General features: G+C 72.9%; 62 protein-coding genes, 1 tRNA gene and 2 rRNA genes (1 of these 65 cut by a window edge). 48 read left to right on the forward strand and 17 right to left on the reverse strand.

Going from position 1 to position 54,874, the window contains the following annotated elements; all coding sequences use genetic code 11:
- From AC4MBH_RS12940 to AC4MBH_RS12950, 3 genes are all read left to right on the forward strand, one after another.
- Positions 1-351, forward strand: a 23S ribosomal RNA gene (locus AC4MBH_RS12940); the annotation flags it as partial.
- 130 nt (positions 352-481) lie between these two features.
- Positions 482-598 (forward strand): 5S ribosomal RNA (gene rrf / locus AC4MBH_RS12945).
- 197 nt (positions 599-795) lie between these two features.
- Positions 796-1,161, forward strand: coding sequence for a single-stranded DNA-binding protein (locus AC4MBH_RS12950; RefSeq protein ID WP_491795299.1), 366 nt, complete (start codon positions 796-798; stop codon positions 1,159-1,161).
- Here the strand turns inward: AC4MBH_RS12950 and AC4MBH_RS12955 are convergent.
- Positions 1,079-2,254 carry a DUF1015 family protein gene (locus AC4MBH_RS12955; protein WP_491795300.1) on the reverse strand — a complete coding sequence of 392 codons (1,176 nt, stop codon included), beginning with the start codon at positions 2,252-2,254 and terminating at the stop codon, positions 1,079-1,081. The genes AC4MBH_RS12950 and AC4MBH_RS12955 overlap by 83 nt on opposite strands.
- 63 nt (positions 2,255-2,317) lie before the next feature.
- On the opposite strand from AC4MBH_RS12955, the gene AC4MBH_RS12960 reads away from it, so the two are divergent.
- The 24 genes from AC4MBH_RS12960 to AC4MBH_RS13075 all read left to right on the forward strand — a co-directional run bounded on the left by AC4MBH_RS12960 (position 2,318) and on the right by AC4MBH_RS13075 (position 28,619).
- Positions 2,318-3,322: an HAD-IIA family hydrolase gene (locus AC4MBH_RS12960; protein ID WP_491795301.1), complete on the forward strand. Its 1,005-nt coding sequence runs from the start codon at positions 2,318-2,320 to the stop codon at positions 3,320-3,322.
- Positions 3,319-3,516, forward strand: coding sequence for a hypothetical protein (locus AC4MBH_RS12965; protein WP_491795302.1), 198 nt, complete (start codon positions 3,319-3,321; stop codon positions 3,514-3,516). The genes AC4MBH_RS12960 and AC4MBH_RS12965 overlap by 4 nt, the downstream gene beginning before the upstream one ends.
- Positions 3,517-3,518: 2 nt before the next feature.
- Positions 3,519-4,358 carry a TlyA family RNA methyltransferase gene (locus AC4MBH_RS12970; protein WP_491795303.1) on the forward strand — a complete coding sequence of 280 codons (840 nt, stop codon included), beginning with the start codon at positions 3,519-3,521 and terminating at the stop codon, positions 4,356-4,358.
- A complete protein-coding gene (locus tag AC4MBH_RS12975; RefSeq protein ID WP_491795304.1) occupies positions 4,355-5,311 on the forward strand; it encodes an NAD kinase in 957 nt (318 codons plus the stop codon). The genes AC4MBH_RS12970 and AC4MBH_RS12975 overlap by 4 nt, the downstream gene beginning before the upstream one ends.
- Positions 5,308-6,999: a DNA repair protein RecN gene (recN, locus tag AC4MBH_RS12980; protein WP_491795305.1), complete on the forward strand. Its 1,692-nt coding sequence runs from the start codon at positions 5,308-5,310 to the stop codon at positions 6,997-6,999. Before AC4MBH_RS12975 ends, recN begins: the two co-directional genes overlap by 4 nt.
- A 37-nt stretch (positions 7,000-7,036) precedes the next feature.
- A complete protein-coding gene (gene pyrG, locus AC4MBH_RS12985) occupies positions 7,037-8,782 on the forward strand; it encodes a CTP synthase (protein ID WP_491795678.1) in 1,746 nt (581 codons plus the stop codon).
- Entirely contained in the window at positions 8,779-9,357 is a 579-nt protein-coding gene (locus AC4MBH_RS12990; RefSeq protein ID WP_491795306.1) for an NUDIX domain-containing protein, read from the forward strand. The genes pyrG and AC4MBH_RS12990 overlap by 4 nt, the downstream gene beginning before the upstream one ends.
- Positions 9,358-9,457: 100 nt before the next feature.
- The gene (gene ald, locus AC4MBH_RS12995) at positions 9,458-10,594 is read left to right on the forward strand and encodes an alanine dehydrogenase (RefSeq protein ID WP_491795307.1); all 1,137 of its coding nucleotides are present in this window, start codon (positions 9,458-9,460) and stop codon (positions 10,592-10,594) included.
- 13 nt (positions 10,595-10,607) lie between these two features.
- Positions 10,608-11,531, forward strand: coding sequence for a site-specific tyrosine recombinase XerD (xerD, locus tag AC4MBH_RS13000; RefSeq protein WP_491795308.1), 924 nt, complete (start codon positions 10,608-10,610; stop codon positions 11,529-11,531).
- Positions 11,532-11,644: 113 nt separating this feature from the next.
- Positions 11,645-12,238, forward strand: a complete 594-nt coding sequence (locus AC4MBH_RS13005) for a hypothetical protein (RefSeq protein ID WP_491795309.1) — start codon at positions 11,645-11,647, stop codon at positions 12,236-12,238.
- Between the two features lie 44 nt (positions 12,239-12,282).
- Positions 12,283-14,922: a DEAD/DEAH box helicase gene (locus tag AC4MBH_RS13010; protein WP_491795310.1), complete on the forward strand. Its 2,640-nt coding sequence runs from the start codon at positions 12,283-12,285 to the stop codon at positions 14,920-14,922.
- A gap of 144 nt (positions 14,923-15,066) precedes the next feature.
- Entirely contained in the window at positions 15,067-16,053 is a 987-nt protein-coding gene (locus AC4MBH_RS13015) for a ParA family protein (protein ID WP_491795311.1), read from the forward strand.
- Positions 16,038-16,433 (forward strand): hypothetical protein, encoded by a 396-nt coding sequence (locus tag AC4MBH_RS13020; protein WP_491795312.1) that lies wholly within the window; start codon positions 16,038-16,040, stop codon positions 16,431-16,433. Before AC4MBH_RS13015 ends, AC4MBH_RS13020 begins: the two co-directional genes overlap by 16 nt.
- 7 nt (positions 16,434-16,440) lie before the next feature.
- Positions 16,441-17,283, forward strand: coding sequence for a segregation and condensation protein A (locus AC4MBH_RS13025; RefSeq protein WP_491795313.1), 843 nt, complete (start codon positions 16,441-16,443; stop codon positions 17,281-17,283).
- Entirely contained in the window at positions 17,280-17,954 is a 675-nt protein-coding gene (scpB, locus tag AC4MBH_RS13030) for an SMC-Scp complex subunit ScpB (RefSeq protein WP_491795314.1), read from the forward strand. Before AC4MBH_RS13025 ends, scpB begins: the two co-directional genes overlap by 4 nt.
- Positions 17,951-18,700 carry a pseudouridine synthase gene (locus AC4MBH_RS13035; protein ID WP_491795315.1) on the forward strand — a complete coding sequence of 250 codons (750 nt, stop codon included), beginning with the start codon at positions 17,951-17,953 and terminating at the stop codon, positions 18,698-18,700. Before scpB ends, AC4MBH_RS13035 begins: the two co-directional genes overlap by 4 nt.
- Entirely contained in the window at positions 18,697-19,386 is a 690-nt protein-coding gene (locus tag AC4MBH_RS13040) for an isochorismatase family protein (protein WP_491795316.1), read from the forward strand. Before AC4MBH_RS13035 ends, AC4MBH_RS13040 begins: the two co-directional genes overlap by 4 nt.
- 185 nt (positions 19,387-19,571) lie before the next feature.
- The gene (gene aroH / locus AC4MBH_RS13045) at positions 19,572-19,955 is read left to right on the forward strand and encodes a chorismate mutase (protein ID WP_491795317.1); all 384 of its coding nucleotides are present in this window, start codon (positions 19,572-19,574) and stop codon (positions 19,953-19,955) included.
- Between the two features lie 22 nt (positions 19,956-19,977).
- Entirely contained in the window at positions 19,978-20,658 is a 681-nt protein-coding gene (cmk, locus tag AC4MBH_RS13050; RefSeq protein WP_491795318.1) for a (d)CMP kinase, read from the forward strand.
- Positions 20,655-21,425 carry a lysophospholipid acyltransferase family protein gene (locus AC4MBH_RS13055; RefSeq protein ID WP_491795319.1) on the forward strand — a complete coding sequence of 257 codons (771 nt, stop codon included), beginning with the start codon at positions 20,655-20,657 and terminating at the stop codon, positions 21,423-21,425. The genes cmk and AC4MBH_RS13055 overlap by 4 nt, the downstream gene beginning before the upstream one ends.
- Positions 21,422-22,783, forward strand: coding sequence for a ribosome biogenesis GTPase Der (gene der / locus AC4MBH_RS13060; protein ID WP_491795320.1), 1,362 nt, complete (start codon positions 21,422-21,424; stop codon positions 22,781-22,783). Before AC4MBH_RS13055 ends, der begins: the two co-directional genes overlap by 4 nt.
- A gap of 42 nt (positions 22,784-22,825) precedes the next feature.
- Positions 22,826-23,488 carry a DnaE2-dependent mutagenesis accessory factor ImuA' gene (imuA', locus tag AC4MBH_RS13065; RefSeq protein ID WP_491795321.1) on the forward strand — a complete coding sequence of 221 codons (663 nt, stop codon included), beginning with the start codon at positions 22,826-22,828 and terminating at the stop codon, positions 23,486-23,488.
- Positions 23,489-23,495: 7 nt separating this feature from the next.
- Positions 23,496-25,064 (forward strand): DNA polymerase Y family protein, encoded by a 1,569-nt coding sequence (locus AC4MBH_RS13070; RefSeq protein WP_491795322.1) that lies wholly within the window; start codon positions 23,496-23,498, stop codon positions 25,062-25,064.
- A gap of 159 nt (positions 25,065-25,223) precedes the next feature.
- Positions 25,224-28,619 carry an error-prone DNA polymerase gene (locus AC4MBH_RS13075; RefSeq protein WP_491795323.1) on the forward strand — a complete coding sequence of 1,132 codons (3,396 nt, stop codon included), beginning with the start codon at positions 25,224-25,226 and terminating at the stop codon, positions 28,617-28,619.
- 68 nt (positions 28,620-28,687) lie between these two features.
- Here the strand turns inward: AC4MBH_RS13075 and AC4MBH_RS13080 are convergent, their stop codons facing one another.
- Together AC4MBH_RS13080 and AC4MBH_RS13085 are read right to left on the reverse strand one after the other, a co-directional pair.
- A complete protein-coding gene (locus tag AC4MBH_RS13080) occupies positions 28,688-29,848 on the reverse strand; it encodes a sensor histidine kinase (RefSeq protein ID WP_491795324.1) in 1,161 nt (386 codons plus the stop codon).
- Between the two features lie 37 nt (positions 29,849-29,885).
- Entirely contained in the window at positions 29,886-30,566 is a 681-nt protein-coding gene (locus AC4MBH_RS13085) for a response regulator transcription factor (protein WP_491795325.1), read from the reverse strand.
- Positions 30,567-30,756: 190 nt separating this feature from the next.
- Between AC4MBH_RS13085 and AC4MBH_RS13090 the strand changes: the two genes are divergently transcribed.
- Positions 30,757-31,281, forward strand: coding sequence for a hypothetical protein (locus AC4MBH_RS13090; RefSeq protein ID WP_491795326.1), 525 nt, complete (start codon positions 30,757-30,759; stop codon positions 31,279-31,281).
- 53 nt (positions 31,282-31,334) lie between these two features.
- Here AC4MBH_RS13090 and AC4MBH_RS13095 read toward each other — a convergent pair whose 3' ends face one another.
- Positions 31,335-31,532, reverse strand: a complete 198-nt coding sequence (locus tag AC4MBH_RS13095) for a hypothetical protein (protein WP_491795327.1) — start codon at positions 31,530-31,532, stop codon at positions 31,335-31,337.
- Positions 31,533-31,589: 57 nt separating this feature from the next.
- Here AC4MBH_RS13095 and AC4MBH_RS13100 point away from each other — a divergent pair, with 57 nt between their 5' ends.
- Genes AC4MBH_RS13100 through AC4MBH_RS13110 form a run of 3 tightly spaced genes read left to right on the forward strand, consistent with a single transcriptional unit; the run spans position 31,590 to position 34,257 of the window.
- Positions 31,590-32,360: a peptidoglycan-binding protein gene (locus tag AC4MBH_RS13100; RefSeq protein ID WP_491795328.1), complete on the forward strand. Its 771-nt coding sequence runs from the start codon at positions 31,590-31,592 to the stop codon at positions 32,358-32,360.
- Positions 32,357-33,076, forward strand: coding sequence for an ABC transporter ATP-binding protein (locus tag AC4MBH_RS13105; protein WP_491795329.1), 720 nt, complete (start codon positions 32,357-32,359; stop codon positions 33,074-33,076). The genes AC4MBH_RS13100 and AC4MBH_RS13105 overlap by 4 nt, the downstream gene beginning before the upstream one ends.
- Complete coding sequence (locus AC4MBH_RS13110; RefSeq protein WP_491795330.1) at positions 33,073-34,257, forward strand: ABC transporter permease; 1,185 nt, start codon at positions 33,073-33,075, stop codon at positions 34,255-34,257. Before AC4MBH_RS13105 ends, AC4MBH_RS13110 begins: the two co-directional genes overlap by 4 nt.
- A gap of 213 nt (positions 34,258-34,470) precedes the next feature.
- Here AC4MBH_RS13110 and AC4MBH_RS13115 read toward each other — a convergent pair.
- Both AC4MBH_RS13115 and AC4MBH_RS13120 read right to left on the reverse strand, forming a co-directional pair.
- Positions 34,471-34,544 (reverse strand) — tRNA-Pro (locus AC4MBH_RS13115).
- Positions 34,545-34,636: 92 nt separating this feature from the next.
- Positions 34,637-35,518, reverse strand: coding sequence for a hypothetical protein (locus AC4MBH_RS13120; RefSeq protein WP_491795331.1), 882 nt, complete (start codon positions 35,516-35,518; stop codon positions 34,637-34,639).
- A gap of 98 nt (positions 35,519-35,616) precedes the next feature.
- On the opposite strand from AC4MBH_RS13120, the gene AC4MBH_RS13125 reads away from it, so the two are divergent.
- Complete coding sequence (locus tag AC4MBH_RS13125) at positions 35,617-36,195, forward strand: GNAT family N-acetyltransferase (RefSeq protein WP_491795332.1); 579 nt, start codon at positions 35,617-35,619, stop codon at positions 36,193-36,195.
- A gap of 9 nt (positions 36,196-36,204) precedes the next feature.
- On the opposite strand, the gene AC4MBH_RS13130 is transcribed toward AC4MBH_RS13125, so the two are convergent.
- Both AC4MBH_RS13130 and AC4MBH_RS13135 read right to left on the reverse strand, forming a co-directional pair.
- Positions 36,205-36,951, reverse strand: a complete 747-nt coding sequence (locus tag AC4MBH_RS13130) for a DUF8692 domain-containing protein (RefSeq protein ID WP_491795333.1) — start codon at positions 36,949-36,951, stop codon at positions 36,205-36,207.
- A gap of 78 nt (positions 36,952-37,029) precedes the next feature.
- Positions 37,030-37,437 carry a GAF domain-containing protein gene (locus AC4MBH_RS13135; RefSeq protein WP_491795334.1) on the reverse strand — a complete coding sequence of 136 codons (408 nt, stop codon included), beginning with the start codon at positions 37,435-37,437 and terminating at the stop codon, positions 37,030-37,032.
- A 108-nt stretch (positions 37,438-37,545) separates the two neighbouring features.
- On the opposite strand from AC4MBH_RS13135, the gene AC4MBH_RS13140 reads away from it, so the two are divergent.
- Both AC4MBH_RS13140 and AC4MBH_RS13145 read left to right on the forward strand, forming a co-directional pair.
- A complete protein-coding gene (locus AC4MBH_RS13140) occupies positions 37,546-37,722 on the forward strand; it encodes a hypothetical protein (protein WP_491795335.1) in 177 nt (58 codons plus the stop codon).
- Complete coding sequence (locus AC4MBH_RS13145; protein WP_491795336.1) at positions 37,719-38,117, forward strand: hypothetical protein; 399 nt, start codon at positions 37,719-37,721, stop codon at positions 38,115-38,117. Before AC4MBH_RS13140 ends, AC4MBH_RS13145 begins: the two co-directional genes overlap by 4 nt.
- On the opposite strand, the gene AC4MBH_RS13150 is transcribed toward AC4MBH_RS13145, so the two are convergent.
- Positions 38,114-38,755 carry a hypothetical protein gene (locus AC4MBH_RS13150; protein ID WP_491795337.1) on the reverse strand — a complete coding sequence of 214 codons (642 nt, stop codon included), beginning with the start codon at positions 38,753-38,755 and terminating at the stop codon, positions 38,114-38,116. The genes AC4MBH_RS13145 and AC4MBH_RS13150 overlap by 4 nt on opposite strands.
- A gap of 74 nt (positions 38,756-38,829) precedes the next feature.
- Here AC4MBH_RS13150 and AC4MBH_RS13155 point away from each other — a divergent pair, with 74 nt between their 5' ends.
- Positions 38,830-39,630, forward strand: a complete 801-nt coding sequence (locus AC4MBH_RS13155; protein ID WP_491795338.1) for a CPBP family intramembrane glutamic endopeptidase — start codon at positions 38,830-38,832, stop codon at positions 39,628-39,630.
- A gap of 100 nt (positions 39,631-39,730) precedes the next feature.
- Here the strand turns inward: AC4MBH_RS13155 and AC4MBH_RS13160 are convergent, their stop codons facing one another.
- The gene (locus AC4MBH_RS13160; RefSeq protein ID WP_491795339.1) at positions 39,731-41,419 is read right to left on the reverse strand and encodes a metallophosphoesterase family protein; all 1,689 of its coding nucleotides are present in this window, start codon (positions 41,417-41,419) and stop codon (positions 39,731-39,733) included.
- A gap of 25 nt (positions 41,420-41,444) precedes the next feature.
- Positions 41,445-42,017 carry a glycoside hydrolase family 25 protein gene (locus AC4MBH_RS13165; RefSeq protein ID WP_491795340.1) on the reverse strand — a complete coding sequence of 191 codons (573 nt, stop codon included), beginning with the start codon at positions 42,015-42,017 and terminating at the stop codon, positions 41,445-41,447.
- 13 nt (positions 42,018-42,030) lie between these two features.
- Here AC4MBH_RS13165 and AC4MBH_RS13170 point away from each other — a divergent pair, with 13 nt between their 5' ends.
- Positions 42,031-42,243 (forward strand): hypothetical protein, encoded by a 213-nt coding sequence (locus tag AC4MBH_RS13170; RefSeq protein WP_491795341.1) that lies wholly within the window; start codon positions 42,031-42,033, stop codon positions 42,241-42,243.
- Here the strand turns inward: AC4MBH_RS13170 and AC4MBH_RS13175 are convergent.
- The 5 genes from AC4MBH_RS13175 to AC4MBH_RS13195 form a co-directional block, all read right to left on the reverse strand.
- Positions 42,230-42,958: an enoyl-CoA hydratase gene (locus AC4MBH_RS13175; RefSeq protein ID WP_491795342.1), complete on the reverse strand. Its 729-nt coding sequence runs from the start codon at positions 42,956-42,958 to the stop codon at positions 42,230-42,232. The genes AC4MBH_RS13170 and AC4MBH_RS13175 overlap by 14 nt on opposite strands.
- A complete protein-coding gene (locus tag AC4MBH_RS13180) occupies positions 42,955-43,269 on the reverse strand; it encodes a DUF1330 domain-containing protein (RefSeq protein ID WP_491795343.1) in 315 nt (104 codons plus the stop codon). The genes AC4MBH_RS13175 and AC4MBH_RS13180 overlap by 4 nt, the downstream gene beginning before the upstream one ends.
- Before the next feature lie 4 nt (positions 43,270-43,273).
- The gene (locus tag AC4MBH_RS13185) at positions 43,274-44,224 is read right to left on the reverse strand and encodes an SGNH hydrolase domain-containing protein (protein ID WP_491795344.1); all 951 of its coding nucleotides are present in this window, start codon (positions 44,222-44,224) and stop codon (positions 43,274-43,276) included.
- Positions 44,225-44,247: 23 nt separating this feature from the next.
- Positions 44,248-44,625 carry a nuclear transport factor 2 family protein gene (locus tag AC4MBH_RS13190; RefSeq protein WP_491795345.1) on the reverse strand — a complete coding sequence of 126 codons (378 nt, stop codon included), beginning with the start codon at positions 44,623-44,625 and terminating at the stop codon, positions 44,248-44,250.
- 269 nt (positions 44,626-44,894) lie between these two features.
- Positions 44,895-45,836, reverse strand: coding sequence for an SGNH hydrolase domain-containing protein (locus AC4MBH_RS13195; protein WP_491795346.1), 942 nt, complete (start codon positions 45,834-45,836; stop codon positions 44,895-44,897).
- A gap of 46 nt (positions 45,837-45,882) precedes the next feature.
- Here AC4MBH_RS13195 and AC4MBH_RS13200 point away from each other — a divergent pair, with 46 nt between their 5' ends.
- On the forward strand, positions 45,883-46,617 hold the full coding sequence (locus tag AC4MBH_RS13200) for a spermidine synthase (RefSeq protein WP_491795347.1): 735 nt from the start codon (positions 45,883-45,885) through the stop codon (positions 46,615-46,617).
- A 6-nt stretch (positions 46,618-46,623) separates the two neighbouring features.
- On the opposite strand, the gene AC4MBH_RS13205 is transcribed toward AC4MBH_RS13200, so the two are convergent.
- Entirely contained in the window at positions 46,624-46,755 is a 132-nt protein-coding gene (locus tag AC4MBH_RS13205; protein ID WP_491795348.1) for a hypothetical protein, read from the reverse strand.
- A gap of 205 nt (positions 46,756-46,960) precedes the next feature.
- Here AC4MBH_RS13205 and AC4MBH_RS13210 point away from each other — a divergent pair, with 205 nt between their 5' ends.
- From AC4MBH_RS13210 to AC4MBH_RS13260, 11 genes are all read left to right on the forward strand, one after another.
- Positions 46,961-48,352, forward strand: a complete 1,392-nt coding sequence (locus AC4MBH_RS13210) for a hemolysin family protein (protein ID WP_491795349.1) — start codon at positions 46,961-46,963, stop codon at positions 48,350-48,352.
- Positions 48,349-49,401, forward strand: a complete 1,053-nt coding sequence (locus AC4MBH_RS13215; protein WP_491795350.1) for a hemolysin family protein — start codon at positions 48,349-48,351, stop codon at positions 49,399-49,401. Before AC4MBH_RS13210 ends, AC4MBH_RS13215 begins: the two co-directional genes overlap by 4 nt.
- An 80-nt stretch (positions 49,402-49,481) precedes the next feature.
- Positions 49,482-50,144, forward strand: coding sequence for a cardiolipin synthase ClsA (gene clsA, locus AC4MBH_RS13220; RefSeq protein WP_491795351.1), 663 nt, complete (start codon positions 49,482-49,484; stop codon positions 50,142-50,144).
- Positions 50,137-51,015: a DUF881 domain-containing protein gene (locus AC4MBH_RS13225; RefSeq protein ID WP_491795352.1), complete on the forward strand. Its 879-nt coding sequence runs from the start codon at positions 50,137-50,139 to the stop codon at positions 51,013-51,015. Before clsA ends, AC4MBH_RS13225 begins: the two co-directional genes overlap by 8 nt.
- On the forward strand, positions 51,012-51,344 hold the full coding sequence (locus AC4MBH_RS13230; protein WP_491795353.1) for a small basic family protein: 333 nt from the start codon (positions 51,012-51,014) through the stop codon (positions 51,342-51,344). The genes AC4MBH_RS13225 and AC4MBH_RS13230 overlap by 4 nt, the downstream gene beginning before the upstream one ends.
- On the forward strand, positions 51,337-52,131 hold the full coding sequence (locus AC4MBH_RS13235) for a DUF881 domain-containing protein (RefSeq protein ID WP_491795354.1): 795 nt from the start codon (positions 51,337-51,339) through the stop codon (positions 52,129-52,131). The genes AC4MBH_RS13230 and AC4MBH_RS13235 overlap by 8 nt, the downstream gene beginning before the upstream one ends.
- A 61-nt stretch (positions 52,132-52,192) precedes the next feature.
- Complete coding sequence (gene gcvH, locus AC4MBH_RS13240; protein ID WP_491795355.1) at positions 52,193-52,579, forward strand: glycine cleavage system protein GcvH; 387 nt, start codon at positions 52,193-52,195, stop codon at positions 52,577-52,579.
- A gap of 127 nt (positions 52,580-52,706) precedes the next feature.
- On the forward strand, positions 52,707-53,237 hold the full coding sequence (locus tag AC4MBH_RS13245) for an FHA domain-containing protein (RefSeq protein WP_491795356.1): 531 nt from the start codon (positions 52,707-52,709) through the stop codon (positions 53,235-53,237).
- A gap of 103 nt (positions 53,238-53,340) precedes the next feature.
- A complete protein-coding gene (gene ftsR, locus AC4MBH_RS13250) occupies positions 53,341-54,039 on the forward strand; it encodes a transcriptional regulator FtsR (protein ID WP_491795679.1) in 699 nt (232 codons plus the stop codon).
- 65 nt (positions 54,040-54,104) lie between these two features.
- Positions 54,105-54,575, forward strand: a complete 471-nt coding sequence (locus AC4MBH_RS13255; RefSeq protein ID WP_491795357.1) for a bifunctional nuclease family protein — start codon at positions 54,105-54,107, stop codon at positions 54,573-54,575.
- A 193-nt stretch (positions 54,576-54,768) separates the two neighbouring features.
- A protein-coding gene (locus AC4MBH_RS13260; RefSeq protein ID WP_491795358.1) for a MerR family transcriptional regulator crosses the window boundary here: on the forward strand, positions 54,769-54,874 show its start. Its footprint extends 497 nt past the window's final position; the window shows 106 of its 603 coding nt (coding positions 1-106); it begins with the start codon at positions 54,769-54,771; the stop codon falls past the right edge of the window.

Consider the following 54,874-nt stretch of genomic DNA (forward strand, 5'->3'; position numbering starts at 1 on the left):
GGGCTGTTCGCCCATTAAAGCGGCACGCGAGCTGGGTTTAGAACGTCGTGAGACAGTTCGGTCCCTATCCGCCGCGCGCGTTGGAAACTTGAGAAAGGCTGTCCCTAGTACGAGAGGACCGGGATGGACGAACCTCTGGTGTGCCAGTTGTCCCGCCAGGGGCACGGCTGGTTGGCTACGTTCGGAAGTGATAACCGCTGAATGCATCTAAGCGGGAAGCACGTTTCAAGATGAGGTTTCCCACCCCCTTTGAGGGGTTAAGGCCCCCTACAGACCATGGGGTTGATAGGCCGGAGGTGTACAGCAGCAATGCCCAGCCGACCGGTACTAATAGGCCGAGGGCTTGCCACACAAACCCTCAACCAACACCACACCGCAGAACACCTGCAGACATCTTGCAGATCTCCTGCACACCACGCGTCCACTATCGAAACACCACGACTTCGCCACCCCATGCACCAACCGGGGAGGCGGCTAGAGTTACGGCGGCCATAGCGACAGGGAAACACCCGGTCCCATACCGAACCCGGAAGTTAAGCCTGCCAGCGCCGATGGTACTGCAACCGAGAGGCTGTGGGAGAGTAGGACGCCGCCGGACAACATTTCCAGAAAGGCGACCCGATTCGTTCGGGTCGCCTTTCTGCTTTTTGTTGTCTCACCGCTCGTCCGCGGCTGTGGAAACGTCCCGGAGTCGTCCACAGGCGGCGCCTCGACCCGCTTGTCCACAACCGGGACGCCGGGGCCGCCGACCCTGTCCGTCGCCGCGGTCAGGCTGCGGGGCAGGAGGTGATGTGCATGTCCGCACAGACGAAGAAGAAGGAAGCGGTTACGGTCGAGCTCAACGAGGTGCGCCTGGTGGGACGGGTCTCCGAGCCGGAGGCCCGGGAGCTGCCCAGCGGTGACACCCTCGTGGCGTTCCGGGTGGTGGTCGCCCGCCCGCCGGGGCGCGAGGACCGCAGCAAGGTCACCGTCGACGCGCTCGAGTGTGTTGCCTGGACGCCGCGGGCCCAGCGCTCGGTGGCCGGCTGGCGGCCCGGTGACGTGGTGGAGGTGACCGGCGCGCTGCGCCGGCGGTTCTTCACGACGGGGGCGGGACGGGTCTCGCGGACGGAGGTGGAGATGACGAGGGGCCGCATTCTTCGTCGTGCCAGGACCGGATGAAGACCCCGAACGCCGGCTTGGGCTGAAACGACGTCGCCTTCTCCGGGAAGAGCCGGCCGGCCTCCACCACCTGCTGCACCTGCGCCAGCGCCGGAGCCGGCAGCAGCACCGCAGCACCGTGGTCGGGTCCGGCCTGGCGCAGGGCGTCCTGGGCGAAGTGGTGGTAGCTGATCCGGGTCGGTCCGTGGCCCAGCGAGGGGACGAGGCTGTCGTGGAGCACCTCGACCTCGACCCGGCCGTCGCCGAGGTCGGGTTCGACGACCAGCCAGGTCTCATTGTCCGTGGCCACCAGGCTCGACGGGCCGAGGGCGGCGACGGCCCGCTCCTGCGTGGTCTCGTGCGTCGCGATGCCGAGGGACGCCGCCGCGTCGGCGATGTCGCGCACCGACGACCCCACCAGGACCCGGTGGATGGCCCCGAGGAACAGCGGGGTGTCGTCGTGGTCGACCAGCATCGCCAGCCCCCGGTCGGTGGCGGCGCCAGGATCGCGCTGCTGCAGCTTGAGGTAGGCGGCGTAGCGGTGGTGGCCGTCGGCGATCAGGGCGTTCGTCGGTGCCAGGTGTGCGTCGATGGCGGCCAACATGGCCGGGTCGCGCAGCGACCAGATGCGGTGCAGCTGGCCGGGACGGTCCACGACCTGCTCGGCCGGCGCGGCCCGGACGGTGCGCAGCAGGTCGCGCAGCGCCTCGGGCGAGCGTTGGACCAGGAGGATCGGCGCGGGGTTGATGCCCATCTCCGCCATCCGGTCGGCGAGGTCGTCGGCCTGGGCGGGGTAGAACCCCTCGTGCGGGAGGATCGCGCGCTGCTCCAGGCGGGTGGCCCGGCGGGAGACCTCGACGGCGCCGACCAGTCCGCGCACGGTGATCCCGCTGACGGTGTACTCGTGCAGGTACAGCGCCGGTTCGGCGTCGTGGATCAGGAACCCACGCTGCTCCCAGGCACGCAGCCGCTTCGGGACGTCCTGGTAGGGCCGCGCCAGGGTGCGGGCCGAGGCGGGATCGCCGATGCGGGACGCCGTCAGCCGGATGCCGCGGAAGGGCGCGAGGCGGAGCGGACCGGCGACGAACGGTGGGATCACCGGTGCCTGGTCCATCGGGGAAGCCTACGAGAGCCGGCCTGAGGCCGAGGCGCCGCCACCGGCTGCGACAGTGGGTCCATGCTCACGCCCTCACGGCCGCTCTGGCGCGACTACGACCTCGCGATGCTCGACCTCGACGGGGTCGTCTACGTGGGGCCCGACGCGGTCCCCGGCGCGGCCGAGCACCTGGCACAGACCCGGCGCTCCGGCATGCGGTTGGCGTTCATCACCAACAACGCCTCGCGCCCGCCTCAGGCGGTCGCCGACCACCTCCAGGAGCTGGGGGTCGAGGCCTCGACGGCCGACGTGGTGACCTCGGCGCAGGCGGCCGCGGGGGTGCTGCTCGACCGTCTCGGGTCCGGCGCCCGCGTCGTGCTGCTCGGCGGCGAGGGTCTCGACGTCGCGCTCCGCGAGCGCGACCTGGTCCCGGTCGGGGTCGACGACGACGCCGACGCGGTCGTGTCCGGCTACGGCCCGCGGGTCCTGTGGGGCGACATCATGCGCGCCACGGTCCGGATCCGCGACGGTCTGTGGTGGGTGGCGAGCAACACCGACGGCTCGATCCCGACGCCGTACGGCGTGGCACCGGGTCACGGGGTGCTCGTCGACACGATCCGCCGGTTCTCCGGCGTCGACCCGGTCGTCGCCGGCAAGCCGGCGCGCCCGCTGCTCGACGAGACGATCCGCCGCGTGGGCGGTGACCGGCCGCTGATGGTGGGCGACCGGCTCGACACCGACATCGAGGGCGCCCGCGCGGTCGGCATCGACTCGCTGCTGGTGCTCACCGGGGTGACCGGCCTGGCCGAGCTGGCCGCGGCCCGTCCGCAGGAGCGGCCGACGTACGTCGGTCTCGACCTGCGGGCGCTCGGCGAGGCGCAGCCCGAGCCGGTCGGCGACGGCGACGGGTGGACGCTCGGCGGGTGGCGCGCCACGGTCGAGGACGGACGGCTGCAGGTCACGGGTGACGGCGCGGCCGCCGACTGGTGGCGGGTCGTGGCGCCGGCGTGCTGGTCGTGGCTCGACACCCGGGGCGAGGTGGCGGACACCGGTGCGGCGAGCCCGCCGGTAGCCTCGACCCCATGACGGAGCTCGCCGACATCGACGACCTCGACGACCTGCCGCCCGACCGACCGGAGCCCACCGGCGTCGCCCGGGTCGACGCCGTCCTCGACGCCGTGGCCTCGGTGGCCGACCGGCCGCTCGACGAGCAGGTCGCGGTCTTCGAGCAGGCCCACGCCGAGCTGCGCGGCGCGCTCGACCACCCCGGCGCGGGCTGACCGTGCCGCCACGGCGGCTGCGCCTCGACGCCGAGCTGGTACGCCGGGGCCTGGCGCGCTCGCGCGAGCACGCTGCGGAGCTCGTCACCGGCGGCCGGGTCAAGGTCTCGGGAGCGGTGGCGACCAAGCCGGCCACCGGCGTGACCACCGACGTCGCGATCGTGGTCGCTGAGGACCCCGACCGCCCCGACTACGTCTCCCGCGGGGGGCACAAGCTGGCCGGCGCGCTCGACGTGTTCGAGCCGGCCGGCCTGCAGGTGGCGCGGCGCCGCTGCCTCGACGCCGGCGCCTCGACCGGCGGGTTCACCGACGTCCTCCTGCGGCGCGGCGCGCGGGAGGTGGTCGCGGTCGACGTGGGCTACGGGCAGCTGGCGTGGTCGCTGCAGAGCGACGACCGGGTCGCGGTCCACGACCGCCAGAACGTCCGCGAGCTGACCCCCGACCTGATCGGCGGCGCCGTCGACCTGGTGGTCGGCGACCTGTCGTTCATCTCCCTCACGCTGGTGCTCGACGCCCTGGTCGGGGTGACCGCGCCCGACGGCGACCTGGCGCTGATGGTCAAGCCGCAGTTCGAGGTCGGCAAGGACCGGGTCGGCAAGGGCGGCGTCGTCCGCGACCCGGCGCTGCGCGTCGAGGCGGTCGAGCACGTCGCCGACCGGGCCGCGGCCCGCGGCTGGGGTGCGCGCATGGTCGCCCGAAGCCCGCTGCCCGGTCCGTCGGGCAACGTCGAGTTCTTCCTCTGGCTGCGGCGGGGTGATCCCGAGCTCTCCGCCGACGAGGTGGCGCGCGCTGTGCACGGCGTCGACGACCTGGGGGTGCCGGGTGAGAGGCTGGAGCCATGACCCCGCGCCGAGTCCTGCTGCTGGCCCACACGGGCCGGCCCGAGGCGCGCGTCGTGGCGTCCGCGTTCGTCGAGGGCCTGACGCAGGCCGGCATCGTCGTCCGGCTCGTGGCCTCGGAGGCCAAGGACCTCGGGCTCGACCCGGTCCAGAGCGACCCGCGGCTCGAGCTCACCGAGTCCGAGAGCGACGCCAGCCGCGACTGTGAGCTGACGGTGGTGATCGGCGGCGACGGCAGCATCCTGCGGGCGGTCGAGATGACCTACGACAGCGGCACGCCGGTGCTCGGGGTCAACCTCGGGCACGTCGGGTTCCTCGCCGAGGCCGAGCGCGAGGAGGTCGAGCCGACCATCCGGGCGATCGTCGACGGCTCCTACGACGTCGAGGACCGGTTGACCCTCGACGTCGAGGTCTACGACGCCGGGCCCGACGGTGCGCTGGTCGCCCACACCTTTGCCGTCAACGAGGCCAGCGTCGAGAAGGCCGCCCGCGAGCGGATGCTCGAGGTCATCGTCGAGGTCGACGGCCGGCCGTTGTCGCGCTGGGGCTGCGACGGCGTGATCTGTGCGACCCCCACCGGCTCGACGGCCTACAACTTCAGCGCCGGCGGTCCGATCGTCTGGCCCCAGGTCGAGGCGCTGTGCCTGGTGCCGCTCAGCGCCCACGCGCTGTTCGCCCGTCCCATGGTGGTGGCGCCGTCCTCACGCATCGCGATCGAGGTGCTGGCCCGCACCGAGGGCGGGGTGCTGTGGTGCGACGGTCGGCGCACGGTCGACCTGCCCCCCGGCGCCCGCATCGAGGTACGCCGCGGCGCCCGGCCGGTCCGGCTCGCCCGGCTGCACCAGGCGCCGTTCACCGACCGGTTGGTGGCCAAGTTCGGCCTCAACGTCGAGGGCTGGCGCGGGGCGGGCGAGCGGCGGCGCCTCGGCGTCCCCGACGCCGGGGACACCCCGTGATCGAGGAGATCCGGATCAGCTCGCTCGGCGTCATCGACTCCTCCGTGCTCGAGCTCGGCCCGGGGCTGACGGTGATCACCGGTGAGACCGGCGCCGGCAAGACCATGGTCGTCACGGCACTCGGCCTGCTCCTCGGCGGCCGCGCCGACACCGGCGCCGTCCGCACCGGGTCCAAGCAGGCGCGGGTCGAGGGCGTCGTGCGCGCCGGCGGCCTCGACGAGTTCACCGCCGCGGTCGAGGAGGCCGGCGGCGAGGTCGAGGACGGCGTCGTCGTCCTGGCCCGCAACGTCTCGGGCGAGGGCCGCTCCCGCGCCTTCGTCGGCGGCGCGTCGGTGCCCGTCGCCCGCCTGGCCGAGGTCGCCGAGTCCCTCGTCGCCGTCCACGGCCAGTCCGACCAGCACCGGCTCCTGCTCCCGCGCGCCCAGCGCGACGCCCTCGACCGGTTCGGCGGCGCCCCGCTCGCCCGGCTGCTGGCGACGTACACCACGACCTACCGCGCGCTGGAGTCCACCCGCCGCGAGCTCGCCGAGGTCACCGCGACGGCCCGCGAGCGGGTCCGCGAGGCCGACCTGCTGCGCTTCGGGCTCGGCGAGGTCGAGGAGGTCGCGCCCGAACCGGGCGAGGACGAGTCCCTCGCGGCCGAGGAGTCCCGGCTCGGCTTCGCCGACACCCTGCGCACCGCCGCCGAGCAGGCGCGCGAGGCGCTGTCGAGCGAGTCCGGCGGTCCCGACGCGCTCGGCACCACGTCCGCGGCCCGCGGCTTCCTCGAGGGCGTGCGCAACCACGACCCGGAGGCCGCCGAGCTGGCCGACCGGCTCGCCGAGGTCACCTACCTCGTCTCCGACGTCGCCGCCGACGTCGCCTCCTACGCCTCCCGGCTCGACACCGACCCGGCCCGGCTGGCGGCCGTCTCCGAGCGCCGGGCATCGCTGACCGCGCTCACCCGCAAGTACGGCGACACGGTCGACGAGGTGCTGGCCTGGGCCGAGCAGGCCGGCACCCGGCTCCTCGACCTCGACTCCACCGACGAGCACATCGCCGCGCTGACCGTCGAGCGCGACCGGCTCGGCGCCGAGCTCACCGCCGCAGCCGCCGCCCTCAGCAAGGCCCGCACCAAGGCTGCGAAGAAGCTGGAGAAGCAGGTCACCGACGAGCTGACGCTGCTCGCGATGCCCCACGCGCGCCTGGCCATCAGCGTGACCCCGATCGAGCCGGCGTCCCACGGCGCCGACGACGTCCAGCTCCTCCTCGCCGCCAACACCGGCGCCGAGCCCCGCCCGCTCACCAAGGGCGCCTCCGGCGGTGAGCTCTCCCGGGTGATGCTCGCGCTCGAGGTCGCGCTCGCCGGCACCAGCCCGGTCCCGACGTTCGTCTTCGACGAGGTCGACGCCGGGGTCGGGGGAGCGGCGGCGGTCGAGGTCGGACGCCGCCTCGCCGAGCTCGCCCGGACCGCCCAGGTCCTCGTCGTCACCCACCTGCCGCAGGTCGCCGCCTACGCCGACCGGCACGTGCTGGTCCAGAAGGCCAGCGACGGCTCGGTGACCACCTCGGGGCTGACCGTCCTCGACGACGCGGCCCGCGAACGCGAGCTGTCGCGGATGCTCGCCGGCCTCGCCGACTCCGACACCGCCCTGGCGCACGCCCGTGAGCTGCTCGAGGTCGCGCAGTCGTCGCGCGCCGCGGACTGAGCACTCCCGACCTGGGATAGGATGGAGTCCCGTGAAGGTGGCCCCGGTTGACCAGTCCAAGCACGTGTTCGTCACCGGAGGCGTCGCCTCCTCCCTCGGCAAGGGGCTGACCGCCTCCAGCCTCGGTCGTCTGCTGCGCTCGCGCGGCCTGCGCGTGACGATGCAGAAGCTCGATCCCTACCTCAACGTCGACCCCGGGACGATGAACCCGTTCCAGCACGGCGAGGTGTTCGTCACCAACGACGGCGCCGAGACCGACCTCGACATCGGGCACTACGAGCGGTTCCTCGACACCGACCTCGGCCAGATCGCCAACGTCACCACCGGGCAGGTCTACTCCAGCGTCATCGCTAAGGAGCGCCGCGGCGACTACCTCGGCGACACCGTCCAGGTGATCCCGCACATCACCAACGAGATCAAGGACCGCATCCTGGCGATGGGCGGCCCCGACATCGACGTGGTGATCACCGAGATCGGCGGCACGGTGGGCGACATCGAGTCGCTGCCCTTCCTCGAGTCCGCCCGGCAGGTGCGCCACGAGATCGGCCGCGACAACTGCTTCTTCCTGCACGTCTCCCTGGTGCCCTACATCGGGCCCTCGGGCGAGCTGAAGACCAAGCCGACCCAGCACTCCGTCGCCGCGCTGCGCCAGGTCGGCATCCAGCCCGACGCGGTGGTCTGCCGCGCCGACCGCGAGCTGCCCGACTCGATCAAGCGCAAGATCTCGCTGATGTGCGACGTCGACGAGGAGGCCGTCGTCACCGCCGCCGACGCGCCGTCGATCTACGACATCCCCAAGGTCCTGCACCGCGAGGGCCTCGACGCCTACGTCGTGCGCCGGCTCGACCTGCCCTGGCGCGACGTCGACTGGACCGTGTGGGACGACCTGCTGCGCCGGGTCCACCACCCCAAGGAGGACGTCACCATCGCGCTGGTCGGCAAGTACGTCGACCTGCCCGACGCCTACCTCTCGGTGGTCGAGGCGCTGCGGGCCGGCGGCTTCGCCCACGAGGCCAAGGTGCACGTGCGCTGGGTGCCCTCCGACGAGTGCCAGACGCCGGCCGGCGCCGCCAAGCACCTGGCCGACGTCGACGCGGTCGTCGTCCCCGGCGGGTTCGGGATCCGGGGGATCGAGGGCAAGCTCGGCGCCCTGACCTTCACCCGGACCCACCGCATCCCGACGCTCGGGCTGTGCCTGGGCCTGCAGTGCATGGTCATCGAGTACGCCCGCAACGTCGCCGGGCTCACCCAGGCCGCGTCCACCGAGTTCGACCCCGACTGCGCCGAGCCGGTGATCGCCACCATGAAGGAGCAGGAGTCCTACGTCGACGGCGCCGGCGACCTCGGCGGCACCATGCGCCTGGGCCTGTACGCCGCCGACCTCGCCGCCGGCAGCCTGGCCCGCGAGGCCTACGGCGAAGCCCGGATCGAGGAGCGCCACCGGCACCGCTACGAGGTCAACAACACCTACCGCGACCAGCTCACCACCGCCGGGCTGGTCTTCTCCGGCGTCAACCCCGACCTCGACCTCGTCGAGTTCGTCGAGCTCCCGCGCGAGGTGCACCCCTACTACGTCGCCACCCAGGCCCACCCCGAGCTGCGCTCGCGGCCCACCCGGCCGCACCCGCTGTTCGCCGGGCTCGTCGGAGCGGCGATCGAGCGCCAGAAGGAGCTGCGCTTCCCGATCGAGGTCGACCCGCTCGACGTCGACGACGACGTCGACACGGATGTGGATGCTGCCGGCGGGGCCGAGTCCCCGGTCGCGGTCGGTCACGACGGGTGAGCGAGGCGCTGGAGGACGTCCCCACCGCGTGGCCCGTGCGGTCGAGCACCGACCTGCACCGTGACGGCTGGGTGGTGGCCCTGCGGGCCGACCAGGTCGAGACGCCCGACGGCGCCGTCGCGCGGCGGCTCGTGCTCGAGCACCCCGGCGCCGCGGTGATCCTCGCGGTCGACGACGACGGCCGCGTGCCGCTGCTGTGGCAGTACCGCCACCCCGCCGGCCGCCGGTTCGTCGAGATCCCGGCCGGGCTGCTCGACGGCGAGCCCGGCGAGGAGCCCGTCGACGTCGCCCGCCGCGAGCTGCGCGAGGAGGCCCAGCTGCAGGCCACCGAGTGGACCCACCTCACCACCTCCTACCCCTCGCCGGGCATCTCCGAGGAGGTCCAGCACCTGTTCCTGGCCCGCGGCCTGAGCGCTGCCGACCGCGGCGACTTCGAGCTGCACCACGAGGAGGCCGACATGACCGCGGCGTGGGTGCCGTTCGACGACCTGCACGCCGCCGTGCTGGCCGGCCGGGTCACCGACGGGCCGGTGATCCAGTGCGTCCTGCTGGCCCGGGCGCGCGGGCTCGTCTGACCCGACCCGTCCGGCCGGGCTCGTCCGACCGGGCCCGTCCCACTAGGGTCGCGAGCAGGCCACCAGCCTGCCCCGTACCCCGACACCCAGGGAGACCCCCGTGCGCATCGGCGTGCCCAAGGAAGTCAAGAACCACGAGTACCGCGTCGCCATCACGCCCATCGGCGTGCACGAGCTGGCCGCCCACGGCCACGAGGTGCTGATCCAGGAGGGCGCCGGCGTCGGCTCCTCCATCCCCGACGAGGAGTACGTCGCCGCGGGCGCGACCATCGTGCCGACCGCCGAGGACGCCTGGGGCACCGAGGGCGGCGAGGGCGCCGTCGAGATGGTGCTCAAGGTCAAGGAGCCGGTCGCCGAGGAGTACCACCGGATGCGGGAGGGGCTGACCCTGTTCACCTACCTCCACCTCGCCGCCGACAAGCCGCTGACCGAGGAGCTGATGCGGCGCCAGGTCACCGCGATCGCGTACGAGACCGTGCAGCTGCCCTCGGGCGCGCTGCCGCTGCTCTACCCGATGTCGGAGGTCGCCGGCTGCCTGGCACCCCAGGTCGGCGCCTACGCGCTGCAGAAGGCGCACGGCGGTCGCGGCGTGCTGATGGGCGGCGTCGGTGGTGTCGCCAACGCCAAGGTCGTCATCATCGGCGCGGGTGTCTCGGGCCAGAACGCCGCCAACATCGCGCTCGGCATGGGCGCCGACGTCACGCTGCTCGACACCGACCTCGACAAGCTGCGGATGTCGTTCTGGCGCTACCACAACCGCGTCCACGGCCTCGCGTCGTCGCGGCTGGCCATCGAGCAGCAGGTCACCGAGGCCGACATGGTCATCGGGGCGGTGCTCATCCCGGGCGCCGCCGCCCCCAAGCTGGTCAGCAACGAGCTGGTCTCGCGGATGAAGCCCGGCTCGGTGCTGGTCGACATCGCCGTCGACCAGGGCGGCTGCTTCGAGGACACCCACGCCACCACCCACGCCGACCCGACCTACCAGGTGCACGGCTCGACGTTCTACTGCGTGGCCAACATGCCGGGCGCGGTACCGACCACGTCGACGTACGCGCTGACCAACGCGACGCTGCCGTACGCCGTCGCGCTCGCCGACCGCGGCTGGCTCGGCGCCTGCACGGCCGACCCGTCGCTGGCGCTCGGCCTCAACACCCACGCCGGTCGGCTCACCAACGGACCGGTCGGCGAGGCGGTCGGCATCGAGTCCGTGCCGCTCGACGACGTCCTGACGGCCTGACGGCGAGGGCGGGTTGGACGACGTCGCACGCGCGGTCCGCACCTACCTCGACCACCTCACGGTCGAGAAGGGGCTGGCCGCCAACACCCTGACGTCCTACCGCCGCGACCTGCGGCGCTACCTGGGCTACCTGGCGGGGCAGGGGATCACCGACCTGGCCGCGGTGACCGAGGCGACGGTGACGTCGTTCCTGGTGAGCCTGCGCGAGGGCGACGCCGACCACCCGCCGCTCAGCTCGACCTCGGCGGCGCGGACCGTCGTGGCCGTGCGCGGCTTCCACCGGTTCGCGGTCAGCGACGGCCTCGCCGAGGTCGACCCGGCCGCCGCGGTCAAGCCGCCCAGCCCGGCCAAGCGGCTTCCCAAGGCCCTGCCGCTGTCGGACGTCGAGGCGATCCTCGACGCCGCCGGCGCGCCCGGCACGACCCTGGCGCTGCGCGACCGCGCGCTGCTGGAGGTGCTCTACGGCACCGGCGCCCGGATCTCCGAGGCCGTCGGCCTCGACGTCGACGACCTCGACCTGACCGACGGGGTCGTGCTGCTGCGCGGCAAGGGCGGCAAGGAGCGCCTGGTGCCGGTCGGGTCCTACGCGCGCGAGGCCGTCGAGGCCTACCTGGTGCGCGGGCGCACCGAGCTGGTGACGTCGCGCGCCGTCGGCGGGGCGCTGTTCCTCAACTCCCGCGGCGGACGCCTCTCGCGCCAGTCCGCCTGGGCGGTGCTGGTCAAGGCGGCCGACCGCGCGGGGGTGACCCGCGACGTCTCGCCGCACACCCTGCGCCACTCCTTCGCCACCCACCTGCTCGACGGCGGGGCCGACGTCCGCGTCGTCCAGGAGCTGCTCGGCCACGCCTCGGTCACCACCACCCAGGTCTACACGCTGGTCACCGTCGACAGCCTGCGGGAGGTGTTCGCCACCGCGCACCCCCGCGCCCGCGAGTGAAACCAGGACGCGGTGGGCAACGTCCCACCCCGTAGCACCGCCCAGCTCTGTCCAGCACCCACGCAGCACCACGCAGCACCCATCCCTCGACTCCCCATGTCTGGAGCCATCCCATGACCGTGCGCCGCACGCTCGCGCCCCTCGTCCCCCTCGCCCTGTGCGCAGCCCTCCTCGTCGGTTGCGGCGGTGACGACGAGCCCGACGACGCCGGGTCGGAGGACCCGACCTCGCAGGCCGCCGAGCCGACCGACGACCCGACCACCGAGAGCGACCCGGCGGAGCCCAGCGAGCCCGCGACCGACGGCGAGTCGGAGTCCGAGGACCCCGAGGAGCCCGGAACCGACGACCCGGCGGGGCCCGTCCCGGCCGACGCGCAGGAGCTGTGCGCGGCCTTCGAGACCGCCTTCAGCGCCATCGACGCCGTCGCGACGCAGGAGGCCCCGACCGGCGACGAGCCGCTCCCCGGCGAGTTCGTCGAGGCGATGCAGCGGTGGGGCCAGGACCTCGAGGACGCCGCGATCCCCGACGGCCTCACCGACGACCAGCGCGCCGGCATCGCGGTGATGTCGCGCCTCCTGCTCGCGCTGCCCGACGACGCCACTGGCAGCGACCTCGACGCGCTCGAGACCGACCTCACCGAGGATGAGGACGGCCAGGTCGACGCCGCGGGCGAGTACGTCCAGGGCACCTGCGGCATCGGCTCCTAGTCCCTCACCGAGGCGGGTCGGGCACCGGGTGCGAGGATGGCCCGGTGCCCGACCCCGTCAGTGCCACCGCCACCGACAGCGGCACCGACAGCGGCACCGACAGCGGCGCCGACACCGACTGGGACGCCGTCTACGACGACATCACCGCCTACGCCGCCGGGCGCGGGCTCGAGCTGTACCCGCACCAGGACGAGGCGGTCCTGGAGATCCTCGCCGGCAGCAACGTCGTGCTGGCGACCCCGACCGGCTCGGGGAAGTCGCTGGTGGCGCTCGCCGCGCACAAGGCGGCGCTCGCCGACGACCGGGTGTCCTTCTACACCGCGCCGATCAAGGCGCTGGTGAGCGAGAAGTTCTTCGACCTCTGCCTCGTCTTCGGCGCCGACAACGTCGGCATGCTCACCGGGGACGCCTCGGTCAACGCCGACGCCCCGATCATCTGCTGCACCGCGGAGGTGCTGGCCAACATCGCCCTGCGCGAGGGCGCCGACGCCGACGTCGGCCTGGTCGTGATGGACGAGTTCCACTTCTACGCCGAGCCCGACCGCGGCTGGGCCTGGCAGGTGCCGCTGCTCCAGCTCACCCGCACCCAGTTCGTGCTGATGTCGGCCACCCTTGGCGACGTCTCCGAGCTGGCGGCCGACCTGACCCGGCGCAACGGCCGCGAGACCGCGGTGGTCGACCAGGCCGAGCGTCCGGTGCCGCTGACCTTCACCTGGGCGCTCACGCCGCTGGCGGAGACGCTGGAGGAGATCGTCACCACCCACCAGGCGCCGGCGTACGTCGTGCACTTCACGCAGAAGGACGCCGTCGAGCACGCCACGTCGCTGCTCAGCGCCTCCTGGCTGCCCAAGGGCACCGTCGTCGACCTGCCCGTGGGGTTCCGCTTCGGTGCCGGCTTCGGCAAGACCCTCGCCAAGCTGCTGCGCCGGGGGATCGGCGTCCACCACGCCGGGATGCTGCCGCGCTACCGACGGCTGGTCGAGCAGCTGGCCCAGCAGGGCGTGCTCACCGTCATCTGCGGCACCGACACGCTCGGGGTCGGCATCAACGTGCCGATCCGCACCGTGCTGTTCACCGCCCTGGCCAAGTACGACGGCAACCGCTCGCGCGTGCTGCGCACCCGGGAGTTCCTGCAGATCGCCGGGCGAGCCGGACGCGCCGGGTTCGACACCGCCGGCTACGTCGTGGCCCAGGCGCCGGAGCACACGATCGAGAACGAGAAGGCCAAGGCGAAGGCCGACGCCAAGAACGCCGCCAACCCGAAGAAGAAGTCCAAGGCGCACCTGAGGAAGCCGCCCGAGGGCACGGTGGTGTGGACCGAGGCGACCTTCGACAAGCTGGTCGCCGGCGTGCCCGAGCCGCTGGTGTCGCGGATGAAGGTCGACAACGCGATGCTGGTCAACGTCCTCTCCCGCGACGAGGACGCCTTCGGGGTGCTGCGGCGGCTGCTCACCGACAACCACGAGCCCCGCAAGCAGCAGCTGCGGCTCGCCCGGCGGGCGCTGCGGCTGGCGCGCAGCCTGATCACCTCGGGCACCGTGGTGCGCCTCGACCGGCTCGACGACCTCGGTCGCCGCTACGTGCTGGCCGACGACGTACCCGACGACTTCGCGCTCAACCAGCCGCTCTCGCACTTCGCGATCGAGGCGCTCGACCTGCTCGACCCCGAGTCCGACGACTACACCGTCGAGATCGTCTCGGTCATCGAGGCCACCCTGGAGGCGCCGCGGCAGATCCTGTTCGCCCAGCAGCACGCGGCGCGCGGAGACGCGATCGGGGAGATGAAGGCCGACGGCCTGGACTACGACGAGCGGATGGCGCTGCTCGACGAGATCACCTGGCCGAAGCCGCTCGAGGAGCTGCTCGAGGCGACCTACGAGATCTACCGCGGACGGCACCCCTGGCTGCGCGAGGACGCCCTCGACCCCAAGTCGGTGGTGCGCGAGATGTACGAGCAGGGCATGTCGTTCACCGACTTCTGCTCGCGCTACCAGCTGGCGCGGTCGGAGGGGCTGGTGCTGCGCTACCTCACCGACGCCTACCGCGCGCTGCGGCAGACCGTGCCCGAGTCGCACCGCACCCCGGAGCTCGACGACCTGCTCGAGTGGCTCGGCGAGACGATCCGCCAGACCGACTCCTCGCTGCTCGACGAGTGGGAGGCGCTCAACGATCCCGACCACGCCGCCCGCAACGTGACCGAGCGCGAGCCGCCCACCTCGCCGCGCCCGATCTCCAAGCAGGACCGGGCGTTCCGGGTGATGGTGCGCAACGCCATGTGGCGCCGGGTCGACCTGATCGCCCGCGACGACCTCGACGGGCTGATGCGCCTCGAGCGCGCGGCCGCCGACCGGGTCGACCCGCCACGGTCGGTCGGGATGGGCCGCTCGGCCTGGGACGAGGCGATCGAGGCCTACTACGCCCAGCACGACTCGGTCCTCACCGACGGTGACGCCCGCGGCCCCGAGCTGCTGCGGATCGTCGGCGAGACCGGCACGCCCGCCGGCGTCGACCCCGACGACGCCGAGGCCCCCGACGACGTACGGCTGTGGCGGGTCACCCAGACCCTCGCCGACCCCGCCGGCGACCGCGACTGGGTGGTCGAGGCCGTCGCCGACCTCGACGCCTCCGACGACGTCGGCGAGCTCGTCCTGGCCGCCGTCGCGTTCCGCTGCCTCACCGACTGACGGGTCCTCCCGGTGACCCGGTGGTGAGGCCGCGACGGGGTCGGACCTAGGCTCCCGGCGAGTCGTCCCCAAGTCGCCGTGTCGACATTGTTGACTGGCAGGACCCCGGCCCCCACCTCGACGACCACCACCAGAGGAGCAGTCATGACTGACGGATCGTTCGTCGGCACCCCCGAGATGCCACCACGGACGGAGGTCCCCCGACCGGTCGAGCGCGAGCAGGTCGCCGAGACGCTGCCCTTCGAGCGGCCGGCGCCGCCCGCCCCGGCTCCGGCGCCCGTCGCCGACGTGGAGATCGGGCCGACCGGACGGCCGATGCCGGTCTTCCCGCAGCCCGGCCCGGTCGTCGAGGGACGCCCCGCGCGGGTGGTCTCGATGTGCAACCAGAAGGGCGGGGTCGGCAAGACCACGACCACCATCAACCTCGGGGCGTCGCTGGCCGAGCAGGGCCGCCGGGTGCTGCTCGTCGACTGCGACCCCCAGGGCTCGCTGTCGGTCGGGCTGGGGCTCAACCCCCACGAGATGGAGCTGACCGTCTACAACCTGCTGATGCAGCGCGACGTGACGCTCGACGACGTCGTCGTGCCCTCGGGTGTGCCCGGCATGGACCTGCTGCCGTCCAACATCGACCTGTCGGCCGCGGAGGTGCAGCTGGTCCACGAGGTCGCCCGCGAGCAGACCCTGCAGCGGGTGCTCGCGCCCGCGCTCGACCAGTACGACGTCATCCTCATCGACTGCCAGCCCTCGCTGGGCCTGCTCACGGTCAACGCGCTGACCGCCTCCGACGGCGTGATCGTGCCGCTGGAGTGCGAGTACTTCGCGCTGCGCGGGGTGGCGCTGCTCAAGACGACGATCGACAAGGTCCGCGAGCGGCTCAACCCCAAGCTCGAGATCGACGGGGTCCTCGGCACCATGTTCGACGGCCGCACGCTGCACAGCCGCGAGGTGATGGACCGGCTCGTCCAGGCGTGGGGCGACACCGTCTTCCACACGGTGATCCGGCGCACGGTGAAGTTCTCCGACTCCACCGTCGCCGGCGAGCCGATCACGACGTACGCCGCGTCGTCGGCCGGCGCCGACTCCTACCGCCAGCTCGCCCGGGAGGTGCTCGCCCGATGGCCCGACGAGTGAGCCTGCCGACCGCCGACGACCTGTTCCGGCCGACGGCGCCCGACACCGACCCCGCGGCGGGGAAGCCGCAGGGATCGGTGCGCGCGGTGCCCGACGCCCCGCAGGACACCGACGAGACGCCCGACGACTCCGCCGACCAGCCCACCGGGGCGGCCAAGAAGCGGGCCAGCGGCCGGATCAAGCACGACGAGAAGATGACCGTCTACGTCACCTCCGCCGAGCTGCTCGACCTGGAGCGCACCCGTCTCGAGCTCCGCGGGGACCACGGCCTGGCGGTCGACCGGGGCCGCCTGGTCCGCGAGGCGATCGACCTGGTGCTGGCCGACTTCCACGATCGAGGTGCCGACAGCATGCTGGTGCGTGGGCTCCTCGACGGATGAGCACCCCGTGACGGAGACGCTGGAGGCGACCTCCGCGGAGCCGTCGGTGGAGTTCTCGCTGCGGCTCGACAACTTCGAGGGTCCGTTCGACCTGCTGCTGAGCCTGATCGCCAAGCACAAGCTCGACATCACCGAGGTCTCGCTGTCCACGGTCACCGACGAGTTCATCGCCCACGTCAAGGCCGGCGGGTCGGTCTGGGACCTCGAGCAGACCACGTCGTTCCTGCTCGTCGCCTCGACCCTGCTCGACCTCAAGGCGGCGCGGCTGCTGCCGCAGGGCGACGTCGAGGACGAGGAGGACCTGGCGCTGCTCGAGGCGCGCGACCTGCTGTTCGCCCGGCTCCTTCAGTACAAGGCGTTCAAGCTGGTCGCGTCGGTGCTGGAGACGCGTCTCGAGGGCGAGTCGCGCCGCCACCCGCGGGCCGTGGGGCTGGAGGAGCGCTTCGCCGGGCTGCTGCCGGAGGTGCTGATCGGCATCGGGCTGGAGCAGTTCGCCGGCCTGGCTGCGAAGGCGCTCGAGCCCAAGGTCGAGCCCGAGGTCGGGCTGCACCACATCCACGGGTCGACCGTCTCGGTGCGCGAGCAGGCCGGCCTCGTGGTCGACCGGCTGCGACGCGGCGGCACCATGACGTTCCGGGCGCTGTGCGGCGACTCACCCGACACCCTGACGACCGTCGCCCGGTTCCTGGCCCTGCTCGAGCTGTTCCGCGAGGGCGCCGTCGCCTTCGAGCAGGCCCGGGCGCTCGGCGAGCTGACCGTGCGCTGGACCGGCGACGACGAGACCGCCGAGACCATCGACATCGACGAGTTCGACGGCACGCCGTTGCCCGTCCCCGAGGAGGACGCATGACCGAGACCGAGACCGACGCCGGGGCCGACCAGCTGCTCGCCGTCCCGGTGGCCGAGCTGCGTCCCGCGCTCGAGGCGGTGCTGATGGTCGCCGACCAGCCGCTCGACGCGACCGTCCTGGCCACCGCGGTCGGCTACCCGGCCGGGGAGGTGACCGCGGCGCTCGACGCCCTCGCCACCGAGTACGCCGAGCAGGGGCGCGGCTTCGAGCTGCGCAACGTCGCCGGCGGCTGGCGGTACTACACGCGCGAGGAGTACGCCGCGGTCATCGAGGGCTTCGTGCTCGAGGGTCAGCAGGCGCGCCTGACCAAGGCGGCGCTGGAGACGCTGGCGGTGGTCGCCTACAAGCAGCCGGTGTCCCGCGCCCGGGTCTCGGCCATCCGCGGCGTCAACGTCGACGGCGTGATGCGCACGCTGCTGACCCGCGGGCTGGTCGAGGAGGCCGGCCGCGACGGCGAGCACGGCGCCACGCTCTACCGCACCACCGGCTACTTCCTCGAGCGCATCGGCGTCGAGTCGATCGACGAGCTGCCCGAGCTGGCGCCGTACCTGCCCGACATGGACGACTTCGACGACGAGCTGTCGGAGATGCTCGGCGGACCCGCGCCCGAGCCGGCGGTCGAGCCGGCGGTCGAGCTGGCGCCCTCCGACGAGGACGGCGGCACCCCGTGAGGGACATCGAGACCGACGACGACGGCCTGGTGCGGCTGCAGAAGCTGCTGGCCCAGTCGGGCGTCGCCTCGCGCCGCAAGTGCGAGGAGCTGATGCTCGACGGTGAGGTGGTCGTCGACGGCGAGGTCGTCACCCGGCTCGGCACCAAGGTCGACCCCCGCACCGCGGTGATCCGGGTCTCGGGTCGGCGGTTGCCGCCGGTCTCCGAGCACGTCTACCTGGTCCTGCACAAGCCCCGCGGCGTGGTCTCGACGATGTCCGACCCCGAGGGTCGCCCGACGATCGAGGACTACGTCGCCGAGCGCCCCGAGCGGCTCTTCCACGTCGGTCGCCTCGACACCGACACCTCCGGCCTGCTGCTGCTCACCAACGACGGCGACTTCGCGAACAAGATGGCGCACCCGTCGTACGAGGTCGACAAGACCTACGTCGCCGAGGTCGACGGCGAGGTCGGCAAGGACACGGTGGCCCGGCTGCTCGCCGGGGTGGAGCTCGACGACGGCCCGGTGCACCCGACCGCGGTCAAGGTCGTGGCCGCGACCCGGCAGAAGTCGATCGTCGAGCTGGTCATCCACGAGGGCCGCAACCGGATCGTCCGCCGGCTCCTGGCCCACCTCGACCACCCGGTGCGCAAGCTCAGCCGCACCCAGCTCGGCCCGGTGCGGCTCGGTCCGCTGGGCTCCGGAGAGCTGCGCGAGCTGACCAACGACGAGCTGGGGGCGCTGCTCGACAGCGTGCGGCGGTGAGCGCCCCCGAGCGACTGCTCCACGAGTGGTACGTGGAGGAACGCGAGTACCGACGGCAGGAGGAGCGCCGCGGCCGGCGGCACGCCTACGAGACGCTCGACCCAGCGCGGACGGCCCTGGTGGTCGTCGACGTCGTGCCGTTCTTCGCCGAGGGGTCGGCGTACTGCCGCGGCATCGTGCCCCACGTCAACCGGTTGGCCAGCAGCACGCGCGCGGCGGGCGGCACCGTGGCCTGGGTCGTGCCGAGCAACGGCCCGCCGACGGCCTGGGCGCGCGGGTTCTACGGTGACAGCGTGGCCGCGCTGTACGCCGGTTCCGGCCGCGAGGGCAGCGTCCGCGACCGCTTGTGGCACGAGCTCGACGTCGCTCCCGACGACCTGCTGGCCGAGAAGAGCTCCTGGGGTGCGTTCTCGCCTGGCGCCTCGACGCTGCCGGCCCTGCTGGAGGAACGCAGCGTCGACACCATCGTCGTCGCCGGGACGGTGACCAACGTGTGCGTCGAGACGACGGTCCGCGAGGCGGCGTCGAGCGGCTACCGGGTCGTGCTGGCGGCCGATGCGTGCGCGGCCGGTCGCGACCAGGACCACAACGCCACCCTCCACGTCGTCTACCGCAGCTTCGGCGACGTCCGCAGCACCGAGGAGATCGTGGGTCTGCTCCGAGCCGGGTCGTCCGTCCGGCCGTGACGCCGGTGGCGGGCGGGTGGTCTCGAGACGGGCCTGGCGGCCCTCCTCGACCATCGTGTGGTCCGGGTTGACCGGGATCCGCGTTGACCGGGATCCGCGTTGACCGGGATCCGGGTTGACCTGGATCCGGGTTGACCGGGGACCTGGCGGCGGGGCGGGGGAGGTCCCGCCCTAGCCTGAGGCCCATGGCAGTGCGTGCGGTCAGGGGAGCGACCCAGCTCGACGTCGACGAGCGCGAGCAGATGCTCGAGCGGGTCTCGGAGATGGTGCTCGACGTGATGGCCTCCAACGGCCTCGACGTCGACGACTTCATCTCGGTGGTGTTCACCGCCACCAGCGACCTGCACAGCGAGTTCCCGGCGTACGCCGCGCGGCAGCTCGGCTTCGGTGACGTGCCGCTGCTGTGCGCCCGCGAGCTCGAGATCGAGGGATCGATGCCGCGGGTGGTGCGGATGATGGCGCACGTCGAGACCGACCTGCCCCGTGCCGACATCACCCACTGCTACCTGCACGGTGCCGCGGCGCTGCGCAGCGACCTGACCCGGGTGCGGTCGGTCCCCGACCAGTGACCCCCGCGTAGGATCAGGCCCCGTGGCAGGCGACCTGGGGCACATCGTGGTGGCAGTGGACGGCACGTCGGGCTCGGGGAAGTCCAGCACGTGCCGTGGCGTGGCCGAGCGACTCGGCCTGCGCTACCTCGACACGGGCGCGATGTTCCGTGCCGTGACGTGGTGGATGCTGCAGCACGACGTCGACGTCCACGACGCCGCAGCGGTCGCCGCCCGGGTCGACGGGCTCGACCTCGTCTCCGGCACCGACCCGGCCGGCCCGACCATCTCCGTCGACGGCACCGACGTCAGCGCCGAGGTGCGCACCGACGCCGTGACCCGGGCGGTCTCGCCGGTGAGCACCGTCGCCGAGGTGCGTGCGCGGCTGCTCGACCTGCAGCGCCGGATCATCGGGGACGGCGGCATCGTCGTCGAGGGCCGCGACATCGGCTCGGTCGTGTGGCCCCAGGCCGAGGTCAAGGTCTACCTGACCGCCGACCCTGCCGCCCGCGCCGCCCGCCGCGCGCTCGAGGAGGGTGGCTCCGACGTGGGCGACACCGAGGCCGTGCTCCGCGAGCGCGACCGCATCGACTCCGGTCGCGCCACCGCCCCGCTCGTGCAGGCCGACGGCGCCGTGCACCTCGACACCACGACGTACACGCTCGACGAGGTGGTGGGACTCCTCGTCGGGCTCGTCGAGGACACCGTGGAGCCGGCGCGGTGACCAGCCAGGAGCTCACCACCCGCTCGGCCTGGCCCCGCAGCGAGGACGTCGACGCACCCTCCCGTTGGCTGCTGCACGGCGGGCGGCCGCTCATGCGCTGGGCGATCCGGCGCCGGTGGGACGTCCGCATCCACGGTGCCGAGCACCTGCCGTCCTCCGGGCCGGTGATCGTGGCGGCCAACCACGTGGGTGTCGCCGATGGCCCGCTGATGGCCATCCTCGCCCCGCGGCCCGTGCACGCGCTGACCAAGCAGGAGATGTTCACCGGCTTCATGAGCCGGTTCCTGCGCTGGGCCGGACAGGTGCCGCTGGACCGGATGCACACCGACCCGCGGGCGGTGAAGACGAGCCTCAAGGTGCTGCGCGAGGGACGGGTGCTCGGCATCTTCCCCGAGGGCGCGCGCGGCGCGGGTGAGCTCGAGCTGTTCCACCGCGGCGCGGCCTACCTGGCCATGGTCACCGGTGCGCCGATCGTGCCGCTGTTCATGTTCGGCACCCGCGAGCCGGGCGGCTCGTCGTCGTCGCTACCGCCCCGCAAGCGCACGATCGACCTCGTCTTCTGCCCGCCGTACGCCGTCGATGCGGTGCCGTGGCCCCGCACGCGGGATGATGTCGCGGAGGCGTCGCGCCTGCTCCGAGCCAGGATGCTGGCCGACCTCGCGGAATCCATCCGCACCACCGGGCGTTCCCTCCCGGGGCCGATCCCGGCCGCCAAGGACGAGCAGGAACCAGACCCCGGCGGGGGTGTCACGGAGAAATCAGCATGAACAGCGAAGCGATCGACGCGGACGAGACCACCGAGCAGGACGGTCCGATCCCGGTGCTCGCTGTCGTCGGACGCCCCAACGTCGGCAAGTCCACCCTGGTCAACCGGATCATCGGACGCCGCGAGGCCGTCGTCGAGGACGTGCCCGGCGTGACCCGCGACCGGGTGCCCTACGACGCGCACTGGAACGGCCGGGCCTTCACCGTCGTCGACACCGGCGGCTGGGACCCCGACGCCCGGGGTCTGGCGCAGCGCATCGCCGCGCAGGCCGAGGTCGCCGTGACCCTCGCCGACGCCGTCCTGTTCGTCGTCGACGCCACCGTGGGCATCACCGACGCCGACGAGGAGGTCGTCAAGATCCTGCGTCGCTCCGGCAAGCCGGTGGTGCTGGCGGCCAACAAGGTCGACGACATGCGCACCGAGGCCGAGGCCTACGGCCTGTGGAACCTCGGGCTGGGGGAGCCGTGGCCGGTCTCGGCCCTGCACGGGCGTGGGTCGGGCGACATGCTCGACGCGATCCTGGAGGCGCTGCCCGAGCCGCCGCCCGACCGCGACAAGGAGGTCGGCGGCCCGCGACGGATCGCGATCGTCGGCAAGCCCAACGTCGGCAAGTCCTCGCTGCTCAACAAGCTCGCCGACGAGGACCGGGTCGTCGTCGACAACGTCGCCGGCACCACGGTCGACCCGGTCGACGAGCTGGTCGAGCTGGGCGGGCGGCTCTGGCGGTTCATCGACACCGCCGGCATCCGCAAGCGGGTCAAGGAGGCCTCGGGCCACGAGTACTACGCCTCGCTGCGCACCACCACGGCCATCGACCGAGCCGAGGTCGCCGTCCTCGTGGTCGACGGCGGGCAGTCGGTCTCGGAGCAGGACCTGCGCATCATCCAGACCATCCGCGAGGCCGGACGCGCGCTGGTGATCGCGTTCAACAAGTGGGACCTCGTCGACGACGAGCGCCGCTACTACCTCGAGCGCGAGATCGAGCGCGACCTCGTGCAGGTGCAGTGGGCGCCACGGATCAACATCACCGCCCGCACCGGCTGGCACGTCGACCGCCTGGTGCCGGCCATCGACAAGGCCCTGGAGGGCTGGGAGACCCGCGTCAGCACCGGCACCCTCAACAGCTTCCTCGGTCGCCTCGTCGCCGAGCACCCCCACCCGGTGCGCAGCGGCAAGCAGCCCAAGGTGCTCTTCGGCACCCAGGCCGGCACCGCGCCGCCGACGTTCGTGCTGTTCACCTCCGGACGTCTCGAGGCGTCGTACGAGCGCTACATCGAGCGACGGCTGCGCGAGGAGTTCGGCTTCGTCGGCACCCCGATCATCCTCAACCAGCGGGTGCGCGAGAAGCGCAAGCGCTGATCCCCCGCTTGACCCGTTCGAACATCTGTTCGATCATGGGGGGTGCCCTCCCGACCCACCCTGACGCCGCTCGACCCCGCCCGTTCGGTGGTCGACCAGCTGCGGGAGCGGGTCGCGGCCATGGAGCACAAGCCGGCCCGCCAGGGTGTCCCGACCCTGCCCGGGCTGGCCGACCTGGTCCCGCTGCACGCGGGGGCGACGTACGGCGTCGACTCCGCCTCGCTGGCCCTCGCCCTGGCCGCCGGGGCCTCCCAGGCGGGGGAGTGGGTGGGGTTCGCGGGGTGTCCCGACTTCGGTGCCGAGGCGGCCGCCGAGCTCGGCGTCGAGCTGTCGCGCACCGTGCTGGTGCCCGACCCGGGGGAGCACTGGCTGGAGGTGACCGCCGCCCTGGTCGACGTGCTGCGGGTCGTGGTGCTGCGCCCTCCGGCCTCGGTCGACGCCCGCGCGGCCGGGGTGCTCGACTCCCGGCTGCGCACCCGCTCGTCGGTGCTGGTGGTCTGGGGCGACTGGCCGCGGGTCGAGGCGCGGGTGAGCGTCGAGGAGTCGCGGTGGACCGGCCCCGACGCCGGGCGCGGGCGGCTCCACGAGCGTCGCGCGCGGGTCGTCGTACGACGGGGGGCCCGGCCGCCCGAGCGCGCTGAGCTGACCTGGCCCGGGGTCCACCGCGAGGTGGCGCTGGTCACCCGTCTGCGGGAGTCGGGATGAGCCCGCCATGAGGGTGCTGGTGGTCTGGTGCCCCGACTGGTCGGTGGTGGCCGGGCTCGTGGAGGAGGGGAAGCCTCCGCGCACCCCGGCGGCCGTGCTCTCGGCCAACGTGGTGGAGGTCTGCAACGGCCCGGCACGCTCCGAGGGGGTACGGCGCGGTCAGCGTCGGCGCGACGCGCAGTCGCGCTGCCCCGAGCTGACCCTGCTGGCGGCCAACCCCGACCGCGACGCCCGGGCGTTCGAGCCGGTGCTCGCCACCGTCGAGGAGCTGCGACCGGGGGTCGCCGCGCTGCGACCAGGGCTGCTCGCCGTCCGCGCCCCCGGCAGCTGGTTCGGCACCGAGGCCAACGCCGCGGCCACGGTGTGCCAGGCGCTGGTGGAGGCCGGGGTGTGGGACGTCCGGCTCGGCGTCGCCGACGACCTGTTCACCGCCGAGCAGGCCGCCCGCACCGCCGAGGTGCAGCAGTGGGAGGTGGTCCCGGCCGGGGGCTCCGCCGCCTTCCTCCGTTCGCTGCCGGTGCACGTGCTCGAGGGCGACGGGCCCCAGGGCCGGGAGGTCGTCAGCCTGCTCCAGCGGCTCGGCCTGACCACCCTGGGCGACCTCGCGGCCCTGCCCGGCGACGCCGTCGAGCACCGGCTCGGCCGCTACGGCGCCTCGGTTTGGCGGCGCGCCCGGGGCGAGGACCCGGCGCTCTTCGCCGCCCGTACCCCGCCGCCCGAGCTGGAGGCCGAGGTGTCCTTCGAGCCGCCGCTCGACTCGGTCGAGGCGGTGACCTTCAGCGTCCGCACCACCGCCGAGCGGTTCGTGGCCCGGCTGGCCCACCACCAGCTCGTCGCCACCGGGGTGCGCGTGGAGGCCGAGAGCGAGGGCGCCGTCTGCTCCGCTCGCACCTGGTTGCACCCGCGCCACTTCGGGGCCCGCGACCTCGTCGACCGCGTCCACTGGCAGCTGCAGTCCTCGACCGTGGGTGGGTCGTTGCGGGCCCGCAAGGACTCCGGCACCGTGCGTGCCCCCCTCGACCTGGTCCGCTTCGTGCCGGAGGTGGTCGAGCCCGCGGCCGCCCACGGCGAGGCGCTCTGGGGTGGCGGGTCCGACGACCTGGTCGAGCGGGGCGTGGCGCGGGTGCAGGGCATGGTCGGCTTCGACGCCGTACGCCGTCCGGTGCTGCAGGGTGGCCGCAGCCCGGCCGCCCGCCAGGCGCTGGTGCCGTGGGGCGAGCGGGCCGTCGACCTGCGCCCGGTCGACCGCCCCTGGCCCGGACGGGTGCCGGGTCCCGCGCCGGTGCGGGTCTTCGCCACGCCGCCCGACGCCGAGGTCGTCGACGACGCCGGTCACGCGGTCGCGGTGACCGACCGCGGGGCGGTGACGTCCGAGCCGCGGCGCTTCCGGGTCGGGGGCGGCGTCCTGCCCTGGCAGCCGGTCACCGCCTGGGCCGGGCCGTGGCCGGTCGACGAGACGTGGTGGGGAGGCGGCGCGGGGCTGAGCGCCCGCTTCCAGGTGGTCGGCGCCGACGGGCGCGCCTGGCTGCTCGTCTGCGCCCCCGGCGGCTGGACGCTCGAGGCCGGCTATGACTGAGCCGGTCCTGTGCCTGGCGCGCCGTCACGATGGTCGAGCCGCGGGGACGAAGTCTCCGCGAGTCGAGACCCCCGCAGGCTGCGCACCTCACCGGGTCTCGACTCGGGCTCGCTGGCGCTCGCCCGGCTCGACCGGCGTGGGCTGGGGAGTCGGTTCCTGATGGCCTGGAACAACCCCACGATGACGTGGAAGGAGCTCGAGCGTCGGCTCAGCGGCCTGCCGGGTGCCGACGACGCCCCGGTCTCCCGCCGCAAGCGGGGGGCCACCGAGGCGCGCGAGATCTCCCGCCCGGCGGGCGTCACGCCGTACGCCGAGCTGCACTGCCACAGCCACTACAGCTTCCTCGACGGCGCGAGCTCGCCGGCCGAGCTGGTCGAGGAGGCCGTGCGGCTGGGCCTCCATGCCCTGGCGATCACCGACCACGACGGCTTCTACGGCGCCCCGATGCTGGCCGAGGCGGCCGCGGCGTACGACCTGCTCACCGTCTACGGCGCCGAGCTGTCGCTGGGCCTGAGCGGTCCGCAGAACGGCGTGCCCGACCCCGAGGGCACCCACCTGCTGGTGCTCGCCCGTGGCGTCGACGGCTACCACCGGCTGGCGGCCGCGATGACCGACGCCCACCTTCGCGGCGACGAGAAGGGGCGTCCCGTCTACGACCTCGACGAGCTGGGGGAGCGCGGCCGCGGCCACTGGGTGGTGCTCACCGGCTGCCGCAAGGGGGCGGTGCGCCAGGCGCTGGCCCGGGGCGGCGAGCCGGCGGCCGCCGCTGCGCTCGACCGGCTCACCGCGTTGTTCGGGCTCGACGACGTGCTGGTCGAGCTGTCGCCGCGGGCGGGCGACGACGAGACCAACGCCGCGCTGGCCCGGCTCGCCGCCACCCACGGCCTCGACGTGGTCGCCGCCGGCAACGTCCACCACGCGACGCCCCGGCAGCACCGGCTGGCCTCCGCGATGGCGGCGGTGCGGGCGCGGCGCAGCCTGGCCGAGCTCGACGGCTGGCTCGACCTGTCAGCCTCGGCCCACCTGCGCAGCGGATCCGAGACGGCGGCGGCGCTGGCGCCCTACCCGCACGCCGTCGAGCGCAGCGTGACCCTGGCCGACGAGCTGGCCTTCGACCTGCGCAAGGCCTCGCCCGGGCTGCCCAAGCGGCAGATCCCCGAGGGCCACACCGCCGACTCGTGGCTGCGGGTGATCAGCGAGCGCGGCTTCGCCGAGCGCTACGCCGGCGTCCCCCACGAGCGGGAGGCGCGGGAGCGGATGGAGCACGAGCTGCGGATCATCGGCGAGAAGGACTTCGCCGGCTACTTCGTCATCGTCCACGACATCGTCGCGTTCGCCCGCGAGAGCGGGATCCTCTGCCAGGGGCGGGGGTCGGCGGCGAGCTCGGCGGTCTGCTTCGCGCTGGGCATCACCGCCGTCGACGCGGTCTTTTACCGGCTGCCGTTCGAGCGGTTCATCTCCGCTCACCGCGACGAGGAGCCAGACATCGACGTCGACTTCGACTCCGACCGGCGCGAGGAGGTGATCCAGTGGGTCTACGACACCTACGGCCGCCACAACGCCGCCCAGGTCGCCAACGTGATCGGCTACCGACCGCGGATGGCGGTGCGCGACGCCGCCAAGGCGCTCGGCCACTCCCAGGGCCAGCAGGACGCCTGGTCCAAGCAGATCGACGGCTGGAAGGCGGTGGTCACCGGTGACGCCGGCGACCCGGCCGCCCACGACGTACCACCGGCGGTGGTGGCGCTGGCCGAGGAGCTGATGGGCGCGCCGCGCCACCTCGGCATCCACTCCGGCGGGATGGTGCTGACCGAGCGACCGATCGGCGAGGTGTGCCCGATCGAGCGGGCCCGGATGGACAAGCGCACCGTGCTGCAGTGGGACAAGGACGCCTGCGAGTCGATGGGGCTGGTGAAGTTCGACCTGCTGGGGCTCGGCATGCTCGGCGCCCTCGACCACATGATGCGCCTGGTCGGTGAGCACCTGGGGGAGCGGTGGACCCTCGCCACGATGCCCAAGGAGGAGCCGGCCGTCTACGACATGCTGTGCCGCGCCGACTCCATCGGGGTCTTCCAGGTCGAGAGCAGGGCCCAGATCGGCACCCTGCCGCGGTTGCGGCCACGCGAGTTCTACGACCTCGCGATCGAGATCGCGCTGATCCGGCCCGGCCCGATCCAGGGCGGCGCCGTGCACCCCTACGTCCGGCGCGCCACCGGCCAGGAGGCCGTCACCTACGACCACCCCGACCTGGTGCCGGTCCTCGAGCGCACCCGCGGGGTGCCGCTGTTCCAGGAGCAGCTGATGGCGATGGCCGTGGCGCTGGGCGACTGCAGCCGCGACGACGCCGACCTGCTCCGCCGGGCGATGGGTTCCAAGCGCGGGGTCGAGCGCATCGAGTCGATCAAGGAGAAGCTGTACGCCGGGATGGCCCGGCGGGGGCTCGTCGGCGACCAGGCCGACTCGATCTACGTCAAGATCCTGTCCTTTGCCAACTTCGGGTTCGCCGAGTCGCACGCGCTGTCGTTCGCGCTGCTGGTCTACGCCTCGTCGTGGTTCAAGCTGCACTACCCCGCGGCCTTCCTGGCCGGGCTGCTGCGCAACCAGCCGATGGGGTTCTACTCCCCGCAGTCGCTGGTCGGCGACGCGCGGCGCCACGGCGTCGACGTACGCCGTCCCGACGTCGTCCGCTCCGGGGCCCAGGCGGGTCTCGAGCCCGTCGCCGATGGTCCCGTCGCGGCGACCGGTCTCGAGGAGTGCTGCCGGCCGCGGTTCGAGCGCACCGAGTGGGACCCCCGCTCCACCGACCCGACCCTGACCCACCGCCGCGACGGCGCGCTGGCCGTGCGGCTCGGGCTCGACTCCGTGCGTGGCATCGGGCTCGACGTGGCCCGCCGGATCGTCGCGGCGCGGGAGGAGGCGGCGTACACGGGCGTGACCGACCTGTCCCGGCGCGCGGGACTGACCTCCGCCCAGCTCGAGGCACTGGCCACCGCGGGGGCGTTCGAGTCGTGGGGCATGGACCGGCGCCAGGCGCTCTGGGCAGCCGGGTTCGCCGAGGACGCCGCCCACCTCCCCGGCACGACGCCGGCGCCCGACGCGCCGATGCTGCCCGGCATGAGCGAGCCCGAGATCACCCTCGCCGACCTGTGGGCCACCGGGGTCTCACCCGAGCGGCACCCGGTCGAGCACCTGCGCGAGGAGCTGCGTCGGGCCGGCGTGCGGTCGGTCGCCGACCTGCAGACCACCGAGTCCGGGCGACGGGTCCACGTCGGGGGCCTGGTCACCCACCGCCAGCGACCCGGCACCGCGATGGGGGTCACCTTCCTCAACCTCGAGGACGAGACCGGGATGCTCAACGTCGTCTGCTCGGTCGGCGTGATGCGCGTCCACCGCCAGGCCGCCCGCAACCGGGTCGCGGTGGTCATCCGCGGCACGCTCGAGCGCAACGAGGGCGTGACCAACCTGATCGCCGACCGGGTCGAGGGCATCGACGTCGTCGTCCCCGGCGCCGGAGCCGTGCTGCAGGCCCGGGCGTCGTCCCGCGACTTCCGCTGAGGCGGCGCGAACGGTCGGCGCGAACCCTCGACTCCGAGCGGCCCGGTACGGAGCGCGGCCCGGGCGACTCACACGCTGGAGGCCGCTTGCGCTTCGCGCTCAGACCTCGAGGGTGCCGACCACACGATCTTGAGTCCGCCGTCGTCGCCTGGCTGCACCTGCAGGTCTGCGTGGTGTGCCGCCGTGATGCTCTTCACGATCGCCAGTCCCAAACCGTGACCGCCCCGCATCAACCGTCCTTGCGGTCGGTAGAACGGCTCGCCGAGGCGGGAGACCTCTTGGTGGTCGAGGGCATGTCCACTGTTCTCGATCCGCAGCTCGCTCCGCGCGGCTGTGACAGCCGTGCCTATCCGGACGGTTCCGCCCTCCACGTTGTGGAGAACGGCGTTCTGGAGCAGGTTGAACACCACCCGGCGCAGGAGTACTGGATCCCCCACGACCCGGGCCTCGTCGAGACGGACGTCAACGGAAAGACGCTTGAGCTCTCCCAGCGCCCGCAGCTCCTCCCATGCGTCGACCACCAGGTCGTCGAGTGCCACCGAGCTCACAGCCAGGTCCGTGTTCTCGATGTCGGAGAGATCGAGCAACGCCTCGACTATCTCGATGCTTCTCGTGTTCGTCTCGGCCAGCCGGTGGAGCAGCGCAGGAGACACCTCCGTGCCGGGGTCGCGAAGCGCCACGTCGATCATGGCCTTCGTGATCGCCAGGGGAGTCCGCAGCTCGTGAGATGCATTGGCGGCGAACCGTTGGTGAGAATGGAACGACAGCTCCAGGCGCTCCAGCATCTCGTCGAAGGTCGTGGCGAGGTCACTGAGCTCGTCGCTGGCGCGCATGTCGACAGTGCTGCCCACGCGGTGATCGAGATGGCCCTGGGACGCACGTTTCGCCGCTCGGGTGATCGTCTGCAGCGGCATGAGCGCCCTTCCGGCCACGACCCACGCGGCAAGTGCGCCGACGCAGCTCACACACGCGAGCACGAGAACCGAGATCAGCAGCAGCGTGCGCGTCAGGTCGTTGCTCGAATCGACCTGAACCCCGCGTACCGCCTCGGTCGAGGCCGGCCTGTCATCAGGGAGGACCGGGAGCTCCTCCGTCGATGCTGCCGTAGCGGCCGTCGACGGAAAGGTGTAGCTCACGCCCCACCGCATCACGACGTAGATCGCAGCGATGATCGCCAGGCCCCCCAGGACGAGCATGGCGGCCAGCGTCAGCGCTAGTCGCAGGCGCACCGGTTGGGTGTACCTACGCGGCACGAGCGCACCCCGTTCAGCCACGGTGCGTTGTCTGGTCCGTCACGATCCGGTACCCGACCCCGTGCACGGTCGCGATGATCGGCGGTTCTCCCAGCTTCTTGCGCAGCGTGCTGACCGTGACCTTGATCGCGTTGGTGAAAGGGTTGGCATTGTCGTCCCAAGCCTTCTCGAGCAGTGTCTCGGCGCTGATCACACCGCCTTTGTGACGCATCAGGACCTCGAGCACGGCGAACTCCTTGCGCGTCAGCCTGACGAAGCGATCTTGCCGGTACACGTCGCGGCGAAAGGGATCGAGCCGGACGTCGGCGACCGTCAGCACCGGGGGGTCGGCACGAGGACCTCGGCGGTTCAGCGAGCGCAACCGGGCCACCAGCTCCGGGAAGTCGAAGGGCTTGGCCAGGTAGTCGTCCGCGCCGAGGTGAAACCCGTGCAACTTCTGGTCGAGGGTTCGTGCGGCAGTGAGCATCAGGACGGCGGGCCCGCCGTCCTTCTCCACGATGCGCTGGCAGACCTCGTCGCCGCCGACGACGGGGAGGTCACGATCGAGCACCACAGCGTCGTACTCCACCTCACGCAGGGCCTCGAGTGCGGTCCCGCCGTCGTGCACCATGTCGACGGACATGGCCTCCAGGCGCAGACCGGCGGCGATGGACTCAGCCAGGTAGACCTCGTCCTCAACGACTAGTACCCGCATCTCGCTCCTCGGCTGGCACCCCGTGTCACGTCGTCGGCTGCACCGAGCGCGCGCGTGGTTGCGCAGAGCCATCTCATCAGCAACAGGGTAAGGAAAACGTCTGAGGATCTCCTGACTCCCCGACAACCCCGGCTCGGCTCTGATGACGTCCTGCGCCGGAGGAGCCGGTGCCGTACCGAAGGAGACGTACATGCACCGGATGCGCCGAATGCCAGCCCTGCTCGTCGCCAGCGCCATCTCCGTCCTCGCCCTGCTGATCAGCGGGTGCAGCGACGGGGACGGCTCAGCCGCGCCGGAGTCCACCAGCCAGGATCAGTCCAGGAACGACGAGCCGGTGTCGTCGCCGGACGAAGGCACCGAGCAGGACAGCATGGACTGGCAGATCGCGTTTGCCTCGTGCATGCGCGAGAACGGCATCGACGTTCCCGACCCCACCGAGGGCGGCGCAGTGGCCGGCATCGACCCCGACAAGATCGACATGGCGGCGTTCGAAGCCGCCAGCGAGACCTGCATGGGCGAAGTCGGCGAGCCGCCGGTCGCCGAGGGCCAGTCCGAGGAAGAGGTGCTGGAGGGTCAGCTGGAGATGGCTGAGTGCCTGCGCGAGCAAGGCCTCGACGTGGAGGACCCCGGGCCCGGCGAGGGCATGGCCCTGCCCGACATGAGTCCCGAGATCGCAGAGGCCTGCGGCCTCGGCGCAGCGACGAGTGCCCCGTGACAGGGCGCCCTCTGAGTCGGTCAACGACGCGAAGTCGAACAGTAGGAGCCGTTTCAGCGCTCAGCGTCGTCGTCATCGTCGGGGTCGTCGCCATCACGCGCGGACCCGCGGACGGCGACGCTCCCCGCTCCGACACCCAGCAGCTGCCCCCCGGGATCAAGGTCGAAGACGTGACTCGTCAGGATCTCGTCGCGTCCCTGTCCAGTCAGGGGGAGTTGGTTCACATCGCCAGTCGGGAGCTTGCGGGGCACGAAGGGACCGTGACCTGGCTCCCAGGGGTAGGAACGGTGATCGGCCGAGGCGGGACCGTGTTCCGGATCGACGACTCTCCCGTGGTCCTGGTCCTCGGTGACTTTCCCATGTGGCGTCCCTTGAGCTCCAACGCGACGGACGGTCCCGACATCGCACAGCTGGAACGGAACCTGACCGCACTGGGCTACTCGGACGTGGAGCCGGACGACGAGTGGGGGTGGTCGACCACTGACGCGGTGCAGGAGTGGCAGGAGGACCTCGGCGTACCCGAGACGGGGACGGTCGACCCCGCCGACCTCGCGGTGTCACCTGGTGCCGTCGTCGTGAGGGAGAAGCTGGCCAGTCTGGGCGACCGGGCGGCAACACCCCTGCTGAGAGTCAGTGCGCCGGACAAGCAGGTGGTCGCGGACCTGACGACGGAGAACCGGGAGTTCGCGGTCCTCGGCGCCGAGGTCACGGTCTCGCTCCCCGACGGCACGCACACCAGGGGGAGGGTCACACGCGTCGGTACGCCCCACGAGGAGGAGACCGACACCGGGACGACGACCGTCATTCCAGTGACCATTCGCTTGGACGACCCCCAGGTGGGCGGCAAGCTCAGCATGGTCGACGTCTCGCTCGACTTCACCAAACCGATCAAGAGGGACGTCCTGTCGGTGCCCGTCGGAGCGCTCGTCGCTCTACCACGCGACGCTTACGGCGTGGAGCGGATGACTCCTGAAGGACTCGAGACGGTCGTCGTCGAGCTCGGCGCCTTCGCCGGGGGCATGGTGGAGATCGCGGGCGGCGAGCTCCTCGAGGGTGACGCCGTCGTGGTGCCCTCGTGAGCGCCGTCGTCGAGCTCGAGGCGATCGAGCGCGCTTACGGCGCGCCGGCCGTCCTGGCCCTTCGCGGTGTGGACCTGCGCATCGACGAGGGTGAGCTCGTCGCGATCGTGGGACCGAGCGGTTCCGGGAAGTCGACGCTGATGAACGTCATGGGGACGTTGGACCTCCCCTCGTCGGGACGAGTGCGGATCGCCGGCGTGGACGTCGCCACCCTCGACGACGATGCCCTGTCCGCACTGAGGGCTCATGAGATCGGCTTCGTCTTCCAGCAGTTCCACCTTGCCGACGGAGTCCCCGCCTTGGACAACGTCGCCGACGGAATGCTGTACGCGGGAGTACCCCGGCGGGAGCGACGCGAACGTGCCCGCCATGCCCTGGAGCGGGTGGGCTTGGCCACGCGGACCGATCACTTGCCGCACCAGCTCTCCGGTGGCGAACGTCAGCGCGTCGCGATCGCGAGAGCCATCGTCTCGGATCCCCGCATCGTCCTGGCCGACGAACCGACCGGCAACCTCGACTCCGCGTCGGGGGCGGGGGTTCTCGAGCTGCTCACCAGCCTCCACGCGCGCGGCTCGACGATCGTGGTCATCACCCACGACGCCGACGTGGCCGACCTGTTGCCCCGCAGGATCAGCATGCGGGACGGCCGGATCCGGGAGGACGTCACGCGGGCGGCTGTCGTGCAGGCGGCTGCCGTGCAGGAGGCAGGCGGATGAGGAGCCGATCCCGTCTCCGGTGGGCCGATGCGGTCCTGCTCGCGACCAGTGGCGTGCGGGCCCGGCCATCTCGTGCCGCGCTCTCAGCACTCGGTGTCGCCATCGGCATCGCTGCCATGGTCGCGGTGGTGGGGATCTCCACGTCCAGCCAGGCACGTGTCGACGCCGAGCTCGACGCTCTCGGGACGAACATGCTGCGAGTTTCCCCCGGGCCGGGACTGACCGGTGAGGAAGCTCCCCTGCCTCAGGATGCGCTGGCCAAGGTGAAGCGCATCGCCGGCGTCACCCACGCCAGCTCCACGGCCTTGATCCCGGAGGTCCCGACGTACCGGACCCCGTTCGCCGACGTGCGGGAGACCCGAGCCATCGGGCTCCGCGCCGCCGACCTGGGCCTGCTCGAGGTCACCTCCGCGACGCTCGCGAAGGGCGTCTGGCTCAACGAGGCGACAGCTGGGTTGCCCGCCGTGGTGCTGGGCGCCAAGTCCGCGGAGAGGCTCGGCGTCCATGGCGTCGGGCACCGCCTGTGGATCGGCGGTCAGTTCGTCACCGTGGTGGGCATCCTGGATCCGGCCCCCCTTGCCCCGGAGCTGAACGAGGACGTGCTCATCGGCGAGCAGGCGGCGGCCACCCTGTACGACTTCGACGGCCACCCGACGACCATCTACGAGCTGTCTGCGGATGACCGCCTGGATGAGGTCCGGGACCTCCTGCCGCGCACGGTCAGTCCAGACGCACCGAGCGCGGTCGAGGTCAGCCGGCCGTCCGACGCGCTGGCGGCACGGGCCGCCATCGACGAGGCGTTCACGGCACTGCTCGTGGGTCTGGGCGCCGTCGCGCTGCTCGTCGGCGGCATCGGAGTAGCGAACACCATGATCGTCTCGGTTCTGGAGCGGCATCGGGAGATCGGGCTCCGCCGTGCGTTGGGCGCGACCCGGCGACACATCCGTGTCCAGTTCCTCAGCGAGGCCGTCGTCCTGTCGTTGCTCGGCGGCGTCGCAGGGGCAGCCCTTGGTCTCGCCACCACGGTGGTGTTCGCGGTCGTGAACAGCTGGCCGGTCGCCCTGTCACCCGTCGTCGTCGTGGTGGCAGTCAGCGGAACAGCGATCGTGGGCGCGGCTGCCGGCGTCTACCCAGCCCTCCGGGCGTCGCGGACACCTCCGACAGCCGCGCTGGCCAGGTGAGCGAGGTGCGCTCGACGTGACTCCGGCCGCGGGGCACGGGGACGTGCGATCCCGGGGCAGGAGCGACGGGGCGGCTCTCGCGAGCGACGGGCTCAGAAGTCGGCTTCATGACGTCAACCGCTACCTTCGCCGCTCAGCGTCACACCGAATCGCCGGTGGATGCAGAACCGGCTTCGAGCCAGCGCTTCCGCTGGTCGGAGCCGGTTCTCTCGGTCGGGCTGACAGGATTTGAACCTGCGACCCCCTGACCCCCAGTCAGGTGCGCTACCAAGCTGCGCTACAGCCCGCCTTGCTGACGTGGCCCCCGGAGGAACCGATCAGCGAAGCCGCACACTACCCCAGCCGAGCGGCCAGCCGTGCACCGGTAGGCGCCGGACGGTCATCGGTCGAGGTCCTTCCTCAGGTGCACGTCGGCCATCGCCACACCCGCGCCGAGGAACGACCTGCGAGCGCGCTCGTCGTGCCCGTACAGGCGCAGGTGGACGCCGCGCACGTCCAGGCTGCGCACGTGGCGGGACATCGCGCCCAGGAACGACGGCGTCAGGCGCTGCCCACGGAACTCGGGATAGAGCTCCATCACGTTGCCGAGGAGCTCGGTGGCCCCGTCGCGCTCGACCAGCGTCCCCCACGCGCGGCCGACGGGGTGTCCCTCGACCGTCCCCGTCAGCAGCACCTCGCCCGCGGGGGCGGGGTCGTCACCCAACCGGCGCAGCCGCTCCTCGAGAGCGTCGCGGGAGACGTCGGGACCCTGCAGCAGCGCGGCGTCCACCATCCCGGTCCGCAGCATGCCGGCGGCATCGGCGGCGAACGCGCGACGCTCGTCGCGGTCCATGGGACGCACCGAGACCCGGCGGTCGTCCTGGAACTGCGCGTCGGCGTCGAGGCGCTTGGCGTGGGTGGTCACGGTGGTCTCGAAGCCGGCTGCCTGGAAGACCGGGGCCAGCCGCGGCGGCACGGCGGTGACCACCGAGTCGGCGCCGCCGTCGCGCGCGTGCTCCCCGATCGCGGTCAGGACCGCCGCCCACACCTCGGCCGCGTCGGCGGGGACGGTGGTCTCGAGTGCCCGGACCGAGCACCGCCGGCGGCCGTCCTCCTCGCTGCAGGCGACGAGCACTCCACCGACCGGGACGTCGTCGACGAGGACGACGAGGGCCTCCAGGGCCTCGTCGGGTCCGGGGAGCTCGCGCGGGCTGCCCCTCCGGGCCGCCCGCCACTCCTCCAGCTCGTCGCCCGGCATCGGCGTCAGTCGGGCGTGCACCACGGGAACGACCGTACGGCAGGCCCACGGGGGATGTTCGCCGAATGCCTGCGCCGGACGACACCCTCCTGCGACGGCCCGGCGAGCGGTTGACTGGGCCCATGGCGTTCACGACGCACCCGGTGACCCCGTCCCGCTTCGACGACTTCGCCGACGTGGTCAACCCGCGCCGCCGGGCCACGCACTGCTGGTGCCTGTCGCACCGGCTGACGGCCGGCGAGATCGAGGAGCTCGGCCGGGGCAGCCGCGAGGACGCCGCCCGGGCGCTGGGTCGGCGGCGCAACCCGCCCGGTGTCGTCGGGTACGACGACGCGGGCACCCCCGTCGGGTGGTGCAGCATCGGCCCGCGCGCCGAGAACACCCGGCTGACCAGGTCGCGGCTGATCACCCCGCTCGACGACGTCCCCGTGTGGAGCATCATCTGCGTCGTGGTCCGCGGCGGGCACCGCCGGCGGGGGATCACCACGCCACTGATCGAGGGAGCCGTGGCGTACGCCGCCGAGCGCGGGGCCCCCGCCGTCGAGGCCTATCCCGTCGACCCCGGTGACCGGCGGATGGACCTGACGATGGCGTTCGTCGGCACCCGGAGGATGTTCGCCCACGCCGGGTTCGAGGTGGTGGGGGAGACCGCCGCACAGGCCAGCGGGATGCCCCGGCTGGTGATGCGTCGCAGCCTGTGAGCGGAGGGCTCAGGAGGAGCGGGTCGTGCTGCTCGACCCGATCTCGACCCGGCGCCCGGCGGCGCCGGACCCGAAGCCGAGGACCAGCCCGGGGACACGCCGGCCCGCGATGTCGAGGAGGGCGGCGACCAGGAGCACCGCGCCGACCAGCTCGCAGGACTCCTCGAGCGTGACGGCGCTGAGGTAGGGCAGGGTGTAGCCGTCCTCGGCGACGTCGACGTCGACCACCAGGCCACCGGCCATCTCCAGGAGCACCGCGCCCGCCACGTAGACGCCCGCCGCCACGAGCAGGCGGGTGCGCTCGGCCGGTGCCAGCGAGCGCACCAGGGGAGCGAGGTGCAGCGCGGCGGCGCCGAGCACCACCAGCGCCGGCAGCACCCACGCGAAGTGGAAGACGCCCAGGTCGGTGTCCAGCGCGCGGCGCAGCGGACCGGTGGCCATGTCGTGCAGCTGGGCGGTCTCGTCGATCGACATCACCAGGAACAGCACCGCCAGCACCACCCAGCGGCGGCCCAGGCCGTCGGCGGCAGACCGGGTGCCCACCGCGACCGCCGCCGCGACGGTCGCGCTGAGGAGCAGCAGGAACGAGCCGAACCACGCGGTGAGGTTGGCCTCGGCGTTGAGGTCGAGCTGCCGCATCGGGCCGACCACCCGCGGCACGCCGAACAGCTGCTCGGCCGCCACCCCCGTCACGTGGAGCACGATGAGGGCCGCGGTGATGCGCCAGAGCAGCGGCAGCGGGTGGAGCGACAGCATGGCCGGACTGTAGTAGCCCTCCACCCCCGGGCCCGCGGCCCCCGGGGCGGCCAGGCCGACCGCGGGTCCAGGGCAGGTTCACGGCAGTGCCCGGACCTGCTGGAAGTTCCGGCCGCCCCGGGCGAACGTCGCCAGCACCGCCTCGGGCACGACGCCCGCCGGGGCGGTCCACGTGCAGTCGCGCACGTGCTGCAGGTCGACCGTGCGGGCCTCCGGGTCGTCGTCCCAACGCCAGGCTCCCCGCAGCGTGCCGACGTGGAACAGCCCGTCGTCGTCGCGGGTCCAGACCTCCGAGCCGTCGGGAGCCAGCGCGAAGCGTCGCAGCCGGAGCGCCTGGCGCTCGCCGTGCTCGGCGTACGTCGCGGCCACCGCGTCGTCGAGCGAACCCGGCGGCCGTGCCAGCCGGCCGCCCACACCGCACAACCCGAGCCGCAGGGCCCGGTCGAGGGTCGCGCCGACGTCGACGGCGTCGTCGCGGGACCTCATCGGGGCACGGTAGACCGGCACGTGAACCACCCTCGCGCGCTGGTCGGCACCCGAGCGACCTCCCTTCGGGTGCGGTGGCCACGGGCACCGTCACAGCACAGTGGGGGCATGAGTGGACGGATCGTCATCGGTGGCCTGGTCGTGGGACTGATCCTGCTGGTCCTGGTGATCATGCTCGTCGTCGGCAGCAACGCTGGTGGCGACAGTGACCGCGGTGACCGCGACACGGCCCCTGCCCGTACGACCGGGATCCAGACGGAGGCGGTCCGCGTCCCAGTGACGTGAGCCCCGACCTCGACCTCCTCGCCGCACTCCTGGCCGGCGTCCTCGCCTTCCTGTCGCCCACCGAGCCCGTGGACGCCGACCTGGTGGCCGGTTTCTCCGAGGCCGACCACCCCCGGCTCGCCGAGGCGGTCGGCCCGAGCGAGGTCGTCGACGACGAGGCCGGGCTGGCCGACCTCCTGGCCCGGCTCCCCGGCCCGGCCGGCGAGGTGGTCGAGGTCGCGGCCGTCGACCTCTCCACGCACGTCGTCGTCGCCGGCGGCTACCACCGGTGCACCGAGTCGAGCCGGGTCGTCGAGGACGACGAGGGGCTGCGCCTCGACGTGGTGACCGGGGACGACGACGTGGCGTGCGACTGGTCGCCGTACACGGTCGACGTGTACGTCGTGCCGCGCTAGACCCGCTCGGCCGGTGCGGCGGGTGCGGCGGGCGCCGGGGTGGGGGAGAACCCGAGGCGGGCCAGCTCGAGCGCGGCCAGGCGCCGTACGACGTCGTGGTCGCCGCGCCGGATCGCGCCGACGGGGTCGTCACTGACCCGGACGACCCGGCTGAGCGGCATCGTGGTCACCGCGCGCCAGGCGAACAGCTCGAGGTCGGCGTCGCCCCGGCGCACGCGGTCGGCCGCGGTGGCGTCGAGGAGGAAGCGCAGCCGCCACAGCAGGTAGCGGCGGGCGGCGAAGGCGATCGGCAGCGCCGCCGTCAGGAGACCGGCCCAGAACGCCAGCCGGCGCGCGGCCTCGGCCTCGGACTCCCCGGCGTCCCCGAGCGCGGTCGAGGCCTCGGACGCCTCGTCGAACGGCGCGGCGACCTCGTCACCGACCACCGGGGTGTCGTCGAGCACGCCGCCGGCGTCGGAGAGCGAGCCCGCCAGGTCGTCGGCGGCCGCCGCGACCCGGTCGCCGGGGTCGGCGAGCACCTCGACGCCGTCGTGGACGACCGTGCCGAGCCAGATCCACAGCACCACCCAGCACGCCACCGCGAAGTCGGCCGCGAGCTGGGCGGCGAAGCGGGGCGTGGACTCGGCGTAGAGCTTCATCCCCGTATGCAAGCGCCGCCGCGGGAGCAGCCGCCCCACCCTGCCGGGTTGGGCGGGGACGCGATGATGGCCCCATGTCGACGTACGCCGGTGGCGAGCCGGAGGCCGATGCCTCACCGCTGCTGCCGGGCCGGCGGCTCCTGGTGGCCGAGCTGATCATCGTGCTGGCCCTCTCGCTCGGGCGCAGCGCGGTCTACTCGGTGGTGCGCATCCTGGAGTCGGCCACCGCGCCGGGCGGGCTGTCCGCGCAGACCGCGACGCTCAACAGCTCCGTGCGGCCCGACCGCCCGGGCTTCGACCTGACCTACCAGCTGCTCGGCATCGGCTTCGCGCTCGTCCCCGTGGCGCTGGCCGGCTACCTGCTGGTGCGGTCGGGCACCGCGCTGCGCGACGTGTGGTTCCGCGGCGCCGGCTGGGGCGACCTGCCCCGCGGAGCGGCGATCGCGGCCGTCGTCGGGACGACGGGCCTGGCCTTCTACCTCCTCATGCACGCCCTCGGGCTGAGCTCCACCGTCGCGGCCTCGGGTCTCGACACGTCGCAGTGGTGGACGGTCCCCGTGCTGGTGCTGGCGGCGCTGGAGAACGCCGTGCTGGAGGAGCTCGTCGTCCTCGGCTACGTGCTGGTGCGGCTGCGGCAGCTGGGGTTCTCGGACCTCAAGGCGATCGTGGTCGCCGCCGTGCTGCGCGGCAGCTACCACCTCTACCAGGGTCTCGGCGGGTTCTTCGGCAACCTGGTCATGGGCCTGCTGTTCGGCTGGCTCTACCGCCGCTGGGGCCGGGTCACGCCGCTCGTCGTCGCCCACACCCTGCTCGACGTCGGCGCCTTCGTCGGCTACGCCCTCCTCGTCGACCGCGTCGGTTGGCTCCCCTCCTGACGCCCCGGTTCTCCACAGCCCCACGCTGACCCGTCGTACATGTACGACGGGTCAGCGTTCTCCACAGGCCGACGGTGACCCGTCGCCACGATGCGACGGGTCAGCGGGGGGCGGCGTCGGTGGGCGGGTCGCCGCCGACGTCGACGCGGGGCTCGACCACGACGGTGCCGTCGGTGTCGAAGCGGTAGCGCTGGTAGCCGGTGACCAGACGGGACTCCTCGTCGAGGAACAGCACCGGGAACGACGCCTCCTGCTGCGGGCTCGCCCACGGCGTGGAGAAGTTGTTGATGGTGGGGCTGTCGACGGCGCCGCCGCTGGTGTCGAGCTCCATCAGCAGCGTCCAGGTGCCGTCGGAGTTCCAGAGCACCCGCGGCTCGACCTGGCGGTGCCAGTGGCCGTAGACGACCGCCCCGGCCGGGACGTCGCCGACACCGTCGTCGTCGGCGTCGTCCGGGGCGAGGGTCAGCGAGGGGGCCGCCGTCTCGAGCAGGCCGGCGACGGAGTCGAGGTCGAGGAAGGCCTGCGCGGCGTAGGCCTCGTGGACCATCAGCAGGTCGGGCCGGTCGTCGGCGTCGTCGGCCACCTCGCGCAGCCGTCGGCCCTGGTCGTCCTGGGTCTCCTCGCCGCGCTGCCGGCTGCCCCCGAACAGCTCGGTGCGGTTGGGGTCGGAGTCGCCGAGGAGGCGGACGCCGCCGACCTCCTCGACCTCGCCGTCGAGCACCGTCATCCCGGCGTCGGCCATCTGCTCCTCGCTCACGCCGGTCTCGTGGTTGCCGCCGATCGCCGCGATCGGGGCCGACCCCGCGATCTCGGCCTCGTCGGTGATGCAGGTGCCCTCCGCGGCGGTGCCGTTGGTGGTCAGGTCACCGGCGATCGCGAGCAGCGAGGGCGCCTTGTCGGCGTCCTCCAGCATCGAGAACACCCTGCCCTGCAGGCGGATCATCGAGGTGCTGCAGTGCATGTCGGACTGCATCATCACCGCGACCTCGCCGTCCTCGGGGCCCTCCAACAGGTCGGCCTGGTCGTCGAGGGAGGCGGTCGCGGTCTCGCGGTAGGCGACCTCGCGGGCCCCCTGCCGCTCGACCAGCACCTGGGCCCGCGAGATCGCGCCGCCGAGGAGGGCACGGACGACGGGACTGTCGGTCGTCGCCCCGGCGGCCAGGGTGCCGTCGAGCGTGGTCAGGTCGTAGGTGCCGCGGGTGGGTCCGCGACCGCCGTCCGACCCCCGCAGCTGCACCCACGCCAGCCCGCTGGTCATCCCCAGCACCAGCACCGCCGCGAGGGCCAGTCGGCCGCGGTCGCGCCAGCGGCGGTGCCGCACCGCGAGCGGGACCAGCTCGGAGAGGGCGTACAGCGCGAGGCCGCCGAGGACCGCGACCACCGCGACCGAGACGAGCAGCTGGCGCTTCAGTTCGGCCTCGACGAGGTCGACGTACTCGGCGACCGCCGCCTCGGGCTCGTGGAACAGTCCGGTGTAGAGCTGAAGCATCTCGGGCCGCACGTAGTTGGCCAGGTCGCCGTCGCCGGCCCCCGGGTCGCCGGGCCCGTCGAGGGTGGCGACCACGCCGAGCGGCCCGCGCGACTCCGGCACGTAGACGGTGCCCGCGATGCCGAGCCGCACCTCGCTGTGACCCTGCGTCGAGAGGGTGAACGTGGTCGGCGAGGTCCCGATCTTCTGGCTGACCTCGGTGTGGGTCACCGCCCAGGAGAACGCCAGCGGCAGGCCGAGCACGCCGGCGACCACCACGCACAGGAGCAGTCGCCGGGCGATCGCGAGCGCCCGGTTCATGTCGTCCACGGTATCGACGGCACGGTCACCGGCTGGTGGGGCGTGGGCCGCGCATCACGTCGAGGTCGACCGGACCGTCGACGCCGTCGACCCGGGCGTCGTCGGCGCGTTGCCAGAGCCACCAGTCACCGGGCGGGGGCACGTCGCCGGGACGGCGTACCCACCGGCGGCGGTCGAGGTCGTCGGTGAAGTCGTAGCGGTCGTCGAGGTCGGGGTGGGTGTAGACGACGACCCGGCGGCCGGTGGCCCGCTCGACGCGGTCGAGGAACGTCTCGACCGACGCGCGCACGACGTCCTCGGCCGGTGGCGGGTCGCAGTTGCCGATCAGCTCGAGGTCGACCACGGGTGGCAGCGGACGCCGTGCAGGCGGTACGGCGCCGATCGTGGCGAGGAAGTGCTCGGCCTGGGGCAGCGGGTCGGCGCACAGCGTGAAGTAGTGGTAGGCCCCCACCCGGAGGCCGGCGCGGTCGGCGTCCCGGTGGTGGTCGGCGAACCGCGGGTCGGTGAAGGTGCTGCCCTCGGTGGCCTTGAGGTAGGCGAAGGCGATGCCGTCGCCGGCGACCCGCCCCCAGTCGATCGGGCCCTGGTGGTGCGACACGTCGACGCCGCGCGTGCGACGGGGACGCCGCGGCTCGGGATCCGGCTGCGGCACCGCCTGGGGGCTCGTGGGAGGCGTCGTCGGCGGGGGAGTCGTGGTCGTGCCCGACGACGAGGGTGACGGTGAGGGTGACGACGACGGCTCGGCCGACGGCGTACCGGTGCACGCGGCCACGCCCGCGGCGAGGAGCAGCACGGCCGCGGCGCGCACGGTCAGCGCCCAGTGAAGACGGGCGACCGCTTCTCGGCGCGCGCCGCCGCGGCCTCGCGGACGTCGCTGCTGGCCCAGCAGGCCGCGAACGTCACGGCCGCGGTCTCGTCGTCGGCCCCGTTGAGCACCGCCTTGTTGTGGGCGAGCGACAGCGGCGCGAGCGCGGCGATCTCGTGGGCCCAGGCGAGGGCGTCGTCGAGGGTGCCCGACCGGTCGGCCAGCCCGCAGGCCAGCGCCTCGGTGCGGTCGACGGTCTCGGCGGCGATCATCAGCCGGCGCGCGACGCCGCCACCGGCCACGTCGGCCAGGCGCCGGATCGTCCACGCGTCGACGGCCATCCCGTTGCGCGGCGTGGGGATGGCGAACCTCGCGGTCTCGTCGGCGACGCGCAGGTCGCAGGCCAGCGCCAGCTGGGTGCCGGCCCCGATGGCGGGCCCGTTGACCGCCGCGACCACGGGCACCGGCAGCGACGTGAGCCCGTCGGGACCGTGCAGCATGCCGTAGAGCGCCGCGAGGAACTCCTCGCCGTAGACACCCGTGAGGTCGGCGCCCGAGCAGAACGACGTACCGCTCCCGGTCACCACCAGCACCCGCGCACCCGCGGCCACCTCGGCGCCGGCCGCGGCGGTGATCGCCCGGCACAGCTCGAGGTCGAGGGCGTTGCGACGTCCGGGACGACGCAGCTCCAGCACCGAGACCGACCCGTCGCGGCGGGTCTCGAGCACCGTCACGGGCGGTCGACGGGTGTGGCCGGCTCGATGCCCTCGACGATGCGCAGGTCGCGGACGGCGCCGTCGCCGAGCGCGGCGAGGGCCTCCTGGTAGGCCGGGCTCTCGTGCGCGGCGACGGCCGCCTCGACGGTCGGGAACTCGATCAGCACCGAGCGCATCTCGCGTCCGGCCTCGTAGACCGCCGACGGCAGTGACCGCGCGAGGAAGGTGCCACCGGCGCCGGTGAGCGCCGGGAGCGCCAGCTCGGCGTACGCCCGCAGCGCGTCGTCGTCGGTGACCTCGAGGTAGGAGCTGATCCAGTACGCCGTCATGGCGTCATCGTGCCAGCAGGCTCCGGAACGTCGGGCGGAACCACCCAGTCATGGTGCTGGTCAGCTCGGCACCGAGGTGGATGTCGTCGTAGAACGTGTTGGCGCCGCGGACGTGGGCGCGGCAGGTGGTGCGGGTGCAGTAGGTGGGGGTGGCGTCGATCAGCCGCGGGCTACCGGGGAGGCGGGCCATCAGCTGGGTGCGGATCCAGCGCCGGTTGCCGGCCTCATCGTGCAGCGCGCGGTGCCGGGGCAGGTCGCACTGGTAGGGCTCGCGCCCCTGGGTGCAGCGCCGCGGGTCGAGCGGAACGGTGGCGGCCTGGCCGATCATGTCGACGGGCACGCCGAGCCGGCCGATCGCCCTGAACATCGGGGCCGACCGCTCGACGGCGAGGCGGGCCATCTGCTTGCGGTAGTCGGTGAGCCCCGAGGGGACGCCGGTGCGCTCCTCCCGCTTGACCAGGGCGTAGGCCTGCCGGTAGCCGGACCAGAAGCCGTTGAGCAGCAGTCGCACCTTGCGGCGGCGCTCGGTCAGGTCGCGCACCCACGCGAGGGCGTCGACGTTGTGCTGGTCGCAGCCGGTGCGCGGGTGGCCCGAGCTGCGGGGGTACGGCGTGCTGAGCGGGCAGCCGCCGAACAGGACGGCGACCAGGTTGACCCGCTGGTGGCGCGCCACCCGGCGCAGCGCGGGGAGGTACATCTGGGCGTGGGAGTCGCCCCACACGACGAGCACCGGTCGGCCGGCGTAGCGGGTGATCCGGCACGGGCTCTTGATCACGCCGCGGGCGTCGTAGCACGCCGACGGGAGGCGCGGGAAGTCGTCACCGGCGCCGGGCTGGCCGCCCGCGACGGCCGCGGTGGTCGTGGTGGTCGCCGTCGCGCTCGGTACGGCCGCGAGGGGGAGCAGCGAGGCCAGCAGGGCGACGAGGACGAGTCGGAACGTGCGAGGAACACCCATGATGGCGGGAATCCTCCCACGGTTCAGTCGATGACGAGGTCGCTCTCGGACCAGAAGGCGCGCATCCCGGTGATCAGGCCGTCGTCGTCGAAGGTCATCACCTCGAGCGGCTCCATCCTCGACGTCGCCCCGCCCCCGAGGTCGACGACGATCCGGAAGTGGAACGCCGCCTGCCCCCCGCACGTGCGCAGCGTGACCAGCTCGGTGGTCTTGCTCATCGCCTCGAACGAGGCGTAGAACGCCCGGATCGCCTCGTGCCCGGACAGCACGTCGGACCCGACGGGGTCCTCGACGGTGGCGTCCGCGGCGTACAGGGCGGTGACGTCGGCGGCGGTGCCGGCGGCGACGGTGTCGAGGTAGCGCCGGACGCCCGCTGCGACGTCGTCGTTGCTGAGGGTCATGGGGGTTGTTCTATAACAGGTTCTAGTTTCGTGCCAGCGCGGCGCACAGCGCGACGTTTACCCGGTGGACCGGGGAGGTCTGAACTTCCCAGGCAACGCGTTGCCCGGGAAGTTCAGGTTCTGCCTGGGTGCTGGTGCCGCTGTGCGTCGTGTGACTGGCGGGGCTGAGGCGCTGCGGGTTTTCCCGGTGCACCGGGGAATCCTGCGCCTCGGGGCCGAAACGTCACCCGCGGAGCGACCCGAGCACCCGAGCACCCAGCACACAAGAGCTAGCGACGCACCATGTCCTGCACCGAGAACCGGAAGTACCGCGCCAGGTTGCGGGTGCGGGTGGCGCTGAGGTGGAGGTCGTCGAAGTAGGTCTCGACGGCGCCGATCTTGCCGTGGCACACGGTGGCGGTGCAGTAGCCCGGGGTGGCGTCGATGATGCGGGAGCGGGCGCGGGCCTGGATCTTGGCCTGCTGGCGCTTGACGTAGCCGAGGGTGCTGCGCTCCTCCGGGATGGCGCGCCAGCGCGGGAGGTCGCAGGTGTAGGGCTCCTCGCCGGCGGCGCAGTCGGGACGACGGGCGGGCACGGTGGCGGCCTGGCCGATCAGGTCGACGTCGACGCCCATCGCACCCAGCCGGTCGAAGAGCCGGGGCGTGCCCTCGTGGGCGAGGCGGACCATGTCCTTGGTGTAGTCGTCGTAGCCGGACGGCATCCCGGTCGCTCCCTCCAGGAAGATCGACCGGTAGGCGCGACGGAAGCCGGACCAGTTGGACCCGATGACGACCTTGAAGTCGGCCTTGCGCCGCTTGAGCGTCTTGACCGTCTCGAGCGCCACGTAGTTGCTGCGGCGGCAGGCGCCGCCGCCGTGGGCTCGGGTGATCAGGACGGGCGGGCAGCTGCCGGCGACGAACGAGACGAGGTTGATCCGCTTCTCGCGCACGGCCTCCTTGAGCGCCGGGATGTACATGTAGGCGTGCGAGTCGCCCCACAGCAGGATCGTGGGCCGCTTCGGCCGGTAGGTGTTCAGCGGGCACGGGAACGGGTCGATGCCGCTGCGCGCCGGCCCGAAGCACCCCTTCGGCATGACGGGGGCGTCGACACCCTCGAGGTCGCCGCGGGCGGCGGCCGGCGACGGAGCGGCGAGCAGCGTGGCGGCGAGCAGCACGGCCAGCGCGACCAGCAGCAGGCGCAGCGGACCACGGGCGGGACGGGGAGCACTCATGGTGCGCCTATGGTGACACAGCCCGCAGCCGCTGGAGAGGGATCCGATGCGCGAGGTCCTGCCCACCGAGCACCCCGCGGCGTACGTCGTCCGCGTCGACGGTCACGACCAGTCGCACGTCGACCTCGACGACCCGATGCGGCTCGTCTTCGACTACGTGCGCCGGATGGGCGACGTCGTCGACGCCCTGGCGACCCCGGGGGAGCGGCTCCGGGTCGTCCACGTCGGCGGCGCCGGCCTGACGCTGCCCCGGTACGTCGCCGCGACCCGCCCGGGCTCGGCCCAGGTCGTCCTGGAGCCCGACGAGGAGCTCACCGCGCTGGTCCGCGAGCGGTTGCCGCTGCCCCGGCGCAGCGGCATCAAGGTGCGGCCCCTCGACGGCGTCGCGGGCGTGGCGGGGGTGCGTGACGACCACGCCGACCTCATCGTCGTCGACGCCTACCGCGACGGGGAGGTGCCCGACGAGCTGCTCGGCGACGCGTTCCTGCGCGACGTCGCACGGGTGCTGGCCCCGGACGGGCTGGTGCTGGTCAACCTCGCCGACCGCGCCCCGTTCCGGCGTACCCGCGACGCCGTGGCCCGGCTGCGCGAGGCGGTCGGACGCGTCGTGGTCAGCGCAGAGCCGGCGACGCTGCGCGGCCGACGTCCGGGCAACCTGCTGCTCCTCGGCGGGGCCACGCCCCCCGAGGAGGCGTTGCGGCGCAGCGCGACGACGTCGGCGGCGCCCTATCGGGTGCTCGGCGAGCGCCAGGTCAGCGACACCCTCGGCGGGGGCGCCTGAGCCCGGTCAGGACCGGACGCCGTCGAGCCGGAACAGCAGCCAGATCGAGGCGTCGGCGAGGCGCTGGACGGCGCTCTCGGCGTGGGAGGCGACCGACGAGCGGGGGCCAGGGGCGGTCGGAGCGGGGGTGCTGTCCATCGCGGGCCTCCTCGGCTGGGTCGGGTGCCGCTGATGCTGCCCGGACCCCGCGCCCGCAAACACCGCGTGCAGCCGGGGTTGCCCTAGGCTGGCCCTTCCACATCAGCGACCCGGAGGTCCAGAACCGCCCGATGGACGGCTCTCAAAGTACGACGCCCCGTTCCACCCCGCTCGACCCGCCGCCCGCCCGTCCGGGGTGTGCCGGATGACGGCCTGGTTGCTGCTGGCCCTGGCGCTGGTCCTGATCGTCACGTGCGGCGTCTTCGTCGCGGCCGAGTTCTCGTTCGTCACCGTCGACCGCAGCCAGGTCGACCGGGCCGCCGAGAGCGGTGACGTCGCCGCCGCCGGCGTCCAGGCCGGCCTCAGGTCGCTCTCCACCCAGCTCTCCGGCGCGCAGGTCGGCATCACCGTGACCAACCTCGGCATCGGCTACCTCGCCGAGCCCGCGATCGCCCAGCTGATCCGCAGCCCGCTCGGCGCCGTGGGCGTGCCCGACGGCGCGGTCAGCCCGACGGCGGTCGGGCTCGGCTTCGCCGTGAGCACCCTGCTGACCATGCTCTTCGGCGAGCTGATCCCCAAGAACCTCGCGATCGCCCTGCCGATGGCGACGGCCCGCGCGACCCAGCTGCCGATGCGGATCTTCACCGCCGTGATGCGCGGCCCGATCCGGGTGCTCAACGGGTCGGCCAACGCGATCGTGCGACGGCTCGGGATCGAGCCGCAGGAGGAGCTGCGCTCGGCCCGCAGCTCCACCGAGCTGGCCTCCCTGATCCAGCGGTCGGCCACCGAGGGCACCCTCGACGCCGACACCGCCGAGCTGATGGAGCGCTCGGTCGAGTTCGGCACCCGGACCGCCGGCGAGATCATGACCCCCCGCGTGCGCACCCACGGGCTCGACGCCAACGTGCGGGCGAGCGCGGTCATCGACCTGACCCGGGCCACCGGGCACTCCCGGTTCCCCGTGCTCGGCGACGACGACGTCGTGGTCGGCACCGTCCACGTCAAGAACGCCGTCGCGCTGCCGATGCACGAGCGCGCCACCACCAAGGTCAAGCACCTGATGGCCAAGCCGATCGTGGTGCCCGACTCGCTGCGCCTCGACCCGCTGATGGCGCTGCTGCGCGCCGACGGGTTCCAGATGGCCGTCGTCCTCGACGAGTACGGCGGCCACGCCGGCATCGTCACGCTCGAGGACGTCATCGAGGAGATCGTCGGCGACATCTCCGACGAGCACGACCGCCTCGGCGCCCGCGCCCGGCAGCTGCGTGACGGCAGCTGGTCGGTCTCGGGGCTGCTGCGTCCCGACGAGGTCGAGGACCTCACCGGCGTCGAGCTGCCCGAGAGCGAGGACTACGACACCGTCGCCGGCCTCGTGCTGCAGGTGCTCGGCAAGATCCCGGCCACCGGCGACATCGCCGAGGTCGAGGTGCCCGACCGCACCGACCCCGAGCAGCCCCGCCGGCGCCTCGCCGTCCTCACCGTCGAGCACATGGACGGGCTCCGGGTCGACCGGTTAGCGGTGCGGCTGCACGACGACGAGCCGAGCACCGGCGCGACCGCCGTGGACACCGCCACGACCGAGGGGAAGACGCTGTGAGCGACTACGCCGCCCTCGTCGTGGCCGTCTTCCTGCTCGCGTTCAACGCGTTCTTCGTCGGTGCCGAGTTCGCGCTGATCTCGGCCCGCCGCAGCCAGATCGAGCCGCGTGCCCAGGACGGGTCCCGGATGGCGCGCACCACGCTGCACGCCATGGAGCACGTCTCGGAGATGATGGCCGCCGCCCAGCTCGGCATCACCATCTGCTCGGTCGGCCTCGGCGCCGTGGGCGAGCCGGCGCTGGCCCACCTGATCGAGCCGCTGTTCGAGGACCTCGGCGTCCCGGAGGCCTTCGTGCACCCGGTGGCGTTCGTGCTCGCGCTGACGGTCGTGGTCTTCCTGCACGTCGTCCTCGGCGAGATGGTGCCCAAGAACATCGCGCTCGCCGGGCCCGAGCGGTCCGCGTTGTTCCTGGGTCCGCTCCTGGTCGCCATCGCGACGCCGCTGGGGCCGGTGATCCGGGTCCTCAACGCCACGGCCAACGCCACCCTGCGCCTGCTGCACGTCGAGCCCAAGGACGAGGTGAGCTCGACGTACACCCGCGAGGAGGTCGCCGCGCTCGTGGAGGAGTCGCGCGGCGAGGGCCTCATCGACCCCGGCGAGTACGACCGGCTCGCCGGCGCCCTGGGGTTCACCGAGAAGCTCGTCGACGTCGTCTGCCTGCCCTCGGAGGGACTGACCACCGTGGCGCCGGGATCCACCCCGGCCGACGTGGAGGCCCTGTGCGCCGCCACCGGCTACAGCCGCTTCCCGGTCTCGGCTGCCGACGGCGACCTGCGCGGCTACCTGCACATCAAGGACGTCCTCGAGTCCGACGACGCCCGCCGCGCCCGCCCGATCGAGGACAAGTGGGTCCGGCCGTTCGCGACGGTCTCGCGGCAGACCCCGCTGCACGAGGCGCTCGAGGTGCTCCAGCGCCGCGGGTCGCACATGGCGCGCGTCGTCGACGAGGCCGGCGCGACGCTCGGCGTCGCCACGCTCGAGGACGTCATCGAGGAGCTGGTCGGCGAGATCCGCGACGCCGCCCACCTGGAGGACAGCCCGTCCTGAACGCCGTCCGCCGCTCCCGCTCGTCGGCCCCGACGCCGCCTCGGGCCGGACCGACCGGTCCTGGGGCTAGGGTGCCCACCGTGGCAGGTGAGACGCAGCGACCGGTGGTGGGCGAGCAGCCCCCGCGGGCGCTGGTGTGGACCTGGCCCAACGCCCTGAGCGCGCTGCGGCTGCTCGGCGTACCGCTGTTCCTGTGGCTGGTGCTCGTCCCCGAGGCCGACGCCTGGGCGCTGGCCGTGCTGGTCGTCTCGGGGATCACCGACTTCCTCGACGGCTGGCTGGCCCGCCGGCTCGACCAGCAGTCGGTGGTCGGGCAGATCCTCGACCCGGTCGCCGACCGGCTCTACATCCTGGCCGTGGTCGTCGGCCTCGCGCTGCGCGACATCATCCCGTGGTGGATGGCGGTCTCGCTGCCGCTGCGCGACCTGCTGATGTGGGGCCTGGTGCCGCTGCTGCGCACCCGCGGCTACAGCGCCCTACCGGTGCACTTCCTCGGCAAGGCCGCCACCTTCAACCTGCTCTACGCCTTCCCGCTGCTGCTGCTCGGCGACGGGGACGGCACGGTCGCGACCCTCGCGCAGGTCTTCGGCTGGGCCTTCGCGTTCTGGGGGATCGGGCTGTACTGGTGGGCCGGGGTGCTCTACGCCTGGCAGGTCCGCAAGCTGCTGGCCACCACCGAGCGTCGTCCCAGGCCCGACCGCACCGAGCGGCGCGCTGCCGAGCGTCCGGCCCGTGATGGCTGAGCGACCGCGGCGTCCGGCGCCGCCGCCCGCCAACGACCGGGTCGGCATGCCGCTGCTGGCCCTGATCACCCAGCAGTCGCTCGACGAGGACTACCAGCACGCCGCCGAGCGCCGCGTCGCCGGGAGCAGGCCACCGCCGGCGGGCCGGCCGCTGCTGGTCGCCGCGGTCGTGGTCGCGGTCTTCGGGGTGCTGGTCACCACGGCGTTCCTGCAGACGTCGCGCAACGCCGAGGTCGACTCGGCCAGCCGGGCGACCCTGGTCGACCGCATCGACGCCGCCACCGAGCGCCGGGCGCGGCAGGAGGAGCGCGCGGCAGCGCTCCGGGGTCGCGTGACGGGCCTCGAGCGGTCGGTCACCGACCTTGTCGACGTCGAGCAGACCGCCGCGAACGACGTACGCCGCCTGCAGGTGCGCACCGGGTTCATCGCGGTCCAGGGGGAGGGCGTCCGGGTCACCGTCACCCAGCTGCCCGACGCCGACGACAACCAGCAGGTCAAGGACCGTGACCTCCGGCTGGTCACCAACGGCCTGTGGCGGGCCGGCGCCGAGGCGATCGCCGTCAACGGGCAGCGGATGGCGGCCACCTCGGCGATCCGCACCAGCGGGCTCGCGATCGAGGTCAACTACGTCGGCATCGAGCCGCCGTACGTCATCGAGGCGATCGGCGACAAGCGCACGCTCCCGGCCCGGTTCGCCGAGTCCACCACCGGTCAGGACCTCGCGGCGACGGCGGAGTTCTACGACTTCACCTTCGAGGTGGACACTGTCGACGAGCTGCGCCTGCCCGCGTCGCCGCCCGCACGCAAGGTGCTCCGCTCGGCGCGCGTGCTCGCCGAGGGTGCCGCCACGAACGAGAGGGGGACGTCGTGATCGCCGTGCTGGGACTGCTCGTCGGGGTGACCCTCGGGCTGCTGTTCCGTCCCGACGTGCCGCTGAGCGTCGAGCCCTACCTGCCCATCGCGGTGGTGGCGGCGCTGGACGCCGTCTTCGGTGGGCTGCGTGCCTTCCTCGACGGGATCTTCGACGACAAGGTGTTCGTCGTCTCCTTCCTGAGCAACGTCTTCATCGCCGCCGGCATCGTCTACCTCGGTGACCGGCTCGGCGTGGGCGGTCAGCTCTCCACCGGCGTGATCGTGGTGCTCGGGATCCGGATCTTCTCCAACGTCGCGGCGATCCGCCGCCACCTGTTCCATGCCTGAGCGCGAGCCCGAGCCCGAGCGCGAGCCCGAGCCGGCGCCCGAGCCCGATCCCGTGCCGGACGGCGAGGTCGAGCGCGGGTCCGGGCGCTCCCGGCTGGCCCGGGCGATGGGGCGCCCCTCGCGCAGCCAGGCCATCGTCGCCGTGCTGCTGGCGCTGGTGGGCTTCGCCGGGGTGACCCAGATCCGCTCCACCGAGGAGAGCGCCTACGCCGGCCTGCGCGAGCAGGACCTGATCGACGTCCTCGACGGCCTCGCCGGCACCACCCAGCGCACCCAGGCCGAGATCGACCGTCTCACCCGGCTGCGGGAGGAGCTGAGCTCGGAGTCGACGCGCCGTCGGGCCGCGCTCGAGCGCAGTCGCGACGAGGCCGACAGCCTGAGCGTGCTGGCCGGGCTGGTCCCGGTCACCGGACCCGGGGTGCGGGTGACCATCGAGGAGCTCACCGGAGCGGTCAAGGTCTCGACGTTCCTCGACGTGATCCAGGAGCTCCGCTCGGTCGGGGCCGAGGCGATCCAGGTCAACGGCGAGGTCCGGCTGGTCGCCCAGAGCTCGTTCGAGCAGGGCGACGGCGGCATCCTGGTCGACGACGTGCTGGTGGAGCCGCCGTACGTCATCGACGCGATCGGCGACCCGCCCAACCTGGTCGGCGCCATGGTCTTCGGCTACGGGCCCAAGCGCACCGTGCGCACCGACGGCGGCGAGCTCACGGTCGAGGAGCTGCCCTCGCTGGACATCACCACGGTGCGCGATCCGGTGCAGCCGGAGTTCGCCCAGCCGGACTCCTGACGGCGACCGGTGACGCGCTAGCCTGCGGGAGCCGGACCGGCCACCGTCGACAAGGAGCCCCGTGTACCCCGAGGACCTGAAGTACACCGCCGAGCACGAGTGGGTGCGCACCCCCGGCGAGCACGAGGGCTCGGTGCGCATCGGCATCACCGACTACGCCCAGGACGCCCTGGGCGACATCGTCTACGTCTCCCTGCCCGAGATCGGCGACACCGTCGAGTCCGGCAGCACCTGCGGCGAGCTCGAGTCGACCAAGTCCGTCAGCGACGTCTACGCCCCGGTGGGTGGCGAGGTCGTGGCCCGCAACGAGGCGCTCGACGCCACGCCCGAGCTGGTCAACAACGACCCCTACGGCGGCGGCTGGTTGTTCGAGGTCGTGCCGACCTCGCCGGCCGAGGTCGACGCGCTGCTCACCGCCGCGGCGTACGTCGCGTCCCTCGAGGGCTGACCCGGCCGGGCCTGGAGGCCCGGCACGGCGCCACCGCGCTGCTGGTAGGTTCGGTGAACCGTCAACCTCTACGACGACGTGAGGGTTTGGCTGCTCGAAGGTCGGGTCGATCCGGAGGGACCACGCAATGCCGTTCTGCACCAGCTGTGGCAGGCAGAATCCCGACGACGCCCGGTACTGCGCCCAGTGCGGCACCCGGCTCCTCAGCGCGACGCCCCCGCCGTCCCCGGCCGGCGAACCCTCGGGTGAGTCGACGGCGACGATCCAGATCGGCGTCGGCGGCGTCGACAAGGCCGAGACCTCCGACCGGGCGCTCAACCCGGTCGACGCGGCCGCGGTCGACGCCCTCCCGATCGGGCACGCCCTGCTGGTGGTGCAGAAGGGCCCCGGGTCCGGCAGCCGCTTCCTCCTCGACGCCGACGAGGTGCAGGCCGGTCGCCACCCCGACAGCGAGATCTTCCTCGACGACGTGACCGTCTCGCGCCAGCACGCCGTCTTCCACCGCGAGGGCGACACCTTCACGGTCAGCGACGCCGGCAGCCTCAACGGCACCTACGTCAACCGCGACCGGATCGAGAAGGTCCTGCTCAAGGACAGCGACGAGGTACAGATCGGCAAGTACCGCCTGGTGTTCTTCTCCGGGCACGAGTCCCGCTGAGGGTCGCGGGATGCCGAGCACGGTCCCGCAGGACGAGCCCGTCGACGGCTCGTCCGACGCCACCTCCGACGCCGCCTCCGTCGTCGCGTCGTCGTCCGCCCGGATGAACATCGGGCAGGTGCTCGACCTGCTGCGCCCCGACTTCCCGACGATCTCGATCCCCAAGATCCGGTTCTGGGAGGAGGAGGGCCTGATCCGGCCCGACCGGACGCCGTCGGGCTACCGCAAGTTCTCCGCCGCCGACGTCGACCGGCTGCGCTACGCGCTGACGATGCAGCGCGACCACTACCTGCCGCTCAAGGTGATCGCCGAGCACCTCGACGCCATCGACCGGGGGCTGGAGCCGCCGCCGATCGAGCCGATCGTGCCCGTGGTGCCCCAGGTCGCGCTGTCCGGGGACGGCACGCCGTCGCCCGCGTCCTTCGGCCGCCGCGACCAGCTCCGGCTGTCGCGGCGCGAGCTGGTCAAGATCGCGGGGATCACCGAGGAGCTGCTCGACCAGCTCGAGCAGTTCGGCCTGGTCACCCCCCGCACCGGCACCGGGCTCTACGACACCGACGCCCTCGTGATCGCCCGCACCGCCCGCGAGCTCGGCGAGTTCGGCCTCGAGCCGCGGCACCTGCGCGCCTTCCGCGCCTCCGCCGACCGCGAGGTCGGCCTGGTAGAGCAGGTCGTGGCCCCGCTGCGCGGCGGCCGCGACGCCGGCGCCCGGGCCCGTGCCGACGAGGCCGTCAACGAGATCGCGGCCCTCTCGGTCCGCCTGCACGCGACGCTGGTCAAGGCCGGGCTCAAGCGCGGCTGACGCCGTACGACGGTCCCGCCACCGGGGTGGGCGTGGTCCTCGTGGAACGCGAGTAGGGTTGAGACATGCGCGAGGTGGACGTGATGGGTGTACGGGTGGAGATGCCGTCGAACCAGCCGATCGTGCTGTTGCGAGAGGTGACGGGGGAGCGGTACCTGCCGATCTGGATCGGTGCCGTGGAGGCGACCGCGATCGCCTTCGCCCAGCAGGGCGTGGTGCCGCCGCGGCCGCTGACGCACGACCTTTTCAAGGACGTGCTCGACGCGACCGGCACCTCGCTGACCGAGGTGCAGATCACCGACGTCAAGGACGGCGTGTTCTTCGCCAACCTCGTCTTCGGCTCCGGGGTCGAGGTCAGCGCCCGGCCCTCGGACTCGATCGCGCTGGCGCTACGCACCGGCACCCGGATCGTGTGCGCCGAGGGCGTGCTCGACGAGGCCGGCCTGGCGGTGCCGGCCGAGCAGGAGGACGAGGTCGAGAAGTTCCGCGAGTTCCTCGACCACGTCACGCCCGAGGACTTCGAGGCGGGTCACTGAGACGCCTCCGCGTCGCACCCGGCGTCTCACCCTCAACCTCAGGTTGAGGGTTGCGACACGCCGCCGGGTTCTTTGACCGACCCCCTCCGGCGTCGTACCTTGAAGATCTTCGTTGTAACTCCACCGGTGTCACCACGGCACCTACCCCGGAGTGCACAGGCCCAGGCCGCGAAGTAGACCCCCGGAGGGCCTTGTGAACGAGCAGAAGCCGCACCAGGACGCCGTCGACGGCGTCGCGGTCGCCTCAGCGGAGGAGCAGGGACTGCTCTTCACCGATGACGTCTCCCCGCTGCCCAGCG

Source organism: Nocardioides sp. WJ219, from assembly GCF_058559815.1.

Bases quoted from the DNA above. Each gene is read 5' to 3' on its own strand.
- AC4MBH_RS12950 (WP_491795299.1), top strand. From the start codon at position 796: ATGTCCGCACAGACGAAGAAGAAGGAAGCGGTTACGGTCGAGCTCAAC.
- AC4MBH_RS12955 (WP_491795300.1), bottom strand. From the start codon at position 2,254: ATGGACCAGGCACCGGTGATCCCACCGTTCGTCGCCGGTCCGCTCCGC.
- AC4MBH_RS12960 (WP_491795301.1), top strand. From the start codon at position 2,318: ATGCTCACGCCCTCACGGCCGCTCTGGCGCGACTACGACCTCGCGATG.
- AC4MBH_RS12965 (WP_491795302.1), top strand. From the start codon at position 3,319: ATGACGGAGCTCGCCGACATCGACGACCTCGACGACCTGCCGCCCGAC.
- AC4MBH_RS12975 (WP_491795304.1), top strand. From the start codon at position 4,355: ATGACCCCGCGCCGAGTCCTGCTGCTGGCCCACACGGGCCGGCCCGAG.
- AC4MBH_RS13005 (WP_491795309.1), top strand. From the start codon at position 11,645: ATGACCGTGCGCCGCACGCTCGCGCCCCTCGTCCCCCTCGCCCTGTGC.
- AC4MBH_RS13015 (WP_491795311.1), top strand. From the start codon at position 15,067: ATGACTGACGGATCGTTCGTCGGCACCCCCGAGATGCCACCACGGACG.
- AC4MBH_RS13020 (WP_491795312.1), top strand. From the start codon at position 16,038: ATGGCCCGACGAGTGAGCCTGCCGACCGCCGACGACCTGTTCCGGCCG.
- scpB (WP_491795314.1), top strand. From the start codon at position 17,280: ATGACCGAGACCGAGACCGACGCCGGGGCCGACCAGCTGCTCGCCGTC.
- aroH (WP_491795317.1), top strand. From the start codon at position 19,572: ATGGCAGTGCGTGCGGTCAGGGGAGCGACCCAGCTCGACGTCGACGAG.
- der (WP_491795320.1), top strand. From the start codon at position 21,422: ATGAACAGCGAAGCGATCGACGCGGACGAGACCACCGAGCAGGACGGT.
- AC4MBH_RS13070 (WP_491795322.1), top strand. From the start codon at position 23,496: ATGAGGGTGCTGGTGGTCTGGTGCCCCGACTGGTCGGTGGTGGCCGGG.
- AC4MBH_RS13075 (WP_491795323.1), top strand. From the start codon at position 25,224: ATGGCCTGGAACAACCCCACGATGACGTGGAAGGAGCTCGAGCGTCGG.
- AC4MBH_RS13085 (WP_491795325.1), bottom strand. From the start codon at position 30,566: ATGCGGGTACTAGTCGTTGAGGACGAGGTCTACCTGGCTGAGTCCATC.
- AC4MBH_RS13090 (WP_491795326.1), top strand. From the start codon at position 30,757: ATGCACCGGATGCGCCGAATGCCAGCCCTGCTCGTCGCCAGCGCCATC.
- AC4MBH_RS13110 (WP_491795330.1), top strand. From the start codon at position 33,073: ATGAGGAGCCGATCCCGTCTCCGGTGGGCCGATGCGGTCCTGCTCGCG.
- AC4MBH_RS13125 (WP_491795332.1), top strand. From the start codon at position 35,617: ATGGCGTTCACGACGCACCCGGTGACCCCGTCCCGCTTCGACGACTTC.
- AC4MBH_RS13130 (WP_491795333.1), bottom strand. From the start codon at position 36,951: ATGCTGTCGCTCCACCCGCTGCCGCTGCTCTGGCGCATCACCGCGGCC.
- AC4MBH_RS13135 (WP_491795334.1), bottom strand. From the start codon at position 37,437: ATGAGGTCCCGCGACGACGCCGTCGACGTCGGCGCGACCCTCGACCGG.
- AC4MBH_RS13140 (WP_491795335.1), top strand. From the start codon at position 37,546: ATGAGTGGACGGATCGTCATCGGTGGCCTGGTCGTGGGACTGATCCTG.
- AC4MBH_RS13150 (WP_491795337.1), bottom strand. From the start codon at position 38,755: ATGAAGCTCTACGCCGAGTCCACGCCCCGCTTCGCCGCCCAGCTCGCG.
- AC4MBH_RS13155 (WP_491795338.1), top strand. From the start codon at position 38,830: ATGTCGACGTACGCCGGTGGCGAGCCGGAGGCCGATGCCTCACCGCTG.
- AC4MBH_RS13160 (WP_491795339.1), bottom strand. From the start codon at position 41,419: ATGAACCGGGCGCTCGCGATCGCCCGGCGACTGCTCCTGTGCGTGGTG.
- AC4MBH_RS13180 (WP_491795343.1), bottom strand. From the start codon at position 43,269: ATGACGGCGTACTGGATCAGCTCCTACCTCGAGGTCACCGACGACGAC.
- AC4MBH_RS13185 (WP_491795344.1), bottom strand. From the start codon at position 44,224: ATGGGTGTTCCTCGCACGTTCCGACTCGTCCTCGTCGCCCTGCTGGCC.
- AC4MBH_RS13190 (WP_491795345.1), bottom strand. From the start codon at position 44,625: ATGACCCTCAGCAACGACGACGTCGCAGCGGGCGTCCGGCGCTACCTC.
- AC4MBH_RS13195 (WP_491795346.1), bottom strand. From the start codon at position 45,836: ATGAGTGCTCCCCGTCCCGCCCGTGGTCCGCTGCGCCTGCTGCTGGTC.
- AC4MBH_RS13200 (WP_491795347.1), top strand. From the start codon at position 45,883: ATGCGCGAGGTCCTGCCCACCGAGCACCCCGCGGCGTACGTCGTCCGC.
- AC4MBH_RS13205 (WP_491795348.1), bottom strand. From the start codon at position 46,755: ATGGACAGCACCCCCGCTCCGACCGCCCCTGGCCCCCGCTCGTCGGTC.
- AC4MBH_RS13210 (WP_491795349.1), top strand. From the start codon at position 46,961: ATGACGGCCTGGTTGCTGCTGGCCCTGGCGCTGGTCCTGATCGTCACG.
- AC4MBH_RS13225 (WP_491795352.1), top strand. From the start codon at position 50,137: ATGGCTGAGCGACCGCGGCGTCCGGCGCCGCCGCCCGCCAACGACCGG.
- AC4MBH_RS13235 (WP_491795354.1), top strand. From the start codon at position 51,337: ATGCCTGAGCGCGAGCCCGAGCCCGAGCGCGAGCCCGAGCCGGCGCCC.
- AC4MBH_RS13245 (WP_491795356.1), top strand. From the start codon at position 52,707: ATGCCGTTCTGCACCAGCTGTGGCAGGCAGAATCCCGACGACGCCCGG.
- ftsR (WP_491795679.1), top strand. From the start codon at position 53,341: ATGAACATCGGGCAGGTGCTCGACCTGCTGCGCCCCGACTTCCCGACG.
- AC4MBH_RS13255 (WP_491795357.1), top strand. From the start codon at position 54,105: ATGCGCGAGGTGGACGTGATGGGTGTACGGGTGGAGATGCCGTCGAAC.